The sequence below is a fragment of the Kribbella polygonati genome (genome assembly GCF_050320105.1).
GTDB lineage: Bacteria > Actinomycetota > Actinomycetes > Propionibacteriales > Kribbellaceae > Kribbella.
Map to the genome: position 1 here is coordinate 6,757,293 of NZ_CP190129.1, position 55,015 is coordinate 6,812,307.

Below are 55,015 nucleotides of genomic sequence, written 5' to 3' on the forward strand. Positions count from 1 at the left end.
CTCGGCCGCCAGTTCCCGCGGTTGCAGGTCGCGGCGGTCACCGCGTTCGCGCTGCCTGCCCGCAAGGGCGCCGAGCCGATCGTCCGGCTGGCCGTCGGTGCCGAGCCCCCGACCGGGTACTACGACCGCTTCGAGCAGGTCCGCTCGTCGCCGATCTCGTACGACGTGGACCTCGCCCGCCGGGTCTGGGCCGCGACCGAGGATCTGGCCGCCGTCCGGATCCTGGACAATGGGCTGTAAGTGTAGTGAATTAGTCTAGTTTCGATCGCATGGATCCGGTCGAGCGGCGGCTAGCGGGGCGGGCCCGCGACCGAGCCGCGCTCGATCAGGGTCGGCGTCAGTGTGGTCCGGCGGACGCGGCGGTTCGTGTCGACCGCGGAGGTGACCCGCGCGACGACGTGGCCGACCAGGTCGTCGAGCGGCCAGTGGAACGTCGACAGCGGCGGCGTCAGCAGCTGCGACATCGGCTGGTCGTCGTACCCGAGCAGCGACAGGTCGTCCGGGATGCACAGCCCGAGCTCGCGGCTCGCGGCGTACACCCCGAAGGCCATCGAGTCCGCGAGCGCGAGGATGCCGGTCGGGCGCCCGGGGCCGGTGAGCAGCGTGCGGGCGACCTCGGTCGCGCCGGCCAGGTCGTGCGGGCACTGCAGCAGCCGGATCCGCAGGCCGAGGTCCTTCGCCACCCGCTGCGCGATCTCCTCGGCGGGGCGCTCCACCTCGAGTCGCCGGGTCGGGCTCAGTACGGCGATGTCGCGGTGGCCGGCGTCGGCGAGCCGGCGCAGCGCCGTACTGACGCCGGTCTCGTTGTCGAGGATCACCTCGGACTTCGCCTTCGCGCCGGGCAGCGCGTCGCCGATCGCGATCACCGGCACCTGCCGGGCGATCTCGGCCCAGGCCTTCGCGGCCGGGTCGATCGGCACCACCACGATCGCGTCCGCGCGGTGGTCGACCAGGTGCTGGGCGAGCTCGAGCTGCCGGTCGGCGTCGCCGGCCGAGTCGATGATCCAGGCGTTCCGGTCGGGGGCCAGGAGCTCGCGGCCGAGGGCGGCGGCGACGCGCTGCTGCCAGAGGTCCTCGAGCGACGCGCAGAGCACGCCGATCGAGCCGCTGCGGCCGGACGCGAGCGCGCGGGCGACCGGATCGGCCTGGTAGCCGAGCCGCTCGGCGGCGTCCTGGACCCGCTGCCGGGTCTCGGGGGTGCCGTGCAGACCGCGCAGCGCGTACGACACGGCGGCCATCGAGAGACCGGTCTCGGCGGCGATGTCCTTGAGGGTCGGCCTCCGGCTCGTTCCGGACATGTCCATGACCCTAGCCGCCGGCATGGACAGAAACTTGACAGGCGCACCTTTGAAGCGCTTCACTCTATTCATCCTGAAGCGCTTCAATCTGATCAAACCGGCGAGAGGAGAGGCTGATGATCGACGTTCACCAGCACCTCTGGCCGGAGACTTTCGTGGACCGGCTGCGAGCGCGCCGCGAGCCGCCGTACCTGGACGGCTGGACGCTGCACACCGCGACCGAGGCGCCGTACGACGTGGATCCGGCGGCGCACGAGATCGGCAAGCGGGTCGCGATCGAGCAGGATGCCGGTACGACGCTGGCGGCCGTGTCGCTGTCGAGCCCGCTCGGGGTGGAGGAGCTCGGTGACGCCGAACTGCTCGCCGCGTGGCACGACGGGGCGGCCGACTTCCCGGAACCGTTCCGTGCGTGGGCATCTGTGGACCTGCGAGAACCGGACCTTGCCGGACTGGAAAGTCTTTTGGACAAGGGCTTTCTGGGTGTCCAGCTGCCGGCGCACGTGCTCGGTGCGCCGTCAGCCTGGGAGGCGCAGGCGAGCCTGTTGCGTGTGGTTGAGCGACTGGGGAAGCCGATCCTCGTCCACCCCGGTACGGCCACCGCGGCCGAGACCGCCTGCTGGTGGGCGCCGGTCGTCGACTACACGACCCAGCTGCAGGCGGCGTGGTGGGCGTGGCACGCGTACGGCGGACGTCGTACGCACCCGAAGCTCCGGCTCTGTTTCGCCGCCGCCGCCGGCCTCGCCCCGGTGCACCACGAACGGCTGACCGCCCGCGGCGGCCGCCTCGGCACCATCGACCCCAACCTGTACGTCGACACCTCGAGCTACGGCCCGCAGGGGATCGACGCGGTCGCGCGGGTGCTCGGTATCGACCAGGTCGTGCACGGCACGGACCGGCCGTACGCCGGCATCACCGACCTCCGCCAGGGCGCCGCCGCGACCGCGGTGATCCGCCACGACAACCCGCACCGCCTGCTCTTCGGTGCGACTACTCCTGAGAGGGGAGTGCAGTGACTGCCCAGCCCATCGACGTACCCGACGTTCCGGCGCGCCAGGCCACCCGGCTCGTGGAGCTCAACAACTGTCTGTCGCTGGACGACCTTCCGGGCCGCGACCTGACGCCCGCGGAGCTGTCCGAGCTCGCCGCGTCGATCGCCGCGCAGCCGCACCTCTGGGAGGACCAGGTCGCCTACAGCGACGAGGAGCGGGTCTTCGCGTCGCTGCACCGGGACGCCAACGTCGACGTCTGGCTGATCTGCTGGACGCCGGTCAACGACACCGGCTGGCACGACCACGACGTCTCCTCCGGCGCGGTGGCCGTTGCCCGGGGCAAGCTCGTCGAGCACAACCTGGCGATCGGCACCGACGCGATCGAGACCGAGGTGGAGGCGGGTGACGTGTACGGCTTCGGCCCGGACCACATCCACCGGCTGACCGGCCTCGACAAGGGCAGCGTCACCGTCCACGCGTACAGCCCGCCGCTGTGGCGGATGGGGCAGTACTCGGTGAAGGACGGCGTACTCCGCCGCGTCTCGGTCTCGTACGCCGACGAACTCCGCCCGATCGACTGACGTTCAGCTCAGGGCGCTGCCGATGAAGTCCGCGGTCAGCGCCCCGATCTTCGCCACGTCCGGGTCGCCGCGCAGCGGCCCCTGCGTGGTCAGCACCGCCGTACCGTGCACGATCGACCAGATCGGGTACTCGATGCCCGGACGGCGGTGCGGGTCGAGCACCCCGGCCTCCACCAGTTCGTCGAGCGCGTCCCGGAGCAGCCCCAGCGGAGTGCGGTCCACCCCCGGGTAGGCGTGCTGCCGCGGGACCGCGAACGCGGTCGCGAACAGCCCGGGCTCCTGGTGCGCGAACTCCAGGTACGCCGCCCCGATCGCGGCCAGCCGTCGCTGCGCCGCGTCCGGGTTCCCGCGCTTGCCGCGGACCCGCGCGATCCCCGCGACCATCCGCTCGGCCAGCTCGTTCATCGCCGCCGCGCACACCTCGGCGAGCAACTCGTCGCGGTCGGCGAAGTGCCGGTACGCCGCGTTCGGCACGACGCCGACGCTCCGGGTCGCCTCCCGCAGTACGACGGCCTCCGGCCCGCCGGCTCGCGCCAGTTCGATCCCGGCAGCGACCAGCCCGGCCCGTACGTCGCCCCGCGCCCGCCGTCGCCGCGGTGCCTCCGCCGGTTCGCTCACCGGCTCAGGATAACAAGGTGGACAGTGTCCACTTTTCCGACGTAATGTGGACACTGTCCACTAAATCGGGAGGGTTCGATGGGAACGGTGTGGGTCACCGCCGACGAGTGGTTCGCCGGCGGCCGACGGATCGGGTACGACCCGGAGCACGCGCGGACGGGCGACGCCGGCGTACTCAAGGTCTTCGAACGGGCGACGCCGGCGGCCGGCGCCGACGCCGTGTGGCTGACGATGCTGCCGGGCTTCCCGGACGGGTCGTACGGCTGGGCGCAGGTGGACCACCTGCTGCCGGAGAGCCTCGGACCGCGGTTGTACGTCGAGCCGATCGGGCAGGGCGATTCTGACAAGCCGCGGCACTACCCACACTCGACGGCCGGGCGCGCCGATCTCGTCGAGGCGTTGTGGCGGCACCACGGGGTACGCCGTACCGTCGTGGTCACGTTCGACTACAGCTCGCTGGCGCTGCTGGAACTGCTCCGGCGGGACCTGGAGCCGACGATCGAGGCGGTCTTCATCGTCAACGGCGGGCTGTATGCCGACGCGCACACGCACCCTTGGCAGGGCACGCCGATGCTGCGGTCGCCGCTCGGTGTGCTCGGCGCGCGGGGGATCCAGCGATCGGTGGTGCCGTTCGTGAAGGGCTGGCAGCAGGCGCGGATGTACGCCCGCGACTACCGGCCGACGGACGCCGAGCTGACCGAGTTGTGGTCCGCGCTGACCCGCCGGGACGCGCGCGGTTCCTCCACGACGGCGCCGGTTTCGTGCGGGAACACCGCCGGAACGCGGACCGCTGGGACTTCGCGGCGATCGCCCGTTCGCTGGACGGATCGATCCCGTTGTACGTCGGCGGCAGTTCCGAGGACCCGTACGAGCACCGGCAGATCGATGCGACCCGCGAACGTGTTCCTGAGGCGCAGGTCATCACGTTCCCAGGCGGTCACCTGACCACCGCCGAACATCCGGACCTGCTGGCTTCCGCGATCGCCGAGATCGCGGCGCGGCACGGTGTGGGTCACGTCCCCTACCGGACCGGAACCGTCCAGCAGGACATCGCGAAGGCACTCGTTGCTGCGGGCAAAGACCTCGACGGGCTGAAGCCGGCGGAGCTGGCGATGCTGGAGGACTACCACACCGGTGGGCGGCTCGCGACCGCCCAACTCGTGGACCTGGCCGGGCTGACGCCGGACAGCTCGGTCCTCGACGCGGGTGCGGGCATCGGCGGTACGTCGCGCTACGTCGCCGACCGTTTCGGGTGCGACGTGACCGCCGTCGACCTGTCGGACGAGTACTGCGAGACCGCGAAGTGGCTCAACGGCCTCGTCGGCCTCCGGGTCGACGTACAGCGGGCCGATGTGACGGCCCTTCCGTTCGGCGACGCGTCGTACGACGTCGTGTTCAGCCAGCACGTCCAGATGAACGTGGCGGACAAGGACGCCCTGTACCGGGAGGCGGCGCGGGTCCTGAAGCCCGGCGGGCGGCTCGCGCTCTGGGATCTGGTGGTCGGCGACGGGCGGGACCTCGACTACCCGCTGCCGTGGGCCGATTCCGCCGTACACAGCCATCTGAGTACGCCCGCCGGCCTGCGCGCGGCGGTCGAGGCGGCCGGCCTCACCGTCGAGCACTGGGAGGACCTGACCGAGCAGGTCGGAGCGATCATGCGGTCACTGCCGCCGAGTCCGCTCGGCCTGCAGGCGTTCGTCCCCGGCTTCCGCGAACGCGTCCAGCACCTCACCGAGGCGCTGGCCGACGGCCGGCTGCGAGCAATCCAGGCGCTGGCGCGACAGAAGATCTCTGACTAAGGTCAGAGAATGGGTGTCGTCGAGGTGCGGCGGTTCAATCGCTTGGTGACGCAGCGCGTCGGCGCGTTGCAGGAGGACTACCTGGCGCGCGGACGGCCGCTCGGCGCGGACCGGGTCCTGTGGGAGATCGGCGCGGACGGCTGCGATGTCCGGTCGCTGCGCGCTCGTCTCGACCTCGACTCCGGATACCTGAGCCGGTTGCTGCGCTCGCTCGAGCGCGCCGGGCTGGTGCGGGTCGAGCCCGGCGCGACGGACGCCCGGGTACGGATGGCCCGGCTGACCGCGGCGGGTGCGGCTGAGTGGAAGGTGCTCGACGAGCGGTCGGACGAGCTGGCCGCGTCGATCCTGGAGCCGTTGAGCCCGGCGCAGCAGGAGCGGCTGGTGGCCGCGATGGACGAGGTCACCCGCCTGCTGACGGCCTCGATGGTGAGGGTCGAGGTGGTCGACCCGCGGCTGCCGGTCGCGCAGTACTGCCTGACCGAGTACTTCGCCGAACTCGGACGGCGGTTCGACGACGGGTTCGACCGCGGCCGGAGCATCTCGGCGGACAACGACGAGCTGACGCCGCCGGCCGGATTGTTGCTGGTGGCAACGTTGCGGTCGGAGCCGGCCGGCTGCGGTGCGCTCAAGTTGCACGGCCCGGAGCCGGCCGAGATCAAACGCATGTGGGTTTCACCGGAGGCCCGCGGGCTGGGCCTCGGTCGCCGGCTGCTGACCGAGCTCGAACACGCCGCCGCCGCGCACGGCGCCCCCGCCGTACGGCTGGAAACCAACCGGACCCTCACCGAGGCGATCGCGCTCTACCGCACCTCCGGCTACCAGGAGGTCGCACCCTTCAACGAGGAGCCCTACGCCCACCACTGGTTCCAAAAGCCCCTGACGCCCTGAACCTGGCCCGGGTTGGGGAGGATTTCTTCCCGGATGGGCACGAAATCCTCCCCAACTTGGATTTAGGGGTGTTGGAGTTGGCCTAGGAGGCCGTGGGATTCGCCGTCGGTGCCGGCGGAGAACCACAGGACGTCGGTGCCGCCCGTGGTTTGCGTGCCCTGCAGGAGTGCCCAGAGGCCGTCGATCGCCAGTGGCTTGCCGGTCGTGTCGCGGACCTGGCCGGCGGGCTCGAAGCGGTGCCGGGACTTCGGGACCAGGATGTTGATCCGGCCGTCGCCGAAATTGCCGACCAGCAGGGTTCCGGCCGGAGCACCCCAGCCGGCCGGGGCCATCGCCATACCCCACGGAGCGTTCAGCGAGCCGCGCGTCGCGACCCGGGTGATCAGCCGGCCGTCGGTGCTGTACTCGTCGACGAACCCGCGCCCGCGGCCGTCGATCTCGTCACCGGTCATCGCGTTCACCTTCGCGTACGAGACGAAGATCCGGCCGTCCAGCGCCTGCACGTTGAACGGACCGTACGACGCCGGCACGTGCCGGTCGCGGAACGCCCACGCCGGCAGCTTCACCGGCATGAACGAACTGTCGAACACGTCGATCCGGTGCTGCGTGAAGTTGGCGGCGTACAACTGGTTCCCGGCCAGCGCGAGGCCCTTGTACTTCGCGCCCGGCGTCGTGGCCTTGATCTCGGCCGGGCCGGTCGGCAGATCGACCAGCCGGCTCCAGGCCGCGATCTGGCCGTCCTCCCCGGCGAAGATGAAGTTGGCCGGTGCGCTGGTGGTGCCGTTGCTGAGCACGAACCCGGTGCCCGGGTTGTTCACCTGCCCGGTCGGCGACGGCACCCTCGGCTCGACCGGCAACTTCGCGATCGTGCCCGAGCCCGGCGCGGACGAGTACAGCGTCGACGTCGACGTACCGTTGTTGGACACCCACAACGGGGTGGTGGCGCCGAGCGAGAGACCCCACGGGTTCACCAGGTCGGGGTCCTGGAGTACGGCTTTGCCGGCTTGGTCGGAGACGAGATTGACCTGCCGTACGGCGAGCTGGTGCGACGGACCGGTCGCGTCGGCGGTCGCGGGCACGGCCAGTGCAAGGCTGCCGGCGAACGCGGTCGCAACTGCGAGTGCGCGCAAGGACATGACACTTCCCCCTAGATCGGGATGTGGACGCTCTCGATACGTCCCGCGGCGGCACCTGGTTCAAGGCCGCTCGTACCGGAAGTGGATATTGGTCCGGCCGGGCGTCGCTGGATAGCGTCTCGGGCATGAGGATCCGTGTTGTCGATGCGTTTGCCGAACGAGCCTTCACCGGAAATCCCGCCGGAGTCTGCGTGCTCGAGGCCGGTGACTGGCCGGACGAGGCGTGGATGCAGAGCGTGGCCGCGGAGCTGAACCACGCGGAGACCGCCTTCGTCCGGCCGTCCGAGCGGGCGGACGCGGACTGGGACCTGCGCTGGTTCACGCCGACGCTGGAGGAGCGGCTGTGTGGTCACGCGACCCTCGCGACCACGCACGCTCTGGCCGCGGACGGGAAGGTGTCGGGGAAGGTCTCGTTCGCAACCCTCAGCGGGATCCTGACCGCGACGGTCGCGGAGGACGGGATCACGCTGGACTTCCCGGTCAACCTGCCTGTCGCCACACCTGTGCCGGACGGGTTGGCGGCGGCGATCCAGACCGAGCCGCTCGAGACCTACGTGACCGGCGAACTGCGAGACCTGCTCGTCGTCGTGCGGGACGAGGCGACCGTGCGGGCGGTCGTCCCGGACTACGACGTACTGGCCGACATCATCGAGCGCGGACGGCTGCGCGGGGTGATCGTCACCGCTGCGGGCTCGGAGTACGACTTCGTGTCGCGCTTCTTCGCACCAGGCAGCGGCATCCCCGAGGACCCGGTCACCGGCAGCGCCCACACCAGCCTCGCCCCCTACTGGTCCACCCGCCTCGGCCGACCCCACCTCACCGGCTACCAGGCATCCCCCCGCGGCGGCGTCGTACACGTGGTCCCGTCCGGCGACCGCGTCCACCTCAAGGGCCAAGCAATCACCGTCCTCGACGGCGAGCTGTACGTCTGAGGTACCAGCCCCCGCGAGCGGCTGCGGAGCACGCGGGGGTGTACCCGATCCGTCCCTCGGCGTGGTTGTCAGGCCCAGGTTTCGGCGTGGGTGGCGGTGCCGTTGGGGGCGATGAGTTCGGTGATGACGTCTTCGGCGTCGGCGTCGAGGGGTTCGAAGGGGGGTTCGGGGACCACGTAGGCGCGGGCGCCGGCGATGAGTTCGGTGCCGGGGAGGTCGAACCAGGCCTCGCCGACCTCGCGGCTGATCTCGTAGATGGCCTGTTCGGCGCTGTCGACGGGCTCGCGGTCGCCGGACTCGTCGAGTTCGGCGGGGTGGCGTTCCTGGGCGGCGCGGCCGGCCTCGAGGAGTTCGTCGAGGTCGACGATGCGGAGGTCGAAGCGGGAGACCACGCTGATCAGCTGGTCCGGCTCGGTCGCCTCGTCGTCCTCGTCGTCGACGGAGTCGTCGAGCAGCAGGGCCGTCGTACCGGTGTGTTCGAAGACGGCGTCGTTCCAGTCCTCGACGACGCCTTCGAGGGCCGCGTTGTGTTCGAACAGGGTGGTGTGGTCCTCGTCGCCGGTCATCGCGAGCAGCGCGTCGGTGTGCGCCTGGAGGCGCTCGGCGAGTTTGCGGCTGGCCTCGGCCAGCGCGGCCCGGGACTCCGCGGAGAAGAACTGCTCGGCGGTGGCGGGGGTGTCCAGTTCAGTCACGTGCGGAATCTTTCCTTCGCTGTCGGTGGAGATGCCAGCCGTAAGTATGTGAGAAGCCTGTGAGAGCTGTGTCGGCGGGTGTGAGAGACCTGCGAGAACCCTCCTGACGAGGCAGTCAGCGATGTGCAGTGGAGGCATGAACGCCGAGAACATCGCAGGCCTGGTAGTGGCTGCTGCGCTGGTCCTCTACCTGATCGCCGCCCTGATCTTTCCCGAGAGGTTCTGATGTCCGACACCTCGGCCGGCCTGTTACAGGTCGGCTTCCTGATCCTGTGCCTGGCGGCGGTCTACCGACCGCTCGGCGGGTACATGGCTCGTGTTTACACGTCCGAGCGCGACCTGCGTGTCGAGCGCGCCGGCTACAAGCTGTTCGGCGTCGACGCCAAGGCCGACCAGACCTGGGGCGTGTACGCCCGGGCGCTGATCGCGTTCTCGGCGGCGAGTCTGGTGCTGCTGTTCCTGATGCAGCGCCTGCAGCACTGGCTGCCGCTCTCGCTCGGCCTGCCGAACGTACCGTCCGGCCTGGCCTTCAACACCGCGGCGTCGTTCGTCGCGAACACGAACTGGCAGTCGTACTCGCCTGAGGTGACGATGGGCTACCTGGTCCAGTTCGCCGGGCTCGCGGTGCAGAACTTCGTGTCCGCGGCCGTCGGGATGACCGTGGTGATCGCGCTGATCCGCGGCTTCACCCGGTCGAAGACCGAGCGGGTCGGCAACTTCTGGGTGGACCTGACCCGGACGCTGTTCCGGATCCTGCTCCCGATGGCGGTGATCGGCGGGCTCGCGCTGGTCGCGATGGGCGTCGTACAGAACTTCTCCGCCGGGCACGAGGTCACCTCGGTGGTCGGCCAGGCGCAGACCGTCCCGGGTGGGCCGGTGGCTAGCCAGGAGGTGATCAAGGAGCTCGGCACGAACGGCGGCGGGTTCTACAACGCGAACTCCGCGCACCCGTTCGAGAACCCGAACGGCCTGTCGAACCTGTTCGAGATCTTCCTGCTGCTGGTGATCCCGGTGTGCCTCACCAGGACGTTCGGCCTGATGCTGAAGGACAAGCGGCAGGGCTACGCGATCCTCGGCGTGATGGGCACGATCTGGACCGCCTTCGTCGTCCTCGCCACGGTGTTCGAGACCCAGGGCGCCGGTACGGCGACCCGGGCCGCGGGCGCCGCGATGGAGGGCAAGGAGACCCGCTTCGGCGAATGGGCCTCGACGCTGTTCGCGGTCTCCACCACCGGTACGTCGACCGGCGCGGTGAACGCGGCGCACGACTCGTTCACGCCGCTCGGCGGCGGCGTACCGCTGGTGCACATGATGCTCGGCGAGGTGACGCCGGGCGGTACCGGATCGGGCCTGTACGGGATGCTGATCCTCGCCGTACTCGCGGTCTTCGTCGCCGGCCTGATGGTCGGGCGGACCCCGGAGTACCTGCGGAAGAAGATCACCGCTCGCGAGATGAAGCTCGTCGCGCTGTACATCCTCACCACGCCGACGATCGTGCTGGTCGGTACGTCGCTGGCGATGGGGCTGGCGTCGGCCCGGGGCTCGATCTTCAACACCGGCAGCCCGCACGGCTTCTCCGAGGTGCTGTACGCGTTCACGTCGGCGGCCAACAACAACGGCAGCGCGTTCGGCGGGCTGAGCGCGAACACGAACTTCTACAACGTGGCGCTCGGGCTCGCGATGCTGCTCGGCCGGTTCGTGCCGATCGTGTTCGTCCTGGCGCTGGCCGGCTCGCTCGCGAAGCAGCAGCCGGTACCGGTGACCCAGGGCACGCTGCCCACCCACAAGGCCCTGTTCGTGACGCTGCTGGTCGGCACCGTCGTGATCGTGACCGGCCTGACGTACTTCCCCGCCCTGACCCTTGGACCCCTCGCGGAGGGACTGTGACCACGCTGATGAACCCGCCTGCCTCGAAGCCGGCGGTGACCCCGAAGAGAGCACCGTCGGGTCTGTTCGACCCGAAGATGCTGCTCCGTTCCCTGCCGGACGCGCTGAAGAAGCTCGATCCGCGGGTGATGGTGAAGAACCCGGTCATGTTCGTGGTCGAGGTGGGTGCGGTCGCGTCGACGGTGTTCGCGTTCACCGACTCCAGCGTGTTCGTCTGGTGGATCGTGGTCTGGCTCTGGCTGACCGTGATCTTCGCGAACCTCGCGGAGGCGGTCGCCGAAGGCCGCGGCAAGGCCCAGGCCGAGACGCTGCGCCGGGCCAAGACCGAGACCACCGCTCGCAGACTTCTCGGCGACGAAGAGGAAGAGGTGCCGGCGACCCAGCTGCGGCTGGGCGACCTGGTCGTCGTCGAGGCCGGCCAGATCATCCCGGGCGACGGGGACGTCGTCGAGGGCGTGGCGTCGGTGGACGAGTCGGCGATCACCGGCGAGTCGGCTCCGGTGATCCGGGAGTCCGGCGGCGACCGGAGCGCGGTCACCGGCGGTACGAAGGTGCTGTCGGACCGGATCGTCGTGAAGATCACCACCAAGCCCGGCGAGAGCTTCATCGACCGGATGATCGCGCTGGTCGAGGGCGCCGCCCGGCAGAAGACCCCGAACGAGATCGCGCTGAACATCCTGCTGGCCAGCCTGACCATCGTGTTCCTGGTCGCCACCGTCACGCTGCCGCCGTTCGCGAAGTACGCCCGGATCGACCTGAACGTCGTGATCCTGGTGGCCCTGCTGGTCTGCCTGATCCCGACCACGATCGGCGCGCTGCTGTCCGCGATCGGGATCGCCGGCATGGACCGGCTGGTGCAGCGCAACGTACTGGCGATGTCCGGCCGCGCGGTCGAGGCCGCCGGCGACGTGAACACCCTGCTGCTGGACAAGACCGGCACGATCACGCTGGGGAACCGGCAGGCGGCCGAGTTCATCCCGGTCGCCGGTGTGTCCGACACCGAGCTGGCCGACGCGGCCCAGCTCTCCAGCCTGGCCGACGAGACGCCGGAAGGCCGGTCGATCGTCGTACTGGCGAAGACCGGGTACGGGCTGCGCGAGCGGCACACCGGAGAGTTGCCGCACGCAACGTTCGTGGAGTTCACCGCGCAGACCCGGATGAGCGGCGTGGACGTCGACAACCGGCAGATCCGCAAGGGCGCGGCCGGTGCCGTGAACGCGTGGATCGGGCAGCACGGCGGTACGACGGACGCGCAGCTCGGCGAGATCGTCGACGGCATCTCCGCGTCGGGCGGTACGCCGCTGGTCGTTGCCGAGAGCATCGACGGTACGGCGCGGGCGCTCGGCGTGATCCACCTCAAGGACGTGGTCAAGGCGGGCATGCGGGAGCGGTTCGACCAGATGCGCGCGATGGGCATCCGGACCGTGATGATCACCGGCGACAACGCGCTGACCGCGAAGGCGATCGCCGACGAGGCCGGGGTCGACGACTTCCTGGCCGAGGCGACGCCCGAGGACAAGATGGCGCTGATCAAGAAGGAGCAGGAGGGCGGCCGGCTGGTCGCGATGACCGGTGACGGCACCAACGACGCGCCCGCGCTCGCGCAGGCCGACGTCGGCGTCGCGATGAACTCCGGTACGTCGGCCGCAAAGGAGGCCGGCAACATGGTCGACCTCGACTCCAACCCGACCAAGCTGATCGAGATCGTCGAGATCGGCAAGCAGTTGCTGATCACCCGCGGTTCGCTGACCACGTTCTCGATCGCGAACGACGTGGCGAAGTACTTCGCGATCCTGCCGGCGCTGTTCGCCTCGGCGTACCCGGGGTTGGCGAAGCTGAACATCATGGGCCTGCACTCGCCGCAGTCGGCGATCGTGTCCGCGATCGTGTTCAACGCGCTGATCATCGTGCTGCTGGTGCCGCTGGCGCTGCGCGGCGTGCGGTACAAGCCGTCGTCTGCGTCGGCGATGCTGCGCCGGAACCTGCTGATCTACGGCGTCGGCGGCCTGATCTCGCCGTTCGTCGGTATCAAGCTCCTCGACCTGGTGATCTCGCTGATCCCCGGTCTCCGCTAACTGTGTTTGATTGTTGAAGGGGTAGTTGTCAATGACAAGCAATCTGCGTCAACTCGGTGTGGCGGTCCGGGTGCTGCTGGTGTTCACCGTGGTCCTCGGCGTCGTGTACCCGCTGTTCATGACCGGCGCCGCGCAGGCGCTGTTCCACGGGAACGCCAACGGTTCGATCGTCACGGTGAACGGCAAGCCGGTCGCCTCCGACCTGATCGGCCAGGAGTACAAGGGCGCCCAGTGGTTCCAGACCAGGCCGTCGGCCGTGAACTACAACGGGGAAGGCAGCGGCGCGTCGCAGTACGGACCGAACAACCCGGAGCTGGTCAAGCTGATCGACCAGCGGCGGCAGGAGGTCGCCAAATTCAACGGCGTCGCACCGGCACAGGTTCCGCCGGACGCGGTCACCGCGAGCGGCAGCGGGCTCGACCCGGGCATCAGCCCGGCGTACGCCGCGATCCAGGTCGCGCGGGTGGCGCGCGAGCGTGGGTTGTCCGTGGACCGGGTGAAGCAGCTGGTGAAGGACAACACGCACGGCCGCGTCCTGGGCTTCCTGGGGGAGCCGTACGTCAATGTCGTCACGCTCAACGCGGCGCTGGCATGATCGCAGTATGAAGCGCGGGCACCTGCGGGTCTATCTCGGTGCCGCGCCCGGTGTCGGCAAGACGTACAAGATGCTGGGCGAGGGCCGGCGCCGGCATGCCCGTGGGACCGACGTCGTGGTCGGGCTCGTCGAGACGCACGGGCGGGAGCACACCGCCGAGATGCTCGAAGGGCTCGAGGTGGTGCCGCGGCGGATCGTCGACTACCGCGGTGCCAGCTTCACCGAGCTGGACCTGGACGCCGTACTGGCCCGGCGGCCCGAGGTCGCGCTGGTCGACGAGCTGGCGCACACGAACATCCCGGGCAGCCGGAACGAGAAGCGCTGGCAGGACATCGAGGAGCTGCTGGCCGCCGGGATTGACGTGATCTCGGCGGTCAACATCCAGCACCTCGAGTCGATCAACGACGTGGTCGAGAAGATCACCGGCGTACCGCAGCAGGAGACCGTCCCGGACCGGGTGGTCCGGGCCGCGGACCAGATCGAGCTGGTCGACATGACGCCGGAGGCGCTGCGCCGGCGGATGGCGCACGGCAACGTGTACGCTGCCGACAAGATCGACGCTGCCCTGGGCAACTACTTCCGGGTCGGCAACCTGTCCGCGCTCCGGGAGCTCGCGCTGCTCTGGCTGGCGGACCGGGTCGACGCCGGCCTGCAGCAGTACCGCGCCGAGCACGACATCGACTCCACCTGGGAGGCCCGGGAGCGGGTCGTGGTCGCGCTCACCGGCGGGCCCGAGGGCGAGACGCTGATCCGGCGGGCCGCCAGGATCGCGGCCCGGTCGTCCGGCGGGGACCTGCTCGCCGTCCACGTGGCCCGCTCCGACGGGCTGACCGGCGCGAACCCGAGCAAGCTCGCCGAGCAGCGGAACCTGGTCGAGCAGCTCGGCGGCACCTACCACCAGGTCGTCGGCGACGACATCCCGGCCGCGCTGCTGACCTTCGCGAAGGCGGAGAACGCGACCCAGCTGGTCCTCGGCGGATCTCGCCGCAGCCGCGTCTCGACCCTGCTCACCGGTCCCGGGATCGGGTCGACGACGATCCGTGACTCCGGCGACATCGACGTACACATCGTCACGCACTCGCTGATGGGCCGGGGACGGTTGCCGCGGATGCGGGGGAGCTTGTCCCGGAAGCGGAAGATCCAGGGGTTCGTCCTGGCGATCGTCCTGCAGCCACTGCTCGCGCTGGTCCTCGGGCTCGGCGGCGACACGCTGAACCTGACCAGCAACGTGCTGGCGTTCCTGCTCGCGGTCGTGATCGTGGCGCTGGTCGGCGGGATGTGGCCGGCGATGCTGACCGCGATCGCGGGATCGCTGGTCCTGAACTGGTTCTTCACGCCGCCGAAGCGGACCTTCACGATCGCCGAGCTGAACAACGCGCTGGCGCTGCTGATCTTCATCCTGGTCGCGGCGATGGTGAGTACGGTCGTGGACCGGGCGGCGCGGCGGACCAGACAGGCGGCCCGGGCGGCCGCGGAGTCGGAGACGCTGGCGACCCTGGCCGGTTCGGTACTGCGGGGCGAGACCGCGCTGCCCGCCCTGCTGGAGCGGGTCCGCGAGGCGTTCGGGATGACCGGCGCGTGCCTGATGGAGCGGGTCGACGAGGACGAGCTGACTGAGGAATGGCGGCCGCTCGCGTCCACCGGCGTACTCACGTGCACCCGGCCCGAGGAGGCGGACGCGGAGATCCCGGCGCGCGACGACCTGGTGCTGGTGCTGCAGGGGCATCAGCTGGAGGCGGACGAACGGCGGCTGGTCGGCGCGTTCGCGGCGCACGCGGCAGCGCTCGTCGATCGCGCCCGGCTGAGCGAGGCGGCCGCGGAGGCGAAGCCGCTGGCCGAGGCCGACAAGCTCCGTACGGCGTTGCTCCGGGCGGTCGGGCACGACCTGCGGTCCCCGCTGGCGTCGGCGAAGGCCTCGGTGACGTCACTGCGCAGCGACGACGTGGAGTGGAGCGAGTCCGAGCGGGCCGAGCTGCTGGAGACGGCGGACGAATCGCTGGACCGGCTGTCGCGGCTGGTGGACAACCTGCTGGACCTGAGTCGCCTGCAGGCCGGCGTACTGCCCGTGTTCACGCGGCCGATGGCGCTCGACGAGATCCTCCCCGGCGTACTGTCCGAGGTCGGTGACGACGCCGACCAGGTGACCGTGGACATCCCGCACACGCTCCCGCTGGTCGAGGCGGATCCGGCGCTGCTCGAGCGCGTGGTCGCGAACCTGCTCGCGAACGCGATCCGGTACTCGCCGCCCGGACGGCCGCCGCTGGTCACCGGGAGCGCGCTCGGCGCCACCGTCGAGGTCCGGGTGATCGACCGCGGCCCGGGGATCCCGCAGCAGCACCGGGACCGGGTGTTCGCGCCGTTCCAGCGGCTCGGCGACACCGACAACACGGTCGGCGTCGGGCTCGGGCTGGCGCTCGCCCGCGGCCTCGCCGAGGCGATGCACGGCACCCTGCAGCCCGAGGACACGCCAGGTGGTGGACTGACGATGGTGGTCTCGATTCCCGCGGCGCAGGCCTCGGAGACCCCGGTTCCAGGCGCCCGCGAAAGGTCAGGAGAGATCGAATGACCAGGGTCCTCGTGGTGGACGACGAGCCGCAGATCGTGCGGGCGTTACAGATCAACCTGAAGGCGCGGGGGTACGAGGTGCACCTGGCCGGCACCGGTACGGCGGCGTTGAAGGTGGCGGCGCAGCACCCGCCGGAGCTGGTGATCCTCGACCTCGGGCTGCCGGACTTCGATGGCGTCGACGTGATCCGCGGGCTGCGCGGGTGGACCGACGCGCCGATCCTGGTGCTGTCCGGGCGGACCGACCAGACCGACAAGGTGGAGGCGCTGGACGCCGGCGCCGACGACTACGTGACGAAACCGTTCGGGATCGACGAGCTGCTCGCCCGGATGCGCGCCGTACTGCGCCGCAGCAACATCGCCCAGGACCAGCCGATGGTCACCGTCGGCGGTATCGCGGTCGACCTCGCCGCGAAGCGCGTCACGCTGGAGACCGGCGAGGACATCCGGCTCACCCCGACCGAGTGGCACCTGCTGGAGGTGCTCGTCCGCAACCCCGGCAAGCTCCTCTCGCAACGCCAGCTGCTCACCGAGGTGTGGGGCCCCGGCTATGAGACGGCCAGCGGCAACCTGCGCTTCTACATGGGCCAGCTCCGTCGCAAACTCGAACCCGACCCCGCCCGCCCGAAGCACCTCCTCACCGAACCAGGCATGGGCTACCGCTTCGAACCGTGAAAGCTCGGACCGCCAGGCCATCACAATGAGCGCCCGGCGGCCCGCCGCCCGCTCATCGGCCGGCGGAGCGGCCGATTGTGATGGCCTGGGCGTCCGTTTCGTTCAAGACTGGTGCGGCCGACGTGGGGGAGGGTGTGGGCATGGACATCTTCACGGCAGCACGGGACTTCGTACGGCGGGATGCTCGACTGGTCGAGCGGCGGCTCTTCGCGACGGTTTTCGAGGGGGCGGACGCGCGCGGCGTGGTGGACGCGCTGCGCGGGTTCCAGAACGCCGACGGGGGATTCGGGTGGGGGCTGGAGCCGGACAAGCGGTGCCCGGACAGCCTGCCGCTCGACGTCGAGGTCGCGTTCGACACGCTGCTCGCGGCCGGTGCGCGCGACGACGACATGGTCCGGCGGGCCGTCGACTGGCTCGCCACGGTCGCGACGCCGGACGGCGCCGTACCGCTGTGCGGGCCGGCCGTCGAGGGGTACCCGCGAGCCGAGCACATCACCGAGTGGACGTACCAGCCGGGCCTGAACCCGACCGCCGGGCTCGTCGGCCGGCTGCACAAGCTGGGCATCGAGCACCCGTGGCGGGACCAGGCCGCCGCCTGGTGCGAGGCCGAACTCGCGAACGGCCTCCCGGAGGACGCGCACGGCATGAGCGAGGTGCTGCAGTTCCTCGCGCCGCGGGAGGACGTCGACCTCGACCGGATCCGCGAGTGGCTCCCGAAGCTCGCGCACTTCCGCGCCGACGCGGCCGACCCGTCGTACGGCGTGACGCCGCTGGGGTTCGCGCCGACGCCGGACAGTGTCTGGCGGCCGCTCTTCACCGACGAACAGCTCGACGCCCATCTCGACCGCCTGATCGCCGACCAGCAACCCGACGGCGGCTGGGCCATCACCTGGGAACCCCCGGGACCCGCCGCCGTCCTCGAGTACCGCGGCATCGTCACCGTCGGCGCCCTCCGCACCCTCAAGGCATACAACCGCCTCTGACCGCGGCAGTTGCAGCTGCTGTACCGATGAACGGGTAATGGTGCCGGAATACCCTGCCTCGGCGGGCGGTGCTGAGCGTGACGGTCGCCGACGGGGCCGACCACTACCCGTTCTTCGGTACGGCTAGCCGGACTCGGCTGGGTGTTCGACCTGGCGGTCGCCCCACTGGGTGAGGAGGCCGCGGGCGATCTCGAGGTCCTCACGCAGGGAACGGTCGGTGAGGTCGCCGGGGAGTGCGGCGAGGGCGTCGGCCAGCCACGGGCCGACGGATGCGGGGGCGAGGTCGTCGGGGGTCAGCCCGGCCAGCCGGATCGCGCGGACCGCGGTGACGAGCTCGCTGGCGAGGACCTCGCGGAGCGCGTCCAGGAGCTGCTTGGTCAGTACGGCGGCCTGCGGGGCGAAGCTCGCGTGGAGTTCGGCGCCGCGGGACAGGGTCGCCGTACCGAGGGTTGCGGGCTGGGCGGCGGACCGGACCGCGGCGAGCGCGTCGTGGGCGACGTACTCGATCATCATCACGCCCGAGCTCGCCTCGGCGCCGCTGGCGAGGAAGCGGCTGAGACCCGTGTAGTCCGGGTCGACCAGGTTCGCGACGCGGGTGGTGGAGAGGGTGGCCACGCTGTGCAGGCTGAGCCGGAGCGAGTCCAGCGCGAGCGCGATCGGCATCGCGTGCCAGTTGCCGTTGTGCAGCACGGTGTCGCCGGCCACCAGCGGATTCTCCGCGGCGGCGTTGATGTCGATCCGCACGCTGTTGCCCAGGGCATCGGAGTGGTCGACGGCCGGTCCGAGGACCTGCGCGAAGGCCCTCAGCCCGAACGGGTCCTGGATCCGGGCGGGCCGGATCGGCAGGCCGTCGAGGAGGTCGCGCATCCGGCGGGCGACCCGGAGCTGCCCGGGTTGCGGGCGGGCCTCGTGGACGCGGGCGTCGTACACCTCGGCGTTGCCGCGGAGCGCGACGTGGGTGAGGGCGCCGACCAGCGGTACGACCTCGATCAGCGTGGCCGCCTCGACGTACGCGAGGCAGCACTCCGCGAGCGTGAACGCGTTGCTGGACAGCAGCGGGAGTGCGCTGGTGCCGTCGATGACGTCGCCGAGCGCGAGGCCGAGTTCGGCGAGCGGGCCGAGGTCGCCGGTGCCGATCGCGCCGCCGCGGTGCAGGTCGGGCAGGTCGTCGTCGTTGAGCAGGCCAACGATCGCGTCGGCGACCGCCGGGTCGAGGCCCGACCCGCCGGCCGCGAGCTGGTTCACCCGGATCAGCAGCCCGAGCCGGACCACGTCCTTCGGGTACGACGTCGTACCGGTCGTCGAGTGCGACGCGAGCAGCCGCGCACCGTGCTCGGGGTCGGACGTGAGGACGTCGCGGTTCGCCCCGACCCCGGTCGTCCGCCCGTACACCGGCCGCCTCGCCGCCACCTCGGCGACCACCTGCGCCGACTCACGCATCCGTTTCCGCGCGTCGTCGCTCAGCCGCACCGCGGTACGCCGCTGCCCCAGCGCGACAGCGTCGAGCGGCGCCAGCCCGGCACCCGAGAGCTCGACCGGTTCCATCTGCACAGTGTGGAACCGGCGACCGCCCGGGGACACCCGGCACGCGGGATCCTCCGTCTCGGATCCGAGACGTCAGGTCGGCGGCACCGGCCGTGCAGGGTTTCGGTGCCAGACGAAGATTGCCAGTGCGACCGCCACCAGAGCGAAGAAGGCGTTGCCGAGGAAGGACGGATGGTCCAGCTCGCGGGCCTGGCTGAACCCGGCCCAGGCGTAGGTGAGGAGCGCGCCGGTCGCGAGTGCGAGGGTATGGCGGGGAGTCCAGGTACGACGCCGCGCCCAACGCAGGACGACCGCCGTCGCGACGCCGAACAGCACGAACCACCAGGCGGCCGAGATCCACTCGTTCGCGTCCGGGAAGACGATCGACTCGAGCCAGTACACGCTCGTCAGCGCGAACCCGGTCAGTCCCACGACGAGCGGCCGCGGTACGTCGCCGTCGGCCGGTCGCGGCGTACGACGCCCGAGGACGAACGCCAGCGTGACCAGCCCGAGGATCACCACGGCGGAGCCCGCGAACTCGGCGGGGGAGGCGACGAAGTGAAAGCCGACGGCCTGCATCACCCCGAGCAACGTCGAGCCGACGACGAAGATCGCCGCGACCGCGATCAGCCCGCCGCGCCGCAGCCAGGGCTCGCGCGGAGCGCAGGCCTCGATCAGCGCGATCGGTACGCAGATGCTCCAGATCGTGTGCAGCGTGACGGTGCCCTGCAGCAGCGTCAGGCTGATCCCCAGCCCGGGGATCACCGCCATACCGTCGAAGCTGTCGAGTCCGACGTACGCCGGATTGAACAGCATCTGGTCGATCGGCCCCTCCTCGAGGAGCCCGTACGCGAGGGCCATCAGCACGATCCCGGTCCAACCGAGCCGGTACCGGCGGGCGACCTCGCGGATCAGCACCGCGCCGCCGCCGTACATCGGGGCGAACAGGAAGATCGAGCCGAGCTTGCCGATCGGCTGGTTCCCGAGCAGGAACTCGCCGACGAACGGTGCGAGGAAGAACAACGCCACGGCCCAACGCTTCACGCTCTCGACGCTAGGGCATCGCGGCCGGCGGATCGTCCATCTTCGGTGCCGGGCGGTGCGACCAAAGAAAACAGCCCGTCAGTTGCCTGACGGGCTGTCGGGGTCACTTCTGGCCGTAGCGCCTCTTGAACTTCTCCACGCGGCCCTGGGTGTCCATCACGCGCTGCTGGCCCGTGTAGAACGGGTGGCTCGCGGACGAGATCTCGACGTCGACGACGGGGTAGGTGTTCCCGTCCGTCCAGACGACGGTCTCGGTGCTCTCGCGGGTCGAACCGGTGAGGAAGCTGAAGTTGCCGGACTTGTCCCTGAAGACGACCCGGCGGTAGTCGGGGTGGATGTCCTTCTTCATGCTGCGGTACTTCCTTCCAAGTAGGGGGCGAACGGGTCGGTCAGGGGGTGCACCGCTTCGTCCGCACGGAGTACACAACCGTCGAGGAGGCGCTGTAATTCCCGGGCGTCGAGCGCGGGGCCGGTCAGCGACAGGTACGACGCGCGGTCGCCGTACTCGGGGTGCCACTCCAACGCCGACCGGGCCTGGTGCTGCTGCCCGACGGACGGCCAGCGGTCCGCGGGGAGGTCGGCCAGCCACGGACCGAGGACACCGAACACGACGTTGGTCCCGAAGCTGTCCCAGCTGACGCGGCGTCGGTGCTGGGTCGCGATCCAGAGCGTGCCGCGGCCGCGGACCGTACCGGCGACCAGGTCCTCGAGGGCGTCGTACAGCCGCTCGGGATGGAACGGCCGGGCGGCCTGCCAGCCGAACGTGAGCCCGTCCGCGGGCGCGGCGACGGAGCCTGGCTCGACGGTGCGGGGGAGTTGGGGACGTACGGCGAGGAGGTGCGCCGGGCTGGTGTGGGTCGTGAGGCGCGGGTTGATCGCCTGGAGGAGCCGGGCGGTGGGTACGTGGGCGGTGCTCAGGACGGCGGCGTCGGCGTACTCGAGCTGCCGTACGACGACCTCCGCGGTCGCCCGCCCGTCCTCGGCCGCGGTCGGGATGCCGCGCTCGCGGAGCAGGTCCTCGCCTTGCAGGTTCTCGAGGAGGAGCGTGGTGTCGACGCTGGTGAGGACGCGGTCGACGTGGAGGTCGGGGTGCTGGTCGATCTCGGTCGTGATCGCGTGCGTGTCGCCGGCGGCCGGTACGTCGACGATCGCCACGGCGTACCGCTCGACGGCCGCGATGCTCGCGAGGAGCTCGACGAGGGAACCGCGCAGCGCGCAGGAGACGCAGGGGTGGGCCATCGTGATGACCTCACGGTCGATCACCCCGGCGGCGGTCCGGGCGGTGCGGACGACGGCGGTCAGGTCGCGTACGTCGTACTCCACCAGCACGCCGGCCGGCCCGGCCTCGGCCAGCAGGTTGCCCGCGACGGCCCCGCGGAACCCGTCGCCGAGCCCCGTCAGCAAGGTCACCGGCAGCATCGGCTCTCCTCGTCTTATTGAAAACGATAACCAGTACAATGTACCCTGTGCGGTATGGCAAAGCGCAACGACCTCCGGCCGATCGTCAAACTCCGCAGCACTGCCGGCACCGGGTACACCTATGTAACGCGGAAGAACCGCCGGAACAATCCCGACCGGTTGGTGATCCGCAAGTACGACCGCACCGTCCGCACCCACGTCGACTTCCGCGAAGAGCGGTAGTGGCAACCGCGGCGAAGATCGCCAGGAACAACCACCGCCGCCGCGTAGCGTCCCAGCACGCCGCCCGGCGCACGTCCCTCAAGGCGATCATCGCCGCCCCCACCACGTCCGCTGCAGCCCGCGCCGACGCCGTCACCCGTCTCCAGCAACTCCCCCGAGACGCCAGCCCCACCCGCATCCGCAACCGTGACACCATCGACGGCCGCCCCCGCGGCTACGTCGGCAAAGCCGGGCTGTCCCGCATCCACTTCCGCGACCTGGCCCACCGCGGCGAACTCCCCGGAGTCACCAAGTCGTCTTGGTAGGAGGAACAGGAGGGGAAACCCCTCGTGTTGCAGCACGTGACACCCCGGCCAGGTCACGGGTAGGCGACCCGCGCGGGACATCCGCCAGCCCTCACCGCCAGCAGCCGCCGCCAGCAGCCGCCGCCAGCAGCCGCCGCCAGCCGCCGGCACCCGCCGTCAGTAGCAGTCAGCCGCCGGCACCCGCCGTCAGTAACAGTCAGCAGCCGCCGCCAGCCCCCCGCCAGCAGCAGTTGCGTCGGCACCCGCTGCTGGTGGCACGCTCCGTTCTGGTTCCGTCTGCTGGTTCCACCTCGCCTGTCAGCTGTTCCCGCGCCGGTTACACCTCGCCTGTTAGTTGTTCTAGCCGTGGAGGCGGCGGGTCAGGGCTTTGGCGGCTTGGCGGATTTTGTGGGCCAGGTGGGGGCGATCCGTCGGCGGGACTGTGTCGGTGCGGAAGGTTACCGAGATGGCGGCTACCGGGTGGCCGGCGTGGTCTACGGCGGCGCTGGCTACCGATGCCATGCCGGGGGTGATGAAGGAGTCCTCCACGGCGAAGCCTTGGCGCTTCTCGTCGGCGAGGATTCGGCGGAGTTGGCTGAGCGACTGCGGTCCTAGGTCGGTTCGGCGGACGAACGATTCCGTCGACGGGAACAGCGCCCGGACCTGAGCCGGCGGTAGCTCGGCGAGCAGTGCGCGCCCGGACGCGGTGAGGGTGGCGGGCAGGCGTACGCCGACGTCCGTCACCAGCGTGACCGGCCGCGGCGGCTGTTCCTTCAGCAGGTACACCAGCTCCCGGCCGTGCAGTACGCCGAGATGCGCGGTCTGCCCCACCTCGTGCACCAGCTGCACCAGCAACGGCCGCGCCAACCGCTCGAGCGGGTCGTGTCGCAGGTACGCCGACCCGATCTCGAACGCCGCCACCCCGAGCCCGTACCGCTTCTCCTCGGGCAGATGTACGACGTACCCCTCGTCGATCATTGCCCGCAGCAAGTGGTACGTCGACGAGCGCGGCAGCCCGACCGCGGAGGCGATGCGCTCCATCGGCACCGGCCCGGGCTGGGTGGCCAGGAACGTCAGCACCCGCAGCGTGCGGGTCGAGGCGGGAACGTTGCCGCTCACAACGGCAGCGTAACCCTTACACCCCGGACGAATCCTGCTTCTTGGCGCGGCTGCGGGACAGCCAGAAGCGGAAGCTCTCCCCGGCGACCGCGATCACGAACAGGCCGACCGCCACGCCCCAGTCGATGAACTCCGGCCCGGAGACCGCGATCCCGACGCCGAACGACAGCACCAGGAACACCACCAGCGAGACGACGAACCGCTTCACAGCGGCTTCTCCGCGGTCCACGCGCCCGACGTCTCCCGGTACCCGAGCCACCGGTTGACCGCCAGCATCGGCGCGTTCGCCGCGTCGTTCCCGGTGGAGGCGACGGTGAACCCGGCGTCCCGCGACCGCGCCAGCGCCGCCGACTTCGCCATCTTCGCGAGGCCGCGCCCGCGCGCCGACGGGATGGTCCCGGTCAGGTTCGACCAGATCACCCGGCGGTCCGGGTCGGCGGTCGTGGTCACGAACGACAGCACCCGGTCCCCGTCGAGTACGGCGACGCTCAGGTCGTACCGGTTGTCCGGGTTCTCCCACGACGTACGGACCCATTCCTCGTACGCCGGCCCGCCGGACAGCCCGCTCGGGTCGTCGTCGCGCACCTGGACCTCGGCGTCGTACAGCTGCCGCGGCTCGAGCTCGTCGTACGTCGCCAGCCGCAGGCCGTCCGGCACCGGGAGCGGCTCCCGTACGGCGGTGAGGTCGGCCGTGGAATGCGTCATCCGACGCCCCACCGCGAACCCCTGCCGCTCCGCGAACCCGGTCGAGTCCTCGGCCACCGCGGTCAGCAACCGGCCGGCCCCGAGCTCCCGTGCCCGCGCCGTGATCGCCTCGAGCAGGGCGGTCCCGATCCCGCGACCGCGGTACGCCGAGGGCACCTGCAGCGTGATCCGCACCCGCGGCGCCTCGGCATCCGCCGGCGGGCGGTACAGGTTCGCGTACCCGACCACGTCGGCGCCGTCGACGGCGATCAGCACCTCCTGCGAGCGACCGTGCCGCAGTTGCAGCTCGACGGCCCGCGCCGTCTTCACCAGGTGCGGCATCGTGGCGGCCCAGACCCGGGCGATTCCTACCGCGTCTTCCGGCCGCGCCGCCCGGATCTCGAACACCATGCCCGAACCCTACGACTACCGAGGGTCGCCACCCTCGTCTCAGATCCGAGACGGAAAGTGGTCCGGCGCTGCTGGCCGGGACCGGTCCGGCGCGGTGCAATGTTCGGGTGGAACAGACGGTGATTGTCGGCGTCGGCCCGCTGACCCCGGCCCAGGTGGTCGCGGTGGCGCGGTACGGCGCGCAGGTACGGATCGACGACCAGGCCCTCGAGGAGATCGCGAAGTCACGCGCCGCGATCGAGGCGCTGGCCCATGCGGACACCCCGCACTACGGCGTCTCGACCGGGTTCGGCGCGCTCGCCACCCGGCACATCGCGCCGGAACTGCGGGCGCAGCTGCAGCGCAGCCTGATCCGGTCGCACGCGGCCGGCTCCGGCCCCGAGGTGGAGACCGAGGTCGTCCGCGCGCTCGCCCTGCTCCGGCTCTCCACCCTCGCCACTGGCCGCACCGGGGTGAAGGTCGAGACCGCCCAGGCGTACGCCGGTCTGCTGAACGCGCACCTGACACCGGTCGTGCACGAGTACGGCAGCCTCGGCTGCTCCGGGGACCTCGCGCCGCTGTCGCACGTCGCGCTGGCGATCCTCGGCGAGGGCAAGGTCCGCGATGCCGACGGCAACCTTCTCGACGCCGGCGACGCGCTGCGACAGCACAACCTGACCCCGGTCGTGCTCGCGGAGAAGGAAGGCCTCGCGCTGATCAACGGGACCGACGGCATGCTCGGCATGCTGGTCCTCGCGCTCGCCGACCTCGACCGGCTGTTCAAGACCGCCGACCTGGCCGCCGCGATGAGCGTCGAGGCCCAGCTCGCCACCGACCGCGTGTTCGCCGCGGACCTGCAGGCCCTGCGCCCGCAGCCCGGTCAAGGAAAAGCCGCGGCCAACCTGCGCGCGATCCTCAAGGACAGCGCGATCGTCGCCAGCCACCGCGGCCCGGACTGCAACCGCGTCCAGGACGCGTACTCGCTGCGCTGTTCACCCCAGGTCCACGGCGCCGCCCGCGACACCGCGGCGCATGCGCTGAACGTGGCGACCAACGAACTCGCCGCCGCGATCGACAACCCGGTCGTGCTCCCGGACGGGAGGGTCGAGTCCAACGGCAACTTCCACGGCGCGCCGATCGGATACGTCCTCGACTTCCTCGCGATCGCCGTCGCGGACCTGGCGAGCATCAGCGAGCGCCGTACCGACCGCTTCCTCGACGTCGCCCGCAACCACGGGCTGAACGCGTTCCTCGCCGACGACCCGGGCGTCGACAGCGGCCACATGATCGCCCAGTACACCCAGGCCGCGATCGTGTCCGAGCTGAAGCGGCTCGCCGTACCGGCCAGCGTCGACTCGATCCCGAGCAGCGCGATGCAGGAGGACCACGTCTCGATGGGCTGGTCCGCCGCCCGCAAGCTGCGCAAGGCCGTCGACGGTCTGCAGCGCGTCCTCGCGATCGAGATCCTCACCGCCGCGCGGGCGCTCGACCTGCGCGCCCCGCTCACCCCGGCCCCGGCGACGGCGGCCGCCCGGGCGGTACTGCGGGAGTACGTCGAGGGTCCGGCCACCGACCGGTTCCTCGCCCCCGAACTCGAGCACTCCGTCCAACTCGTTGCCAACGGCACCTACGTCGAAGCGACCGAGGCCGTCACCGGCCCGCTGAACTGAAAGGCTGGATCACCCATGTCCGGACCACGTCCCGTCCGCGCACCCCGCGGCACCACCCTGACCGCCCGCGGCTGGCAGCAGGAAGCCGCGCTGCGGATGCTGCAGAACAACCTCGACCCGGAGGTCGCCGAGCACCCCGACGAACTCGTCGTGTACGGCGGTTCCGGCAAGGCGGCCCGGGACTGGAACTCGTTCGACGCGATGGTCCGCACGCTGACCACGCTCAAGGACGACGAGACCATGCTCGTCCAGTCCGGCCGCCCCGTCGGTGTCATGCAGACGCACGAGTGGGCGCCGCGGGTGCTGATCGCGAACTCGAACCTGGTCGGCGACTGGGCGACCTGGGAGGAGTTCCGCAAGCTGGAGGCGATGGGGCTCACGATGTACGGCCAGATGACGGCCGGGTCGTGGATCTACATCGGCACCCAGGGCATCCTGCAGGGCACGTACGAGACGTTCGGCGCGGTCGCGGAGAAGAAGTTCGGTGGCACCCTCGCCGGCACGATCACGCTGACCGCCGGCCTCGGCGGCATGGGCGGCGCGCAGCCGTTGGCGGTGACGATGAACGACGGGGTCGCGATCTGTATCGACGTCGACGAGTCGCGGATCCAGCGCCGCATCGAGCACCGGTATCTCGACGTACGGGCGTCGTCCGTCGACGAGGCGCTGCGCCTGGCGGAGGAGGCCAAGAAGGCGCGCAAGCCGTTGTCGATCGGTGTGCTCGGCAACGCGGCGACGATCGTTCCCGACCTGTTGAAGCGCGGTGCACCGATCGACGTGGTGACCGACCAGACGTCGGCGCACGACCCGTTGATGTACCTGCCGATCGGCGTCGAGTTCGAGGACTGGACGACCGCGCGGGAGAAGGACCCGGCCGGGTTCACCGAGCGCGCGCAGGAGTCGATGGCCAAGCACGTCCAGGCGATGGTCGAGTTCCAGGACGCGGGCGCCGAGGTGTTCGACTACGGCAACTCGATCCGGGACGAGGCGCGCAAGGCCGGGTACTCCCGGGCGTTCGAGTTCCCCGGCTTCGTACCGGCGTACATCCGGCCGTTGTTCTGCGAGGGGAAGGGCCCGTTCCGGTGGGCGGCGCTGTCCGGCAACCCGGCCGACATCGCCAAGACCGACCAGGCGATCCTCGACCTGTTCCCGGACAACGAGCACCTCGCGCGCTGGATCAAGCTGGCCGGCGAGCGGGTCGCGTTCCAGGGCCTGCCGGCCCGGATCTGCTGGCTCGGCCAGGGCGAGCGCGACAAGGCAGGCGTCCGGTTCAACGACATGGTCGCCTCCGGTGAGCTCGAGGCCCCGATCGTGATCGGCCGCGACCACCTGGACACCGGCAGCGTCGCGTCGCCGTACCGGGAGACCGAAGGCATGCTCGACGGCTCGGACGCGATCGCGGACTGGCCGTTGCTGAACGCGATGGTGAACGTGGCCAGCGGCGCGTCCTGGGTGTCGATCCACCACGGCGGCGGCGTCGGCATCGGCCGGTCCATCCACGCCGGCCAGGTGTCGGTTGCCGACGGCACCGACCTGGCCCGGCAGAAGCTCCAGCGGGTGCTCACCAACGATCCGGCGATGGGTGTGATCCGTCACGTCGACGCCGGCTACGACAAGGCGGTCGAGGTCGCGGACGAGCGCGGGGTGCGCGTCCCGATGCGGGAAAGCTGACTGTCTGCGACGGGAATAATCTGTAGCGCTACGGTACAGATTCCCGCAGTGCGAGAAACCGTGCGACCGCGTGGTTTCGGTCTTTCGTTCCGCTAGGGTCTTTCGGGCGACCGGACGACGAGCGCGAAGGGGCGCCATGATCGAGTTCGAGGACGTCACCAAGCAGTATCCGGACGGCACCGTCGCCGTCGACACACTGTCCCTGCGGATCCCGAGCAACCAGATCACCGTGTTCGTCGGCCCGTCCGGCTGCGGCAAGACCACCTCGCTGCGGATGATCAACCGGACGATCGAGCGCACCTCCGGGACGATCTCGATCGACGGTACCGACATCAACTCGCAGGACGCCGTGACTCTGCGGCGCGGGATCGGGTACGTGATCCAGAACGCCGGGCTGTTCCCGCACCGGACCGTGGTGGACAACATCGCGACGGTGCCGCGGCTGCTCGGCTGGGACAAGCGCAAGGCGCACAGCACCGCGATGGAGCTGCTGGAACGGGTCGGCCTGGACCTGAAGATGGCCGAGCGGTACCCGGCCCAGCTGTCCGGTGGCCAGCAGCAACGGGTCGGCGTCGCCCGGGCGCTGGCCGCGGACCCGGCGATCATGCTGATGGACGAGCCGTTCAGCGCCGTCGACCCGATCGTCCGGCACCAGCTGCAGGAGGAACTGCTCCGGCTGCAACGCGACATCGGCAAGACGATCGTGTTCGTCACGCACGACATCGACGAGGCGATCAAGCTCGGCGACAACGTCGCCGTACTCCAGGTCGGCGGCAAGCTGGCCCAGTTCGCGCCACCGGCCGAGCTGCTCGCCAACCCGGCCGACGACTTCGTCCGCGGCTTCGTCGGCCAGGACCGCGGTTACCGCGCGCTGACGTTCGTCTACACGGATCAGCTCACGGTGCAGCCGCTGCCGGCCGAGCTCGCGCTGAACGACGGCGTACCGGTCGGCTGGAAGAACGGCGCCGAGCAGCTGGAGCCGGTCGGCGCGGTCTTCAAGCGCGGCGACTCCCTGCGCGCGGCCTTGGACGCCGTACTGACGTCCCCGAACGGCCTCGGCGTGGTCGTCGACGACGAAGGCCGCGCGGTCGGCGTCGTCGACCAAGGTGCCGTGGCTGAGGCGCTCCGCTCATGACCTGGATCGGTGACAACCTCGGGCTGATCTGGGAACAGCTGCGCGAGCACATCTACCTGGCGATCATCCCGGTGATCCTCGGGCTGATCATCTCGGTGCCGCTCGGGTACGTCGCGACGCGCTACTCGTGGCTGGCGAACCCGCTGATCGCGTTCGGCGGCCTGCTGTACTCGCTGCCGTCGATCGCGCTGTTCATCGTGCTGCCCGCGATCCTCGGCACCAAGGTGCTGTCCGAGGTGAACATCGTGGTCGCACTGACCATCTACACCGTGTCCCTGCTGATCCGGAACGTGATCGACGGGCTCCGCTCCGTACCGCCCGACGTCCGGCAGTCGGCGATCGCGGTCGGGTACGGGCCGCTGCACCGGCTGGTCGCGATCGACCTGCCGATCGCCGTACCGGTGATCTTCACCGGACTGCGGGTGGTCACGGTCGCGAACATCTCGATGGTGAGCGTCGGCGCGGTGATCGGCATCGGCGGCCTGGGCGAACTCTTCACGCTCGGCTTCCAGAAGGCGTTCCTGACGCCAGTCGTGGTCGGCGTCGTACTGTCCCTGGCGCTCGCGCTGCTCGCGGACTTCGTGCTGGTGACCCTGCAACGCTTGCTGACTCCCTGGGCGCGCGTCGCGGCGCCGGTGGCGGAGGTGGTCTGACATGTGGCAGTACCTGACCGACTCGTACAACTGGTCCGGCAACGAGGGCATCTGGGCGCGGATCCTCGAACACCTCTGGTACACGTTTGCCGCGCTCGGCCTGTCGGTCGTGATCGGGCTGCCGATCGGGCTGCGGATCGGGCACACCCGGCGCGGCGCGTTCCTCGCGATCAACGCCGGCAACGCGGCGCGGGCGCTGCCCAGCCTCGGGTTGCTGATGCTCGCCGTCCTGCTGACCAACCAGATCGGGTTCCTGCCGGTGCTGATCGCGCTGGTCGCGCTGGGCATCCCGCCGATCCTCGCCTCGACGTACGCCGGGATCTCGGGTGTCGATCCGGCGACGATCGACGCCGCGCGGGGGATGGGGATGACCGGACGCGAGATCCTGACCAAGGTGGAGATCCCGATCGCGATGCCGCTGATCATCTCCGGCGTCCGGAGCGCGACGCTGCAGATCGTGTCGACCGCGACCATCGCCGCGCTGGTGTCGCTCGGCGGCCTCGGCCGGTACGTGATCGACGGGCTGAAGCTGCGGGACTTCCCGCAGATGTTCAGCGGCGCGCTGCTGGTCGCACTGATGGCGCTGCTGCTCGACGCGCTGTTCGCGCTGATCGGGCGGCTGACCGTCTCGCCGGGGCTGAAAATCGGCTGAACTGTCGGACGAACCTGATGAACTTGCGCTACATCCATCGGCACCGGCCGGTGGCTGAACGAGAACACTGGAGGCTCTCGTGTTGAGATCCACGCTCATCCGTACTGCGATCGCCGGGCTGGCGGTGCTCGGCCTGGCCAGCTGTGGGAACGGGGGCGACCAGCTCGGCAGCGGCAGCGCCGGATCCTCGCCCGCGCCGTCCAAGGTGACCAGCATCACCGTCGGGTCCGCCGACTTCTCCGAGAGCCAGTTGCTGGCGGAGATCTACGGCCAGGCGCTCGCCGCCAAGGGCATCGACGTGAAGAAGAAGCCGAACATCGGCAACCGCGAGACGTACATGGCCGCGATCAAGGACGGGTCCGTCGACCTGGTGCCGGAGTACACCGGCGCCTCGCTGGCGTACTTCGACAAGAACTCCACCGAGACCGACCCGCAGAAGGCATACGACGCGCTGAAGAAGGCGCTGACGGCGGGCCTGGAGATCCTGGAGATGTCGCCGGCCGCCGACGAGGACACCATCGTGGTGACCAAGGCGACCGCGGACAAGTACAACCTGAAGTCGATCGGTGACCTGAAGGGCAAGAACCTGGTCGCCGGCGGGAGCTCCGAGTTCAAGGTCCGGACCGCCGGGCTGAAGGGCATGAAGGAGAAGTACGACGTCGACTTCAAGGACTACAAGACGCTGGACGCGGGCGGTCCGCTGAGCATCAAAGCGCTGGAGGACAACACCATCCAGGTGACCGACCTGTTCACCACCCAGGCCGTGATCAAGGACAAGGGCTGGGTCCAGCTGGACGACCCGCAGCACATCCTGCCGCCGAACAACATCGTTCCGCTGATCCGGACCGACCACAAGTCCGACGAGGTCGTCACCACCCTGAACGCGGTCGACGCCAAGCTCACCACCGACGACCTGACCGCGCTGGTCAAGCGCATCGACGTCGGCAAGGAGAGCGCGGACGCGGTCGCCAAGGACTGGCTGTCGAAGAACCCACTGTCTTGAGTTTCGAATCCCTGTGGGCGGACCAGTCCGCCATCGGCCGTGACCCGGAAACAGGCGGGTACACCCGTGGCGGCTGGTCCCCGACCGAACGCGAAGCAACCCACTGGTTCCTCGACCAGTGCGCCACCCGCAACCTGTCCGTCGAATCCGACAGCATCGGCAACCTCATCGCCTGGTGGGAACCGCGCGAAAAGCCGGCCGACCGGCCGGCTCCCCGCGCGGGCGGGTTCGGTGCAGACGACCTGTCCGGTGCACCCTCCACAACCCCGCCCGGGTACCCGGCGGGTGGGTTCGGTGCAGACCAGCAGTCCGGTGCGTCCTCCACAACCCCGGCCGGGGAGCCGGCCGGAGGGCCGGCTGTCCGGCCGGGGGTCGTGACCGGGAGTCATCTCGACTCGGTGATCAACGGTGGGGCTTTTGATGGGCCCTTGGGTGTGGTTTCCGCTTTGGCGGCTGTGGACAAGTTGCGGGCGGAGGGTTTCGAGCCGGGGGTGCCGATCGGGATCGGGGCCTTCGTGGAGGAAGAAGGGTCGCGGTTCGGGATGCCCTGTCTGGGGTCCCGGGTCGCGGCTGGGGTGTTGTCCGCCGAGAAGGCTCTGCAGTTGAAGGACCGTGCGGGGGTCGGGCTCGCGGAGGCGCTGGAGAAGGCCGGGCTCGACCCGGCCGGTCTGGGACCTTCGCCGCTCCTGAAGCGAATGGGGACATTCGTGGAACTGCACGTAGAACAAGGCCGCGGACTGACCGCACCGGTAGGCGTGGCGAGCTCGATCTGGCCGCACGGGCGGTACCGGTTCACGTTCGGTGGTGAGGCCAACCACGCCGGTACGACGCTCATGGAGGACCGGCACGACCCGATGCTGACGTACGCGATGACCGCCCTCGCCGCGAACAAGCAGGCCCGCCTCGCCGGCGCCCGCGCCACCTTCGGCCGGGTGTCCGTCGAGCCGAACGGCACCAACGCCGTACCGTCACAGGTCACCGCCTGGCTCGACGCGCGCGCCGCCGACACGGCCGCCCTGGAATCGTTGCTAGCGGCAATCACCAGGCAAGCCGTCGAACGCGCCGAACGCGACGGCACCACCCTCGAGGTCACCCCCGAGTCGGTCTCGCCGATCGTCGACTTCCCGGCCGGCCTCCGCGACCGCCTGGCCGGCGTACTCGGCGGAGCCCCGATCCTGCCGACCGGCGCCGGCCACGACGCGGGCGTGTTCTCCGACGCCGGCATCCCGACCGCGATGCTGTTCGTCCGCAACCCGACCGGCGTCTCGCACTCACCCGCGGAGTACGCCGAGCCGGACGACTGCCTCGCCGGCGTCGACGCCCTGGCCGCCGTACTGAAGGATCTCGCGAAGTGACTTTCTGGTGCGAAACCGCGCTCCTCCCGAGTGGTCTCGCCTCGCGGGTCCTGCTCACCGTCGTCGACGGCCGGTTCACTGCGGTCGAACCGGACGCCGACCCCGGAGCCGCGACGGTCCTGCGCGGGCTGGTGGTCCCCGGCCTCGCGAACTGTCACAGCCACGCGTTCCACCGTGCGCTCCGCGGCCGGACGCAGACCGAGCGCGGCACGTTCTGGACCTGGCGTGAGCAGATGTACGCCGTCGCCGCCGCGCTCACGCCGGACACGTACTACGACCTCGCGAAGGCCGTGTACGGCGAGATGCTGCTCGCCGGCATCACCGCGGTCGGCGAGTTCCACTACCTGCACCACGCCCCGGGCGGCCGCCGGTACGACGACCCGAACGCGATGGGCGCCGCCCTGATCGCGGCCGCCCGCGACGCGGGCCTCCGGATCGCGCTGCTCGACACCTGTTACGTTGCCGGCGGCATCGACCAGCCGCTGAGCGACGTACAGCAGCGTTTCAGCGACGGCGACGCGACCGCCTGGGCCTCCCGGGTCGCCGGGCTGAGCGGCGGCGACGACGTGGTGATCGGCGCGGCGGCGCACTCGATCCGGGGCGTGCCGCAGGACCAGCTCGGCGCGGTCGCCTCGGCGTTCCCCGACGTACCGCTGCACATCCACCTGTCCGAGCAGGTCGCCGAGAACGAGGCCAGCCTCGCGGCCTACGGGCGTACGCCGACCCAGGTGCTCGACGAGGCGGGCTTCCTCAGCGGGCGGACCAGCGCCGTCCACGCGACCCACCTGACGCCGGTCGACGTCGGCCTGCTCGGGAGCTCCGCGACGTACTCCTGCTTCTGCCCGACCACCGAACGGGACCTCGCCGACGGCATCGGGCCGTCCGTTCAGCTCCGCGACGCGGGTTCGCTGTTGACCCTCGGCTCGGACAGCCACGCGATCATCGACCTGTTCGAGGAGATGCGCGCCGTCGAACTCGACGAACGCCTCGCCACCCAGGAACGCGGCCACTGGTCCGCCCCCGAACTCTTGAAAGCCGCCACCACCGACGGCCACCGCTCGATCGGCTTCCAAGACGCCGGAGCAATCCAGGTCGGCTCCCGGGCCGACCTGGTGGCCATCCGCCTGAACACCGTCCGCACCGCGGGAACGGCAGGCCCTCCAGGCGCCGCCTCCGGTGCCGTGGAAGCCGCCGTCTTCGCCGCCACCGCCGCGGACGTCTCCGACGTCGTCGTCTCCGGAAATCACCTGGTTGCCAACAGCAAGCACATTCGAATGGACGTAGCCGCCGAGCTGTCGTCTTCCATCGCGGCGGTGACCCGATGACCTCCCTCCTCCTCACCGGCATCAACTCCCTGGTGACGAACGACCCCACCCACGGCGGCCTGCTCGGCGAGCTGCACGACGCCGCCCTGGTCATCGACGGCAGCACCGTCGCCTGGGTGGGCCAACGCCGGCACGCCCCAGCCGCCGACGCCGCCACCGACCTCGGTGGCCGCGCGGTGATCCCCGGCTTCGTCGACTCGCACTCGCATCTCGTCTTCGCCGGTGACCGCGCCGAGGAGTTCGCCGCCCGGATGACCGGTACGCCGTACTCCGCCGGCGGCATCCGGACCACCGTCGCCGCCACCCGCGCCGCCACCGACGAACAGCTGACCGCGAATGTCTCCCGCCTCGTCACCGAGATGCGCCGCCAGGGCACCACCACCGTCGAGATCAAGTCCGGCTACGGCCTCACCGTCACCGACGAGGCCCGCGCACTGCGCATCGCCGGCCAGTTCACCGACGAGACCACCTACCTCGGCGCCCACGTCGTACCGGCCGACCAGGACCCCGCGGCGTACGTCGACCTGGTCACCGGCCCGATGCTCGACGCGGCCGCGCCGTACTCGAAGTGGATCGACGTCTTCGTCGAACGCGGTGCCTTCGACGCCGACCAGGCCCGGGCGATCCTCCAGGCGGGCATCGCCCGCGGCCTCCAGCCCCGCGTCCACGCCAACCAGCTCGGCGAAGGCGCCGGCGTACAACTGGCCGCCGAACTGGGCGCCGCCTCCGCCGACCACTGCACGTACCTCACCGACGCCGACGTGGACGCCCTGGCGTCCAGCGGCGTGGTGGCCGGCCTGCTCCCCGCGATCGAGTTCTCCACCCGCTCGCCGTACCCCGACGCCCGCCGCCTCCTCGACGCCGGCGTCACCGTAGCCCTCGCCACCGACTGCAACCCCGGCTCCGGCTACTCCTCCTCCATGCCGTTCTGCATCGCCCTCGCGGTCCGCGAAATGCACATGACCCCCGCCGAAGCCCTCTGGTCCGCCACCGCCGGCGGCGCCGCCTCCCTCCGCCGCCCCGACCTAGGCCACCTGACTCCCGGCGCCCCCGCCAACCTCGCAGTCCTCGACGCCCCCACCTACCTCCACCTCGCCTACCGCCCCGCCGTCCCCCTCGTCACCCGCACCCTCATCGCGGGCCGCGAGGTGTAGCCGGACCGCCACCACTCACCAACCGCGGTCACGGCACGGTCGCCCCGCTCGTCCGCGGAGTCAGGCGGCGTGCAGCCGACGGTTGGTGAGTGGTGCAAGTCCGGCAGCTCGCTCGATCGTAGCCACCACCCACTCGGGGTCGTACATGATGTCCTCCCAGCTGAAGCGAAGCACTCGCCAGCCGCGGATGGTGAGGTTCACGTGTCGGCGGCAGTCCTTGACGAGCGCTCGCCGACTGCCGTGATACTCGAACCCGTCGGCCTCCAGGCCGAGGCGAAGTCGCGGATGACCCAGGTCGAGGCGAGCGGAGAACTCGGCGTCCTGCACCAGGAGTTGAGGGACGAAGCCTTCGAGTCCCCGCTCGATCAACAACGTTCGCAGCGCCGACTCGAGAACTGATTCGGCGCGGCCGTCGGCCAGTGCGACGACCCGCTGGATTCGCCTGCTGTGTGGGCCGCGCAGCCGGTGAGCCGCGTCGAGTAGATCGTCGTGCTCGACTCTGCCCATGCGCAACGCGGAATCTGCTGCCGCGAGGCTGTCCGCGAGTGGCAGGGTCCGGACGCAGTCGATGACGGTCCGGACCGGGGTGGTGACGTCGTCCAGTGCGGGAACGTTCGCCCAGTGCAGGACGCAAGGCAGGCCGGTGCTCCGGCGGACTCTGCCAGGCGGCAGGGTGACGTGCGGGAGCGTCGGCGGGTTGATGACGTCCAGCCCCCAGTGCTGCGCCGCGCTCAGGTGTGAGACGACACCTCCGTGGCTTCGCGCCGCGGTCAACGCCGGTGGTGCTTCCGGCAGGGCGTAGACGCCCTTCGCGACCCGGCGGATGTCTCCGGCCGCCAGAGCGTTCCGCACCGCGCGCGCCGACACGAGTGCCCGAAGGTCGGCGAAGGTCGAAGACCCGCCACGTCTGCCGATCACCTCGGCCACATCTGCCATCCAGCCATGATGCCGAGATTCGTCCCGCCCAGGTCGTGCATTGTCCACAGGCGGACCGCCGCCACTGACCAACGCCGCCACGGCCTGCCGGGTGTGCCGACTGCGAGCGTGAGCCACACTCGGCGTGCCACGTTGGTGAGTGGTGGACGTCCGGAAACCACATGCGTGAGATCGACTCGCGCGAGAAGCTGGCGTCATGGATACGAGGGCGCGGTTGCAGGCTGGGTTTCGGTGGTGTGGGGATCGGGGGGTTTGAAGGGACTACGCGGACGTCAGCGGTTGGTGGCGGGATGCGGAGTTGCTCGCTGGCTTGGGGGTTGCGTTGGCGGGGTTGTACGGGGAGGGGCCGACGGTGGTGCTTGGGCCGGTTTCGCGGGGGTCGTTGGTGGGGGTTTTGACGGCGGCCGCGCTGGGGGTGGGGTTTGTCGAGATGCGGAAGGAAGGCGGGAGCCCGGTCGACAGTGAGCGGTGGGTGCGGCGGGTGAGTGGGCCGGACTATCGGGATCGGCAGCAGGTGTTCGGGTTTCCGCGGCGGCTGGTGCGGGCCGGGGATCGGGTGTTGATGGTCGACGACTGGGTCGAGACCGGGGCGACCGCGCGGGTGGCTCGGGGGCTGGTCGAGGACTGCGGGGCGCGGTGGGTCGGGGTGGCCTGTGTGGTCGACGGGTTGACCGAGCCGCGGTTGCGGCACGAGTTGCCCGTGCGGGCGCTGCTCGACGTACGTCAGCTCTAAGCGAGTTCCTTGGAGAGCAGGGCGGTGATGGGGCCGTTGGGGAGGGGCTGGTGGCCGACTTCGTGGTAGCCGCGGGTGGTGTGGAAGGTGAAGGCGGGGGTGTTGGTGGGTACGGCGGCCACGGTGCGGTCGAAGGGGTGGGCGGAGCGTTCGACGGCTCGGTAGACCTGGGAGGCGAGGCCCTGGCGGCGGTCGCCGGGGGCGATGACGATGCGTTCGATGTAGAGGAACCGGTCGGCGTACGTGCGGGTGAAGGCCGCGAAGGCGAGCCCGTCGTACGCCGAGCCGGGGGTGAAGGTGAGGACGAAGCCGGCCGGGCGGCCGTCCAGGTCGACGACGGCGGCGTGGGCGGCGATCAGCCGCAGCCAGTCCAGGCGGTCGGCGTTGAGGGGTTCGACGAGCCCCTCGGCGGTGGCGTTCAGCGCGACGACCGCGGCGGCGTCGGCGGCGGTCATCGGGCGGAGTTTCACAGTGTCCAGGGTCGCACGGTAAACGTTTGCTTCGGGAGGGGTCACCCTGGCCGCACCCTGGCCCGGACCCCGAAAATCGGGGCCGCCCTTGGGAATGACCTGGGGCATGTGCAATGTTGAGTCCAGTGAACTCAAGTTTGTTCAGTCACGGATTTGAACCGAGGCGGACGAACAGGCAACATTGAGTCTGCATCACTCAACTTCGTGGAGGTAACAGCATGGCCCGCGCGGTCGGAATCGATCTCGGTACGACGAACTCCGTCATCGCCGTACTGGAAGGTGGCGAGCCCACCGTCATCCCCAACGCCGAGGGAGCGCGTACGACGCCCTCGGTGGTGGCCTTCGCCAAGAACGGCGAGGTCCTGGTCGGCGAGGTGGCGAAGCGCCAGGCCACCACGAACGTCGACCGGACGATCCGCTCGGTGAAGCGGCACATGGGCGAGAACTGGTCCGTCGACATCGACGGCAAGAAGTTCACCCCGCAGCAGATCAGCGCGTTCGTGCTGCAGAAGCTGAAGCGGGACGCCGAGGCGTACCTCGGGGAGCAGGTCACGGACGCGGTCATCACCGTGCCGGCCTACTTCTCCGACGCGCAGCGCCAGGCGACCAAGGAGGCCGGCGAGATCGCGGGCCTGAAGGTGCACCGGATCGTCAACGAGCCGACCGCGGCCGCGCTCGCGTACGGCCTGGACAAGGGCACCGAGCAGACCATCCTGGTCTTCGACCTCGGCGGCGGTACGTTCGACGTGTCGCTGCTGGAGATCGGCGACGGCGTCTTCGAGGTGAAGGCGACCAGCGGTGACAACCACCTCGGTGGTGACGACTGGGACAACCGGATCGTCCAGTGGCTGGTGACCCAGTTCAAGAACAAGAACGGCACCGACCTGTCCGGCGACAAGATGGCCATGCAGCGGCTGAACGAGGCCGCCGAGAAGGCCAAGATCGAGCTGTCCAGCGCCGCCGAGACCACCATCCACCTGCCGTACCTGAGCCTCACCGACTCGGGCCCGCTGCACCTGGAGGAGAAGCTCTCCCGCGCCGAGTTCCAGAAGATGACGAACGACCTGCTGGAGCGCGCCCGCGCCCCGTTCAAGGCCGTCATCAAGGACGCCGGCATCGACGTGTCGAAGATCGACCACGTCATCCTGGTCGGTGGTTCGACCCGGATGCCCGCCGTCGCGGACCTGGTCAAGGAGCTGACCGGTGGCAAGGACCCGAACAAGGGCGTGAACCCGGACGAGGTCGTCGCGGTCGGCGCCTCCCTGCAGGCGGGTGTGCTGAAGGGTGAGGTCAAGGACGTCCTGCTGCTCGACGTGACCCCGCTGAGCCTCGGTATCGAGACCAAGGGCGGCGTGTTCACCAAGATCATCGAGCGGAACACCACGATCCCGACCAAGGGCTCGGAGATCTTCACCACGGCCGAGGACAACCAGCCGTCGGTGATGATCCAGGTGTACCAGGGCGAGCGCGAGATGGCCCGGGACAACAAGTCGCTGGGCAACTTCGAGCTGACCGGCCTGCCGCCGGCGCCGCGGAACGTGCCGCAGATCGAGGTCACCTTCGACATCGACGCGAACGGCATCGTGCACGTGAACGCCAAGGACCTGGCCACCGGCAAGGAGCAGCGGATGACGGTGACCGGTGGCTCCGCGCTGCCGAAGACCGACATCGACCAGATGGTCCGCGACGCCGAGCAGTACGCCGAGGAGGACCGCAAGCGCCGCGAGGCGGTGGAGAACCGCAACCAGGCGGAGTCGCTGGTCTACCAGACCGAGAAGTTCCTGCAGGAGAACGAGGACAAGGTTCCGGACGACGTCAAGACCGAGGTCAAGGACGGCGTCGCCGAGCTGAAGAAGGCCCTCGAGGGTGACGACGCCGACGCGGTCAAGGCCGCCTCGGAGAAGCTCGCCCAGTCCAGCCAGAAGATGGGTGCCGCGATGTACGCGAACGCCCAGGCTTCCGGCCAGACCGAGGACAACGCCACCTCCGAGGACACCAGCTCGAGCACCGACGACGACGTGGTCGACGCCGAGATCGTGGACGAGGACCGGCCGCAGGACAAGACGGAGGACAAGTGACGGATCGACCGACGGGCAGCGAGTTCGGCGACGGTGAGCCCGTCGTCCGCGACAAGCGCCGGATCGACCCGGAGACCGGCAAGCTGCGGGAGCCCTCGGACGGGGGCCCCACAGCGGGCGGCCAGCCCCCCGTGGACCCGTCGGACCTGATCGGTCCGTCCGCCCAGGAGGCACTGCTGACCGAGGCGCTCTCGGAGCGTACGGCGGACCTGCAGCGGCTGCAGGCCGAGTACGTGAACTACAAGCGCCGGGTGGACCGGGACCGCGAGGCGGCCCGGGAGCTGGTGGTCGGCACCGTGCTGACCGAGCTGCTGGGGATCCTGGACGACATCGGCCGGGCCCGCGAGGCCGGCGAGCTGGAGGGTGCCTTCAAGGCGGTCTCCGAGTCGCTGGAGCGGGTCACCGAGAAGCTCGGCCTGGTGAAGTTCGGCGAGAAGGGCGATTCCTTCGACCCGCGGATCCACGAGGCCCTGCTGCACAACTACTCCGACGACGTCGACGGCCCGACCGCGACGATGATCATGCAACCGGGCTACCGGCTCGGCGAGCGGATCCTGCGGGCGGCCCGGGTGGCCGTGTCGGAGCCGACCGAACAACTGCCGGCCGACGCCGCCAAGGCCGACGTACCGGTGGAGAGCACAGATGAAGACGCGGACGGTTCCGCGGAGTAACAGCGGCCACGACGGGAGGGGAGGCGCCGGATGAGCACGAAGGACTGGATCGAGAAGGACTTCTACAAGGTTCTCGGCGTCTCCAAGACCGCCGAGCCCGACGAGATCAAGAAGGCCTACCGGAAGCTGGCGCGCCAGTACCACCCGGACTCGAACGCCGGGGACACCAAGGCGGAGGCCAAGTTCAAGGAGGTCTCCGAGGCGTACGACGTGGTCGGGGACGCGAAGAAGCGCAAGGAGTACGACGAGGCGCGCCGGCTGTTCGGCAGCGGCGGCTTCCGGATGCCGAGCGGCAGCGGTCAGGGCGGTGGCTTCGACTTCAACGTCGGGGACCTGTTCAACCGCGGCGGTCAGAGCACCGGCGGTGGGCTCGGCGACATCCTGGGCGGGATGTTCGGCGGCGGTGGCCGGACCACGACCACCACGACGGCCCGGCCGCGGCGCGGCCAGGACATCGAGACCGAGGCGACGATCGAGTTCGCCGAGGCCGTGAACGGTGTCACGGTCGGCCTCCGGATGACCAGCGACGAGCCGTGCCCGACCTGCCGGGGGACCGGCGCGAAGTACGGCACGGTGCCGAAGGTCTGCCTGAAGTGCGAGGGCACCGGCATGCAGACCTCGGTGCAGGGCGGCGTGTTCGCGATGACTGAGCCGTGCACCGAGTGCAAGGGCCGCGGTCTGGTCGTCGACCAGCCGTGCGAGACCTGCCACGGCTCCGGCCGCGGCCAGTCGAGCAAGACCATGCAGGTCCGCATCCCCGCGGGCGTGCAGGACGGTCAGCGGATCCGGCTGAAGGGCAAGGGCGCGGCCGGCGAGCGTGGTGGACCGGCAGGCGATCTGTATGTCACCGTGCACGTCAAGTCGCACCGGATCTTCGGCCGGCAGGGTGAGCACCTGACCCTGAACGTCCCGGTGAGCTTCACCGAGGCGGCGCTGGGCGCGGAGATCAAGGTCCCGACCTTGGACGGTCTCCCGGTCACGGTCCGGATCCCGGCCGGTACGGCGAACGGCAGCAAGCTGCGCGTCCGCGGCAAGGGTTCGGTGCGCCGGGACGGGACGAAGGGCGACCTGCTGCTCACCCTCGAGGTGCAGGTGCCGCACGAGTTGACCGACGAGCAGAAGGAAAAGCTGCAGGAGTTCAACTCCGCGTCCGACCATCCTGATCTGCGGGCCGGGTTGTTCGGGAGCTCCTGATGGGCATCCCGTTCAGCCAGGTGCCGACCTGGGACGACCGCACCCCGATCTACGTGATCTCGGTGGCGGCCCAGCTGGCCGGCATGCATCCGCAGACGTTGCGCCAGTACGACCGGCTCGGCCTGGTGGTGCCGAGCCGGGCGTCCGGCCGCGGCCGGCGGTATTCGGCGTACGACGTGGCGAAGCTGAGGTATGTCCAACATCTCAGTCAGGAAGAAGGCGTCAACCTGGCGGGAATTCGGCACATTCTCGCGCTACAGTCCGAAGTGGAGGACCTGCGCAAGCGGGTCAACCAGCTACTGGCAGAGGTCCAGCGCGGTGTCGGCGTCTCGCGACGTCCCGCCGCCAGCCGGGTCTTCTCCGCCGGTCCCGCGGGCGACGTGATCGCCATGGGCCGGCAGCAGACGACCACCCGGTGGATCCGCACCCAGCCTCTGGAACTCGGCTCGCGCTGATCCCCCGCCACAACAAGGCCACCGGAGACGTCCGAAAACCCACCCCTCGGAGTCTCCGGCCTGGTGGAGGTCGTCGTTCCCCCTCGACGCCTCCGCAAGTCGAAGGTGCGTCAACCCCCCGGCGCCCTTCGGCCACCGCAGGGTGGTCCCGCAAGGACCGCCCTGCGGTTCTCTCGTTCACCCTCCGTTCCTGTTGCGTACGGCGACCGACCGCATACGCTGGCCTGGTGACGCTGATGCTGGAGACGGACCGGCTCGTGATCCGGGACTGGGAGGAAGACGACGCCGACGCCGCGCTGGAGATCTACGGCTCCGCCGACGTGGCGCCCTGGCTGTCACCCGCCATCGACAAGGTGCCGGATGCCGCAACCATGCGTTTGATCCTGCAGTCCTGGATCGAGGCGCAGCCGAACTTCGTGGTCCCGGCCGGCCGCTGGGCGGTGGCCCGCAGGGACGACGGCGAGGTCGTCGGCGCGCTGCTGATCCGGCTGCTCCCGCCGTACGAGATCGATCTCGAGATCGGCTGGCAGCTCCGGCCGAGCGCCTGGGGCCACGGGTATGCGACCGAGGCGAGCCGTGCGCTGATGCGCTGGGCCTTCGGCACCGGCGAGGTCGACGAGCTGTTCGCGGTCGCCCGGCCGAACAACCAGCGAGCGATCGCCACCGCGAAGCGGCTGGGCATGCGCTGGGTCGGCGAGACCGACAAGTACTACGACCTCAGCCTCCAGGTGTACCGGATCCGGGCGTCCGAGTTCAGCGCCTGACCGATCAGCCCGGCGGCGCAGAGCAGGTACGCGTTCGCGACCACGGTCTGTACGGCGTTGTAGTGGAACTCCTGGTCGTGCGCGAACGGCAGCCACCACGGCAGCCCGGTCGCGAACACCGCCGTCAGTACGACGGCCCACGCCGTACGCCAGGACAGCACGGCGGAGCACCGGGACCAGGCGAGCGCCGCCGCGGGCACGATCCACACCCAGTGGCCGGTCCACGAGATCGGTGAGACCAGCAGACCGGTGAGCGCGGTGACGACGACCGCGTCGAACTCCAGGCCGCGGTCGTGAAGCCGGCGGGCGATCAGCAGCCCGGCGATCCCCACGACGGTTGCCGAAAGCAACCACAGCGGTACGGCGGAATTCCCGGCCAGCCGGGCGATCGCGCCGTGCAGCGACTGGTTGCTGATGTAGTGCGGCGGGCCCGGGCGGCCCGGGTCGAAGATGTACTTCGTCCAGAGGTCGATCGTTGCCCGTGGCATCACGACGTACGCGAGCAGCATGGTGCCGGCCGTCGTACCGCAGGCGATCGCCGCCTCGCGGAAACGCCTGGTGATCAGCAGGTACAGGATGAAGATGCCCGGCGTCAGCTTGATGCCGGTGGCAACGCCGATCAGGACGCCGCGGAACCGCGTCCGCCCGGCCAGGCCGAGCATCAGCAGGGCGAGCAGCACCAGGTTGATCTGGCCGAGGCCGAACGTCGACCGCACCGGCTCGAAGGCCAGCGCCGCGAACGCGATGCCGACGGCGGCGAGCGGGCCCCAGCGGAGCGCCTTGGCCGTGGTCCAGCCGATGACCAGCAGCGAGACCGCCGACGCGAGCGTGATCAGCACCCGGGCAAAGCCGAGTCCGATCGAGAACGGCGAGAACAGCAGCGCGGCGAACGGCGGATAGGTGAACCCGAGGCCCAGGCCGGGGATGTTGTAGAGGTCCTGGCCGTGCACGAACGCCCGGGCGGCCGCGTGGTACACCCGGAGGTCGCCCATGTCCGCGTTCCAGGGATGCCAGATCAGCAGGCAGAGAACCGGCAACATCGTTGCCGCGAGCACCGGAATCGCCCGTCCCGCGACACGTTCCGTTTCGAGGTCGATCGTCATGTCCTCGACGATTCCGCCGGCCCCTGCCCCGGCACATCGCCGTTGAGAGCCAACCCGGATCGCCGCCGCGAGCCACCTCGGCGGGCCCGGGATGACACTCGAGAGTGACCCGGGTGTCATTCCTGAGAGTGACGTGCCGCGGCGCCGCGGCCGCGCACAATGGGTGCGTGCAGCGACTGTGGCGATCCCTCTGGCCGGACGTCGCGTTGGCGGTGGCCGGTCTGCTCAGCCTGCAGGTGGGTGCCGCCGACAACCGTTCCGCCGCCTGGCCGCACGCCGCGGTGTGGGTCCAGCTGCCGATGATGCTGCTCCCGCTGCTGATCGCCGTACGCCGGATCGAACCCGTCGTCGTACTCCCGGGCCTGGTCGGCGCCGCGTACCTGGCGGGTCTGGTCGGTCAGCCCGACTGGTTCCTGCTGGCCGGAGCGGTCCTCGCCCTCTGGTCGCTGGCCGGTCGCTGCAGCGTTCCGGTCGTTCTCGCGGCCGCCGCCTGCTCCGCCGCGCTGCCGTTGCTGCTCAACCAGGTCCGCGGCATCCTCGTGAACCTCATCTACCCGTCCGGGGATCACCTCCGTACCCACGGCTGGTCGCGCTGGCTGGCGTTCTCCGTGATGGTCCTCGCGCTCGTCTTCCTGGTGATCCGCCGGCGGAGCTGGGCACACGCCGTACCGTTGGCGACCCGGCTGCGCGACCTGCGCGCGTTCCTGAGCGATCCACAGCACGACCGGCAACGCGACGTACTGCTGGCGGTCGCGATGTCCGGGCTGGTGATCGCGCAGATCGGGCGGGATCTGTTCCACGACTTCTGGTGGAGCGCGCCCGACTGGATGCCGTACACCGTCGCGTATGCCTGCCTGACCTTGGTACTGCGGCGCTTCCCGGTCGTACCGGTGGTCGTCCTGGCCGCCGCGGCGCTGATCGCGAACTGGCAGGCGTCCACGCCGATGCTGACGCTGTACGCCGCGCTCGGGATCGCGCTGTACCGGCTGATCGTCGTACCGGCCGCGAACCGCAGCCTGCGCTGGACGGTACCGGCCGGGGTCGGCGTACTGCTCACGATGCCGCTGATCACCTGGCGGATGCGGTACCCGGTCATGGTGCGGATCTTCCCGAAGCTCGAGCACGGCACCCTCGAACAACGGGCCGACGGGATCCTGCACAACCTGGACTACGAGGCGCTCGTCCAGCACCAGTGGCCGATCAGTTTCGCGCTGACGCTGCTGCTCCCGGTCTGCGCGGGTGTCGCCGTCCGGCTCTACCGGCGGAACCTCCAGGCCTCCGAACGGGAGGCCGAGCTCGAGCGGACCGCGACCGAGCGCGAGGCCGCGCGGGTGGTGCTGACCGAGCGTTCGTACATCGCGCGGGACCTGCACGACGTGGTCGCGCACGCGGTGAACCTGATGGTGATCCAAGCGGAGACCGGCCCGGACCTGGTACGCCGGGGCGACGACGACGTACTGGCCGGGTTCCAGCGGATCGGGGATGCCGGGCGGCGGGCGTTGAGCGAACTGGACCGGCTGCTGTCGGCGCTGCGGGACGCGGACGGCGTACCGGATCCGCAGCTGGCGCCGCAGCCCGGGCTGGCCGAGCTGTCACAGTTGGTGGCGGACGTGTCCGACGACCACCTGCCGATCGAGCTCGACCTGCGGGGCGACCCGGACGGTCCGCCCGAGGGGCAGCAGCTGGCGGCGTACCGGCTGGTGCAGGAAGCGCTGACGAACGTCGTACGGCACGCGAAGGCGTCGGCGGCGCGGGTGGTGGTGCGGATCGAGGAGACGGGGGTGCGGGTCGAGGTGAGCGACGACGGGAGCGGGTTCGACGTCGGGGCCGCGGCGCGCGGGACCCGGCACGGGCTGGCCGGGATGCGCGAACGGGTCCGGATCGAGGGCGGCACCCTGGACCTCCGCAGTACGCCGGGCTCCGGCACGACCGTCACCGCCTGGTTCCCGGTGGGCGGCGGCCGGTGACGCCGACCCCGCCGGCACCCGCGCCGCCGGTGCCGGCCAAGGACCAGCCGATCAAGGTGATGGTGGTCGACGACCAGGACCTGGTCCGGGACGGGATCGCGATGATCCTCGACGGGCAGCCGGACATCGAGGTGGTCGCGCAGGCCGCGGACGGCGCGGACGCGGTCCGGCAGGCGGCCGCGATCCTGGACCTGGCCGTCGTACTGATGGACGTCCGGATGCCGGTGATGGACGGCATCGAGGCCACCCGCAGGCTGGCCGGCGGCCCGCGGGTGGTGATCCTGACGACCTTCGACCTGGACGAGTACGTGTACGACGCCCTCCGCGCCGGCGCGAGCGGCTTCCTGCTGAAGCGCTCCTCGCGGGACGAGCTGATCAACGCGGTCCGGGTGATCGCCGCGGGCGACGCGCTGCTGGCCCCACCGGTGACCCGCCGGCTGATCGACCGCTTCGCCGAGAACCACGTCGACCCCGCGCTGACCGCGAAACTCGACGTCCTGACCGCGCGCGAGCGGGAGATCCTGGTCCTGGTCGCCAAGGGCAACTCGAACGCCGAGATCGCCGCCGAGCTGCACCTGACCGAACACACCGTGAAGACCCACGTCAGCCGAATGCTCGCCAAGACCGGCACCCGCGACCGCGTCCAGGCGGTGATCCTCGCCTACAACGCCGGCCTGGTCACCGCCGGCCGCGGTTGAGAACCCTGGTTTCGCCCTGAGATTTTCCAGAGTTGAGTGGAATGGACTCAAGTTTAGATAGGTTGTCTCTGGTAAGACCTGTTACTTGAGCTGGAAGGCTGGAACTAGATGGACGTTCAGCGGTTGACGACGCTGGCCCGGGAAACCCTGTCGGTCGCGATCCGTCAGACCTCCGCGGCGGGCAACCCGACCGTGGAACCGATTCACCTGCTGTCCGCGCTGCTCGCGCAGCCCGAGGGGACGACGATCGGCCTGCTGGAGGCAGCAGGCGGCGACCCGGACGCAGTACGCCGCAAGACCGCCGAGCAGCTGAACCGGCTGCCGAAGGCGAGCGGCGGCAGCGTGCAGGCGCCGAGCCTGTCACCGAAGACCTCCGACGTGCTGAATCAGGCGGAGCAGCGGGCGCTCGGACTGGGCGATGAATACGTATCCACCGAGCATCTGCTGATCGCGCTCGCCACCGTCGAGGGCGCCGCGCAGAGTGCGCTCGGCGTGACGGCGGACGCGCTGCTCAAGGCGTTCGACGAGATGCGCGGCAACCGGCGGATCACCTCCCCGGAGGCCGAAGGCACCACGAAGAGCCTGGAGAAGTACGGCGTCGACCTGACGCAGCGGGCCAAGGACGGCAAGCTCGACCCGGTGATCGGCCGGGACACCGAGATCCGCCGCGTGGTCCAGGTGCTGTCCCGCCGGACCAAGAACAACCCGGTCCTGATCGGTGAGCCCGGCGTCGGCAAGACCGCCGTCGTCGAGGGGCTGGCCCAGCGGATCGTCGCGGGCGACGTCCCCGAATCGCTGCGCGGTCGCCGGCTGATCAGCCTGGACCTCGGCGCGATGGTCGCGGGCGCGAAGTACCGCGGTGAGTTCGAGGAGCGGCTGAAGGCCGTACTGACCGAGATCAAGGAGTCCGACGGTCAGATCATCACGTTCATCGACGAGCTGCACACGGTCGTCGGCGCCGGTGCGTCCGGCGAGGGCGCGATGGACGCCGGCAACATGCTGAAGCCGATGCTGGCCCGCGGCGAGCTGCGGATGATCGGCGCCACCACGCTGGACGAGTACCGGACCCGGATCGAGAAGGACCCGGCGCTGGAGCGGCGGTTCCAGCAGGTGTTCGTCGGCGAGCCGTCGGTCGAGGACTCGATCGCGATCCTGCGCGGCCTGAAGGAGCGCTACGAGGCGCACCACAAGGTCGCGATCTCCGACTCGGCGCTGGTCGCCGCGGCGACGCTGTCGAACCGGTACATCACCGGCCGGCAGCTGCCCGACAAGGCGATCGACCTGGTCGACGAGGCCGCGTCCCGGCTGCGGATGGAGATCGACTCGTCCCCGGTCGAGATCGACTCGCTGCGCCGTACCGTCGACCGCCTGAAGATGGAGGAGCTCGCGCTGTCCCGCGAGGAGGACGCCTCGTCGCAGGAGCGGCTGGAGCGGCTGCGTGCCGACCTCGCCGACCGCGAGGAGGAGCTGCGCGCGCTGGAGGCCCGCTGGGAGCGGGAGAAGTCCGGCCTGAACCGGGTCGGCGAGGTCAAGGAGCGGATCGACGAGCTCCGCGGCCAGGCCGAGCGCGCCCAGCGCGACGGCGACCTGGAGACCGCGTCCCGGCTGTTGTACGGCGAGATCCCGCAGCTCACCAAGGAGCTCGAGGAGGCCGACGCCGAGGAAGAGGTCGCCGAAGGCCCCGAGGCGATGGTGAACGAGGAGGTCGGCCCGACCGAGATCGCCGAGGTGATCGCGATGTGGACCGGCATCCCGACCGGCCGGCTGCTCGAGGGCGAGACCGGCAAGCTGCTCCGGATGGAGGACGAGCTGGGGCACCGGCTGATCGGTCAGCGCGAGGCGGTCAAGGCCGTCAGCGACGCCGTCCGCCGTGCGCGGGCCGGCGTCTCCGACCCGGACCGGCCGACCGGAAGCTTCCTGTTCCTCGGTCCGACCGGTGTCGGCAAGACCGAGCTGGCGAAGGCGCTCGCGGACTTCCTGTTCGACGACGAGCGGGCGATGGTCCGCATCGACATGTCGGAGTACGGCGAGAAGCACAGCGTCGCGCGGCTGGTCGGCGCTCCGCCCGGCTACGTCGGGTACGAAGAGGGCGGCCAGCTCACCGAGGCCGTCCGGCGGCGTCCGTACTCGGTGATCCTGCTGGACGAGGTGGAGAAGGCGCACCCCGAGGTCTTCGACATCCTGCTGCAGGTGCTCGACGACGGGCGGCTGACCGACGGCCAGGGCCGGACGGTCGACTTCCGGAACGTGATCCTGATCCTGACCAGCAACCTGGGGTCGGCGTACCTGGCCGACGTCACACTCGACGACAAGATCAAGCGCGACCAGGTGATGGCGACCGTGCGGCAGTCGTTCAAGCCGGAGTTCATCAACCGGCTGGACGAGATCGTGCTGTTCGACGCGCTCGGCAGCGAGGAGCTGACGCAGATCGTCGGGCTGCAGATCGCGGCGCTGCAGCGCCGGCTCGCCGACCGGCGGATCACGCTGGACGTCGACGAGGGCGCGATGGAGTGGCTGGCGATGACCGGGTACGACCCGGTGTACGGCGCCCGTCCGCTCCGCCGGCTGGTGCAGTCCGCGATCGGCGACGAGCTCGCCCGCGGCCTGCTGGACGGCTCGATCCGCGACGGCGAGACCGTCCGGGTGACGCTCAACGAGTCCAAGGACGCGCTGGAAGTCTCTGCCACCCGCTGAGACAAGGGGCCCGGTGGTCGCCGGGCCCCTTTCTCATGCGGGTTTGTAGCTGAGCGCGAGGACGCCCGAGGGCAACGTCTCCTGCTGGACCAGCTCCAGTCCGGTGCGGGGACCCGAGAGCTTCGTCCCGGTGCCGAGCACCACCGGGAGCAACAGGATGTCCATCTGGTCGACCAGACCGTTCTCGAGCAGGTTGTGCAGCAGCACCGGGTTGCCGTACATCATGATGTCGCCGCCGTCCTCCTCCTTGATCCGCTTCAGCGCCGCGATCGCGTCACCCTCGAGAAGCGTGGCGTTCCAGGTCAGCTCGCCGGACAAGGTGCTGGAGGCAACGAGCTTCGGAAGCTCGCGGAGGCGGTCCGCGTACGGCCCGTCCGCCGCGCCCCAGGCGGCCGAGAACATCTCATAGGTACGGCGCCCGCACAGGAAGTAGTCGCACGACGCGAGCTTCTCGATGGACCGCCGGACCGCCTCCTCCCCGAAGTACGGCTGCGCCCAGCCGCCGAACGACGTACCGCCGAAGCCGCCCGGGTCCTCCACCACACCGTCGAGTGTCATCAGGGTCGAAGCGATGATCTTGCGCATGATTCTCCTCTCGTCAGGTGTGTAGACCGGCGGTGCGGGCGAAAGGAATCGGTGAGAATGGGAGGGTGACCTCGCGGGCCGACTGGACCAACACCACCCACGACTGGGCGGCCTCGGTCGACCGGGCGCACCTGGACGCGATCCGTGCGGATCCGGCGCGGTATGCACCCGGCGGCGTACGGCACCTGCTGCTCGAGGTGCTCGCGTACCCCGACGACGAGGCTGAGTCGGCCGGCGCCCGCGGCCGCTGCGACGTCGCGCTGTACGCCGACGGCTCGGTCGCGGTCACCGACCACGGGCGCGGAACCGACACCCGGGTCGACGAGCACGGGAACCTCGTGAAGAAGCCGGTCATGGCGACCAAGGACCTGCGGTTCTTCGACAACCCGGACGCGCCGCTGCTCCCAGACGGCTGCCCGCGGCGCGGGATGTCCGTGGTCGCGGCGCTGAGCGAGTGGCTCGTGCACACGAACCGGCGTACGAACGGGTCGTGGACGCAGCGCTACGAGTACGGCGTACCGGTCACCGGGCTGGAGCCGATCGAGCCGGACGGGAGCACCGGGACCACCGTGCACTTCCGGCCGGTCGCGGGGCTCGCGCCGCTGGACGGGTTCCCGCACCTCGACATCTCCGTCGTCCGGCTTGGGTGATCTGGGAGGATCGAGGGACACGGGGGGTCGTGGAAGGAAGGTCGATGACAGGGCAGCGCGGCGACGAACCGGGACCGTACAGCGGGTTGTTCGGTAGCGTTCCGGACTCGTACAGCTACCGCCCGGCCGTCCGTCCGAAGCAGGTGACGGTCGCCGCGGTCATCTCCGCCGGGCTGGGCGCGATGTGCCTGCTGCTCGCCGTCCTCACGCTGACCTCCGCGGGCGCCCAGATCTCCGAAGTACTCACGGGTTCCCGCGGCAACACGTCCGTCGCGGTCGCGGCGGCGCTGGTCTGCGCGTTCATCTACCTGGTGCCGGCGATCTACGTCCGCAAGCGGTACGTGTGGGCGCGCTACATGCTGATCGCGGTCGCCGTGACGGGCATCGCCGGCGGACTGATGGCGTTGCCCTCGAGCCTGCTCGGGCTGGCCATCCACGTGGCCCTGCTGATCCTGATGCTGCAGCGCCCCACCAAACTGTGGTTCCAGCACAGCTGACGTCCCGGGAGACCCGCATGGAGATCTGGATCAACCCCGCCTGCTCGAAATGCCGCGCCGCCACCAAGGCGTTCGACGACGCCGGCATCGCCTACACCGTACGCCGCTACCTCGACGACCCGCCGACGCCCGAGGAACTGACCGCCGTCCTCGCCCGCCTCAACCTCGAGCCGTGGGACATCGTCCGCACCAACGAACCCGAGGCCAAGCCGCTGCGCGACCTCCCGCGCGACGCCGCGCACCGCGCCGACTGGATCCAGGCCCTCGCCGACGCCCCGATCCTGATCCAGCGCCCGATCATCACCGCGGACGACGACACCACCGCCGTCGCCCGCGACCCGGAAACCCTCGCTCAGTTCCTGCGTTAGAGCTTCTGCAGGCGGGTGAGGGCTTCCTGGAGGACCTCGGGGCGTTTGCAGAACGCCCAGCGGACAAGGGGTTTGCCGGCTTCGACGTTGTCGTAGAAGACCTGGTGGGGGATCGCCACCACGCCCGCCTTCTCCGGCAGTTGACGGCAGAACTCGATGCCGTCGGTGTAGCCGAGCGGGCGGATGTCGGTGGTGATGAAGTACGTCGCGGCCGGGCGGTGCACCTCGAAGCCGAGGTCGGCGAGGCCGTTCGCGAGCAGGTCGCGGCGCGCCCGCAGGTCGGCGCGCAGCCGGTCGTAGTAGTCGTTGCCAAGGGCAAGCGCATCGGCGACGGCCGGCTGGAACGGGGCGCCGGAGGTGTAGGTGAGGAACTGCTTCGCGGTGTTCACGGCGGTCACCACCTCGGGCGAACCGGTGACCCAGCCGATCTTCCACCCGGTCACCGCGAACGTCTTCCCGGCGCTGCTGATCGACACGGTCCGCTCCGACATCCCGTCGTACGACGCCAGCGGCCGGTGCGTGCCGTCGTACACCAGGTGCTCGTAGACCTCGTCGGTGATCACGACCAGGTCGTGTTCGAGGGCGATCGCGCAGATCCCGCGCTGCTCCTCCTCGGTGAGGACGGTGCCGGTCGGGTTGTGCGGTGAGTTGACCAGCAGCACCGTCGTCCGCGGCGTGACCGCGGCGCGCAGCTCGTCGAGATCCAGCCGGTACGACGGGGCGCGCAGCGTGACCGGGATCCGCCGGCCGCCGGCGAAGGCGATGCCGGCCGCGTACGAGTCGTAGTACGGCTCGAGGGCGATCACCTCGTCGCCGGGTTCGACGTACGCGAGCAGGGCCGCCGCGATCGCCTCGGTGGCGCCGGTGGTGACCAGGACCTGCGTGTCGGGGTCGTACGTGAGCCCGAAGAACCGCTGCTGGTGGTCGACGATCGCCTGCCGGAGCGCGGGGATGCCGCGGCCCGGCGGGTACTGGTTCGCGCCGGCGCGGATCGCCGCGATCGCGCCCTCCAGCAGGGAGTCCGGCCCGTCCTGGTCCGGGAACCCCTGACCGAGGTTCACCGACCCGGTCGCCACCGCCAGCGCGGACATCTCCGCGAAGATCGTCGTCCCGAGGCCGTCCAACCGCTCAGCGTGTGCGCGCATCCCTCAACCCTCGATCGTGGTGACCATGTGTGCAAGCCAGGCGCGCGCGGTGGCGCGGTCGGTCTGGCTGAAGGCGGCCTCGAGCTCGTTCTCGACCTTGCGGATCGCGGGTGCGGCCTCGGCCAGCCGGCGTTCGCCGCCCGCGGTCAGGTGCACCTGCTGGGTCCGGCGGTCCTTCGGGTTCGGGCGCCGCTCGACCAGGCCGGCGCGCTCCATCCCGGTGATCAGCTCGTTCGCGGACTGCCGCGTCGTACCGACGACCCGCCCGACCTCGGCGACCGTCAGGCCCGGGTCCTCCCGGACGCAGAGCAGCGTCCCGTACTGCTGCACCGACAGCTCGTGCTCGGCGAGCGCGGCCGCCAGCGCCGACCGCATGCTCAGCCAGGCGTGCCGCACCAGGAAGGTCAAACACCCGGTCTCGTCGTTGGGGTCCATGCACCACATTCTGCCGAAAAGGAGATTGACAGGTTCCTGTCAATCGACGATGATCGGAAACCTCGTCAGGGTCCTGTCAATCATAGGAGACTTCGTGTCCACCATCGACCCTTCCCAGAGTCCGAGCCGGCAACGCCGCATCCTGGCCGTCCTGGTCGTCTCGGCCGTCCTGATCTGGATCGACTCGACCGTCCTCGGCATCGCTCTCGAACGCCTCGCCGATCCCGTCCACGGGCTCGGCGCCACGCCCGGCCAGCTCCAGTGGGCGGTCGGGATCTACTCACTGCTGTTCGCCACCGCGCTGTTCCTGGCCGGTGCCCTCGGTGACCGGTACGGGCATCGCACCGTGCTGATGACCGGCCTGCTGGTCTTCGGCGCCGCGTCCGCCTGGGCCGCCTGGGCGACCGACCCGGTCGGGCTGATCCTGGCCCGCGCCACCATGGGCCTCGGCGGCGCGCTGATCATGCCGACCTCGATGGCGATCATCGGCTGGACCTTCCCACCGGAACGCCGGGCCGGCGCGATCGCGATCTGGTCGTCCTCCGCGGGCGTCGGCGTTGCCGTCGGCCCGGTGCTCGGCGGCCTGCTGATCGACCACTTCTGGTGGGGTTCGGTGTTCACCATCAACCTGCCGATCGTCGTGTTCGGCGTGATCGGCGCGGCCGTCGTACTGCCGAACCCGCGCAGCCCCCAGCGGCGGCGGCTCGATCCGCTCGGCCTCGGCCTGTCCACGCTCGGGCTGCTCGGTCTGTCGTACGGCCTGATCGAGGGTGGTCATCAGGGTGGCTGGGACCGGTGGCAGGTCTGGGCGAGCATCGGCGCCGGGCTCGTGCTGCTCGCCGGGTTCCTGTTCTCGGAATGGCGGGAGCAGGAGCCGAGCTTCGACCCGCGGCTGTTCGGGAACCGCCGGTTCGCGGCCGGGAACTTCGCGCTCGCCGCGGTGTTCCTGACGATCACCGGGCAGAGCTTCTATCTGGCGTTCTACCTGCAGGGTGCGCGGGGGATGAGCGCGCTGCATGCCGGGCTGATGTCGCTGCCGGGTGCTGTCGGGGTGATCGTCGGGGCGCCGCTCGGGGCTCGGCTGGCGGCGCGGCTCGGGGTCGCGAAGGTGTCCGGTACGGCGATCCTCACGCTCGCGCTGTGCTTCGCGGCCAACCTCTTCTACGACGTCGAGACCTCGCTCATCGTGATCGGGATCATCGGCGGGCTGGCCGGGCTCGCGATCGGGATGACTGTCGCGCCGACGACCGCGGCCGTGATGGCGACGCTGCCGATGGACCGGATCGGGGCCGGCTCCGCGGTCAACAACGCGCTGCGGCAGGTGGGCAGCGTGCTCGGGGTCGCCGTACTGGGGACTGTTGTGTCGTCGACGTACCAGCATCGGATCGCGCCGTCGCTGAGCGGTCTGCCGAACAGTGAGGCGATCGGGACGTCGGCCGAGGCGACCCGGCATGCGGCGGTTCTGCTGCATCGGCCGGAGCTGGTGCAGACGGCGAACGACACGTTCGTGCACGCGATGCATCTCGCGGCGGGGGTCGCCGCGGGCTTCGTGCTCAGTGGGGCGATCGCGCTCGGGCTCGCGTTCCGGACCGCCAGGCCATCACAATCGGGGGTCGCGGACGGAGCTGAGCGGGAGCGCGCCGAAATCGGCTGATTGTGATGGCCTGGGGGTACGCCGTCGGACCATGAAGACGTCGACGGGGTCCTCGCTGTCCTGGACGAAGCCGTGGCGTTCGTAGAGCCTGCGGGCCGGGCTGCCCTGCAGGACGTTCAGCCAGATGTCTTGGTCCCGGTCCAGGACGGAGCGCAGTACGCCGGAGCCGATGCCGCGGCCCTGGTGCTCCGGGGCCAGGTAGAAGTGCTCCAGCCAGAGGCGGTCGGCGGGGCGGAGCGTGACGGACCCGGCGAAGGCGCCGTCGACCTCGATGATCCGGGTGTACTCCGGGGTGTACGCGTCCCGGAGCCGCCGCCGGACCCGGTCCTCGTCGTACCGCCCGAGGCGTTCGAGATCGGGCCGCATGACGACGGCCCGAAGCTCGGCAAGCTCGTCGAGGTCGGCGGCGGTCGCGGGGCGCAGGGTCCAGAGCACGTCGGCATTATTCGCGAGGCGCCGCCTCGGACCCGGGGCCGGGTCCGAGATGGGGGCCGAGGCGTGGCTCAGGCGGGGCGGGGTTCGGGGCGGAGGGCCCGGAGCCAGAGTTCGGTCTGGGCGATGTGGGCGGAGGCGGCGGTGGCGGCGGCGGCCGGGTCGCGGGTTTCGAGGGCGGCCAGGATCGCGCGGTGACCGCGGTCGCTGGTCTGTTTGATCGCGTCGAAGTCGGCGCCCGGCTCGAAGATCCGGTAGTGCCCGCCGCGGCCGCGGATCACCTCGGTGAGCGCGGTGACGGTCGGGTTCCCGCCGGCGATGCAGATCAGCCCGTGGAACTCCGCGTCCAGGTGCTGGATCTCGGTCGCGTCCGTGGTCGACTCCAGCCGGTCGAGCACCTGGCCGAGCTTCGCCGCCAGCTCCGGGTCCTGCCGGGCGGCCGCGGCCGCGGTGGCGTGCGACTCCAGCA

The 55,015-nt window shown here is 70.3% G+C and carries 57 protein-coding genes (2 of these 57 only partly in view); 38 read left to right on the forward strand and 19 right to left on the reverse strand.

Annotated elements, in window-relative coordinates; all coding sequences use genetic code 11:
• Positions 1–240, forward strand: the 3' portion of a protein-coding gene (locus tag ACQHIV_RS32185; protein WP_427887634.1) for an SDR family NAD(P)-dependent oxidoreductase. 507 nt of this gene lie to the left of the window's left edge; 240 of the gene's 747 nt are visible here — the last part of the coding sequence; the start codon falls outside the window, past its left edge; it ends in the stop codon at positions 238–240.
• Positions 241–290: 50 nt separating this feature from the next.
• Here ACQHIV_RS32185 and ACQHIV_RS32190 read toward each other — a convergent pair whose 3' ends face one another.
• On the reverse strand, positions 291–1,298 hold the full coding sequence (locus ACQHIV_RS32190; RefSeq protein ID WP_427887636.1) for a LacI family DNA-binding transcriptional regulator: 1,008 nt from the start codon (positions 1,296–1,298) through the stop codon (positions 291–293).
• Between the two features lie 116 nt (positions 1,299–1,414).
• Here ACQHIV_RS32190 and ACQHIV_RS32195 point away from each other — a divergent pair, with 116 nt between their 5' ends.
• Together ACQHIV_RS32195 and ACQHIV_RS32200 are read left to right on the forward strand one after the other, a co-directional pair.
• Complete coding sequence (locus ACQHIV_RS32195; RefSeq protein ID WP_427887637.1) at positions 1,415–2,311, forward strand: amidohydrolase family protein; 897 nt, start codon at positions 1,415–1,417, stop codon at positions 2,309–2,311.
• Positions 2,308–2,868, forward strand: coding sequence for a cysteine dioxygenase (locus tag ACQHIV_RS32200; RefSeq protein WP_344194233.1), 561 nt, complete (start codon positions 2,308–2,310; stop codon positions 2,866–2,868). The genes ACQHIV_RS32195 and ACQHIV_RS32200 overlap by 4 nt, the downstream gene beginning before the upstream one ends.
• 3 nt (positions 2,869–2,871) lie before the next feature.
• Here ACQHIV_RS32200 and ACQHIV_RS32205 read toward each other — a convergent pair whose 3' ends face one another.
• The gene (locus tag ACQHIV_RS32205; protein ID WP_427887638.1) at positions 2,872–3,486 is read right to left on the reverse strand and encodes a TetR/AcrR family transcriptional regulator; all 615 of its coding nucleotides are present in this window, start codon (positions 3,484–3,486) and stop codon (positions 2,872–2,874) included.
• A gap of 78 nt (positions 3,487–3,564) precedes the next feature.
• Here ACQHIV_RS32205 and ACQHIV_RS32210 point away from each other — a divergent pair, with 78 nt between their 5' ends.
• The 3 genes from ACQHIV_RS32210 (at position 3,565) to ACQHIV_RS32220 (ending at position 6,173) form a co-directional block, all read left to right on the forward strand.
• The gene (locus tag ACQHIV_RS32210) at positions 3,565–4,431 is read left to right on the forward strand and encodes an alpha/beta fold hydrolase (protein ID WP_427887639.1); all 867 of its coding nucleotides are present in this window, start codon (positions 3,565–3,567) and stop codon (positions 4,429–4,431) included.
• A gap of 167 nt (positions 4,432–4,598) precedes the next feature.
• Positions 4,599–5,285, forward strand: coding sequence for a class I SAM-dependent methyltransferase (locus ACQHIV_RS32215; protein ID WP_427896606.1), 687 nt, complete (start codon positions 4,599–4,601; stop codon positions 5,283–5,285).
• A 9-nt stretch (positions 5,286–5,294) separates the two neighbouring features.
• Positions 5,295–6,173 carry a GNAT family N-acetyltransferase gene (locus ACQHIV_RS32220; RefSeq protein ID WP_427887641.1) on the forward strand — a complete coding sequence of 293 codons (879 nt, stop codon included), beginning with the start codon at positions 5,295–5,297 and terminating at the stop codon, positions 6,171–6,173.
• Positions 6,174–6,235: 62 nt separating this feature from the next.
• Here ACQHIV_RS32220 and ACQHIV_RS32225 read toward each other — a convergent pair whose 3' ends face one another.
• Positions 6,236–7,309 carry a TIGR03118 family protein gene (locus ACQHIV_RS32225; RefSeq protein ID WP_427887643.1) on the reverse strand — a complete coding sequence of 358 codons (1,074 nt, stop codon included), beginning with the start codon at positions 7,307–7,309 and terminating at the stop codon, positions 6,236–6,238.
• 125 nt (positions 7,310–7,434) lie between these two features.
• Here ACQHIV_RS32225 and ACQHIV_RS32230 point away from each other — a divergent pair, with 125 nt between their 5' ends.
• Positions 7,435–8,241, forward strand: coding sequence for a PhzF family phenazine biosynthesis protein (locus tag ACQHIV_RS32230; RefSeq protein WP_427887644.1), 807 nt, complete (start codon positions 7,435–7,437; stop codon positions 8,239–8,241).
• 68 nt (positions 8,242–8,309) lie between these two features.
• Here the strand turns inward: ACQHIV_RS32230 and ACQHIV_RS32235 are convergent, their stop codons facing one another.
• Positions 8,310–8,933, reverse strand: a complete 624-nt coding sequence (locus tag ACQHIV_RS32235; RefSeq protein ID WP_427887646.1) for a hypothetical protein — start codon at positions 8,931–8,933, stop codon at positions 8,310–8,312.
• A gap of 136 nt (positions 8,934–9,069) precedes the next feature.
• On the opposite strand from ACQHIV_RS32235, the gene kdpF reads away from it, so the two are divergent.
• The 7 genes from kdpF to ACQHIV_RS32270 all read left to right on the forward strand — a co-directional run bounded on the left by kdpF (position 9,070) and on the right by ACQHIV_RS32270 (position 17,713).
• Positions 9,070–9,159 (forward strand): K(+)-transporting ATPase subunit F, encoded by a 90-nt coding sequence (gene kdpF / locus ACQHIV_RS32240; protein WP_184839334.1) that lies wholly within the window; start codon positions 9,070–9,072, stop codon positions 9,157–9,159.
• Positions 9,159–10,820 (forward strand): potassium-transporting ATPase subunit KdpA, encoded by a 1,662-nt coding sequence (kdpA, locus tag ACQHIV_RS32245; RefSeq protein ID WP_427887649.1) that lies wholly within the window; start codon positions 9,159–9,161, stop codon positions 10,818–10,820. The genes kdpF and kdpA overlap by 1 nt, the downstream gene beginning before the upstream one ends.
• 8 nt (positions 10,821–10,828) lie before the next feature.
• Positions 10,829–12,895, forward strand: a complete 2,067-nt coding sequence (kdpB, locus tag ACQHIV_RS32250; RefSeq protein WP_427896608.1) for a potassium-transporting ATPase subunit KdpB — start codon at positions 10,829–10,831, stop codon at positions 12,893–12,895.
• Positions 12,896–12,920: 25 nt separating this feature from the next.
• Positions 12,921–13,490, forward strand: a complete 570-nt coding sequence (gene kdpC, locus ACQHIV_RS32255; RefSeq protein WP_427887651.1) for a potassium-transporting ATPase subunit KdpC — start codon at positions 12,921–12,923, stop codon at positions 13,488–13,490.
• Between the two features lie 7 nt (positions 13,491–13,497).
• A complete protein-coding gene (locus ACQHIV_RS32260; RefSeq protein ID WP_427887652.1) occupies positions 13,498–16,056 on the forward strand; it encodes a DUF4118 domain-containing protein in 2,559 nt (852 codons plus the stop codon).
• Complete coding sequence (locus ACQHIV_RS32265) at positions 16,053–16,730, forward strand: response regulator (RefSeq protein ID WP_427887654.1); 678 nt, start codon at positions 16,053–16,055, stop codon at positions 16,728–16,730. Before ACQHIV_RS32260 ends, ACQHIV_RS32265 begins: the two co-directional genes overlap by 4 nt.
• A gap of 140 nt (positions 16,731–16,870) precedes the next feature.
• Entirely contained in the window at positions 16,871–17,713 is an 843-nt protein-coding gene (locus ACQHIV_RS32270; RefSeq protein WP_427887655.1) for a hypothetical protein, read from the forward strand.
• 123 nt (positions 17,714–17,836) lie between these two features.
• Here the strand turns inward: ACQHIV_RS32270 and ACQHIV_RS32275 are convergent, their stop codons facing one another.
• The 4 genes from ACQHIV_RS32275 to ACQHIV_RS32290 all read right to left on the reverse strand — a co-directional run bounded on the left by ACQHIV_RS32275 (position 17,837) and on the right by ACQHIV_RS32290 (position 21,700).
• On the reverse strand, positions 17,837–19,258 hold the full coding sequence (locus ACQHIV_RS32275; protein ID WP_427887657.1) for an aromatic amino acid lyase: 1,422 nt from the start codon (positions 19,256–19,258) through the stop codon (positions 17,837–17,839).
• Between the two features lie 72 nt (positions 19,259–19,330).
• Positions 19,331–20,281, reverse strand: a complete 951-nt coding sequence (locus ACQHIV_RS32280; protein ID WP_427887659.1) for a hypothetical protein — start codon at positions 20,279–20,281, stop codon at positions 19,331–19,333.
• Positions 20,282–20,384: 103 nt separating this feature from the next.
• Complete coding sequence (locus ACQHIV_RS32285) at positions 20,385–20,630, reverse strand: type B 50S ribosomal protein L31 (RefSeq protein ID WP_427887661.1); 246 nt, start codon at positions 20,628–20,630, stop codon at positions 20,385–20,387.
• Entirely contained in the window at positions 20,627–21,700 is a 1,074-nt protein-coding gene (locus ACQHIV_RS32290; RefSeq protein ID WP_427887662.1) for a GTP-binding protein, read from the reverse strand. The genes ACQHIV_RS32285 and ACQHIV_RS32290 overlap by 4 nt, the downstream gene beginning before the upstream one ends.
• A 54-nt stretch (positions 21,701–21,754) precedes the next feature.
• Between ACQHIV_RS32290 and rpmG the strand changes: the two genes are divergently transcribed.
• Together rpmG and rpsN are read left to right on the forward strand one after the other, a co-directional pair.
• Positions 21,755–21,922: a 50S ribosomal protein L33 gene (gene rpmG / locus ACQHIV_RS32295; protein ID WP_427887664.1), complete on the forward strand. Its 168-nt coding sequence runs from the start codon at positions 21,755–21,757 to the stop codon at positions 21,920–21,922.
• Positions 21,922–22,227, forward strand: coding sequence for a 30S ribosomal protein S14 (gene rpsN, locus ACQHIV_RS32300; protein ID WP_427887665.1), 306 nt, complete (start codon positions 21,922–21,924; stop codon positions 22,225–22,227). The genes rpmG and rpsN overlap by 1 nt, the downstream gene beginning before the upstream one ends.
• Before the next feature lie 339 nt (positions 22,228–22,566).
• On the opposite strand, the gene ACQHIV_RS32305 is transcribed toward rpsN, so the two are convergent.
• The 3 genes from ACQHIV_RS32305 to ACQHIV_RS32315 are packed head-to-tail and all read right to left on the reverse strand — an operon-like array spanning position 22,567 to position 24,420.
• On the reverse strand, positions 22,567–23,325 hold the full coding sequence (locus ACQHIV_RS32305; protein ID WP_380203738.1) for an IclR family transcriptional regulator: 759 nt from the start codon (positions 23,323–23,325) through the stop codon (positions 22,567–22,569).
• A gap of 16 nt (positions 23,326–23,341) precedes the next feature.
• Positions 23,342–23,533, reverse strand: a complete 192-nt coding sequence (locus tag ACQHIV_RS32310) for a hypothetical protein (RefSeq protein WP_427887667.1) — start codon at positions 23,531–23,533, stop codon at positions 23,342–23,344.
• The gene (locus ACQHIV_RS32315; protein ID WP_427887669.1) at positions 23,530–24,420 is read right to left on the reverse strand and encodes a GNAT family N-acetyltransferase; all 891 of its coding nucleotides are present in this window, start codon (positions 24,418–24,420) and stop codon (positions 23,530–23,532) included. Before ACQHIV_RS32315 ends, ACQHIV_RS32310 begins: the two co-directional genes overlap by 4 nt.
• A 107-nt stretch (positions 24,421–24,527) precedes the next feature.
• Here ACQHIV_RS32315 and hutH point away from each other — a divergent pair, with 107 nt between their 5' ends.
• From hutH to hutI, 9 genes are all read left to right on the forward strand, one after another.
• A complete protein-coding gene (gene hutH / locus ACQHIV_RS32320) occupies positions 24,528–26,069 on the forward strand; it encodes a histidine ammonia-lyase (protein WP_427887671.1) in 1,542 nt (513 codons plus the stop codon).
• Between the two features lie 15 nt (positions 26,070–26,084).
• Complete coding sequence (gene hutU, locus ACQHIV_RS32325) at positions 26,085–27,740, forward strand: urocanate hydratase (RefSeq protein WP_427887672.1); 1,656 nt, start codon at positions 26,085–26,087, stop codon at positions 27,738–27,740.
• 136 nt (positions 27,741–27,876) lie between these two features.
• Positions 27,877–28,875 carry an ABC transporter ATP-binding protein gene (locus ACQHIV_RS32330; RefSeq protein WP_427887674.1) on the forward strand — a complete coding sequence of 333 codons (999 nt, stop codon included), beginning with the start codon at positions 27,877–27,879 and terminating at the stop codon, positions 28,873–28,875.
• Positions 28,872–29,528, forward strand: coding sequence for an ABC transporter permease (locus tag ACQHIV_RS32335; protein WP_427887676.1), 657 nt, complete (start codon positions 28,872–28,874; stop codon positions 29,526–29,528). The genes ACQHIV_RS32330 and ACQHIV_RS32335 overlap by 4 nt, the downstream gene beginning before the upstream one ends.
• Before the next feature lies 1 nt (position 29,529).
• Positions 29,530–30,180 carry an ABC transporter permease gene (locus ACQHIV_RS32340; RefSeq protein ID WP_427887678.1) on the forward strand — a complete coding sequence of 217 codons (651 nt, stop codon included), beginning with the start codon at positions 29,530–29,532 and terminating at the stop codon, positions 30,178–30,180.
• Positions 30,181–30,259: 79 nt separating this feature from the next.
• Positions 30,260–31,183: a glycine betaine ABC transporter substrate-binding protein gene (locus tag ACQHIV_RS32345; protein WP_427887680.1), complete on the forward strand. Its 924-nt coding sequence runs from the start codon at positions 30,260–30,262 to the stop codon at positions 31,181–31,183.
• Entirely contained in the window at positions 31,180–32,538 is a 1,359-nt protein-coding gene (locus ACQHIV_RS32350) for an allantoate amidohydrolase (protein WP_427887682.1), read from the forward strand. Before ACQHIV_RS32345 ends, ACQHIV_RS32350 begins: the two co-directional genes overlap by 4 nt.
• Entirely contained in the window at positions 32,535–33,863 is a 1,329-nt protein-coding gene (locus ACQHIV_RS32355; RefSeq protein WP_427887684.1) for a formimidoylglutamate deiminase, read from the forward strand. The genes ACQHIV_RS32350 and ACQHIV_RS32355 overlap by 4 nt, the downstream gene beginning before the upstream one ends.
• Positions 33,860–35,017: an imidazolonepropionase gene (gene hutI / locus ACQHIV_RS32360; RefSeq protein WP_427887686.1), complete on the forward strand. Its 1,158-nt coding sequence runs from the start codon at positions 33,860–33,862 to the stop codon at positions 35,015–35,017. The genes ACQHIV_RS32355 and hutI overlap by 4 nt, the downstream gene beginning before the upstream one ends.
• A 60-nt stretch (positions 35,018–35,077) precedes the next feature.
• On the opposite strand, the gene ACQHIV_RS32365 is transcribed toward hutI, so the two are convergent.
• Positions 35,078–35,953, reverse strand: a complete 876-nt coding sequence (locus tag ACQHIV_RS32365; protein ID WP_427887688.1) for a DUF559 domain-containing protein — start codon at positions 35,951–35,953, stop codon at positions 35,078–35,080.
• Positions 35,954–36,284: 331 nt separating this feature from the next.
• Here ACQHIV_RS32365 and ACQHIV_RS32370 point away from each other — a divergent pair, with 331 nt between their 5' ends.
• Entirely contained in the window at positions 36,285–36,686 is a 402-nt protein-coding gene (locus ACQHIV_RS32370; protein ID WP_427896610.1) for a phosphoribosyltransferase family protein, read from the forward strand.
• On the opposite strand, the gene ACQHIV_RS32375 is transcribed toward ACQHIV_RS32370, so the two are convergent.
• Positions 36,683–37,141: a GNAT family N-acetyltransferase gene (locus ACQHIV_RS32375; protein WP_427887689.1), complete on the reverse strand. Its 459-nt coding sequence runs from the start codon at positions 37,139–37,141 to the stop codon at positions 36,683–36,685. The genes ACQHIV_RS32370 and ACQHIV_RS32375 overlap by 4 nt on opposite strands.
• A 233-nt stretch (positions 37,142–37,374) precedes the next feature.
• Here ACQHIV_RS32375 and dnaK point away from each other — a divergent pair, with 233 nt between their 5' ends.
• The 5 genes from dnaK (at position 37,375) to ACQHIV_RS32400 (ending at position 42,318) form a co-directional block, all read left to right on the forward strand.
• Positions 37,375–39,234 carry a molecular chaperone DnaK gene (dnaK, locus tag ACQHIV_RS32380; protein ID WP_427887691.1) on the forward strand — a complete coding sequence of 620 codons (1,860 nt, stop codon included), beginning with the start codon at positions 37,375–37,377 and terminating at the stop codon, positions 39,232–39,234.
• Positions 39,231–39,905, forward strand: a complete 675-nt coding sequence (grpE, locus tag ACQHIV_RS32385; RefSeq protein WP_427887693.1) for a nucleotide exchange factor GrpE — start codon at positions 39,231–39,233, stop codon at positions 39,903–39,905. Before dnaK ends, grpE begins: the two co-directional genes overlap by 4 nt.
• A gap of 30 nt (positions 39,906–39,935) precedes the next feature.
• Positions 39,936–41,099 carry a molecular chaperone DnaJ gene (gene dnaJ, locus ACQHIV_RS32390; RefSeq protein ID WP_427887695.1) on the forward strand — a complete coding sequence of 388 codons (1,164 nt, stop codon included), beginning with the start codon at positions 39,936–39,938 and terminating at the stop codon, positions 41,097–41,099.
• Positions 41,099–41,554, forward strand: a complete 456-nt coding sequence (locus ACQHIV_RS32395; protein ID WP_325035598.1) for a heat shock protein transcriptional repressor HspR — start codon at positions 41,099–41,101, stop codon at positions 41,552–41,554. Before dnaJ ends, ACQHIV_RS32395 begins: the two co-directional genes overlap by 1 nt.
• A gap of 236 nt (positions 41,555–41,790) precedes the next feature.
• On the forward strand, positions 41,791–42,318 hold the full coding sequence (locus ACQHIV_RS32400) for a GNAT family N-acetyltransferase (RefSeq protein WP_427896612.1): 528 nt from the start codon (positions 41,791–41,793) through the stop codon (positions 42,316–42,318).
• On the opposite strand, the gene ACQHIV_RS32405 is transcribed toward ACQHIV_RS32400, so the two are convergent.
• Positions 42,264–43,421 carry a glycosyltransferase 87 family protein gene (locus ACQHIV_RS32405; protein WP_427887697.1) on the reverse strand — a complete coding sequence of 386 codons (1,158 nt, stop codon included), beginning with the start codon at positions 43,419–43,421 and terminating at the stop codon, positions 42,264–42,266. The two genes, ACQHIV_RS32400 and ACQHIV_RS32405, sit on opposite strands and share 55 nt — an antisense overlap.
• A gap of 167 nt (positions 43,422–43,588) precedes the next feature.
• On the opposite strand from ACQHIV_RS32405, the gene ACQHIV_RS32410 reads away from it, so the two are divergent.
• From ACQHIV_RS32410 to clpB, 3 genes are all read left to right on the forward strand, one after another.
• Positions 43,589–45,388, forward strand: coding sequence for a sensor histidine kinase (locus tag ACQHIV_RS32410; protein ID WP_427887699.1), 1,800 nt, complete (start codon positions 43,589–43,591; stop codon positions 45,386–45,388).
• Complete coding sequence (locus ACQHIV_RS32415; RefSeq protein WP_427887700.1) at positions 45,385–46,086, forward strand: response regulator transcription factor; 702 nt, start codon at positions 45,385–45,387, stop codon at positions 46,084–46,086. The genes ACQHIV_RS32410 and ACQHIV_RS32415 overlap by 4 nt, the downstream gene beginning before the upstream one ends.
• A gap of 108 nt (positions 46,087–46,194) precedes the next feature.
• Complete coding sequence (gene clpB / locus ACQHIV_RS32420; protein WP_427887702.1) at positions 46,195–48,780, forward strand: ATP-dependent chaperone ClpB; 2,586 nt, start codon at positions 46,195–46,197, stop codon at positions 48,778–48,780.
• Between the two features lie 33 nt (positions 48,781–48,813).
• Here the strand turns inward: clpB and ACQHIV_RS32425 are convergent, their stop codons facing one another.
• Positions 48,814–49,365 (reverse strand): dihydrofolate reductase family protein, encoded by a 552-nt coding sequence (locus ACQHIV_RS32425; protein ID WP_427887704.1) that lies wholly within the window; start codon positions 49,363–49,365, stop codon positions 48,814–48,816.
• 65 nt (positions 49,366–49,430) lie between these two features.
• On the opposite strand from ACQHIV_RS32425, the gene ACQHIV_RS32430 reads away from it, so the two are divergent.
• The 3 genes from ACQHIV_RS32430 to ACQHIV_RS32440 are packed head-to-tail and all read left to right on the forward strand — an operon-like array spanning position 49,431 to position 50,880.
• Positions 49,431–50,015, forward strand: a complete 585-nt coding sequence (locus ACQHIV_RS32430; protein WP_427887706.1) for a hypothetical protein — start codon at positions 49,431–49,433, stop codon at positions 50,013–50,015.
• A 44-nt stretch (positions 50,016–50,059) separates the two neighbouring features.
• The gene (locus ACQHIV_RS32435) at positions 50,060–50,512 is read left to right on the forward strand and encodes a hypothetical protein (RefSeq protein ID WP_427887708.1); all 453 of its coding nucleotides are present in this window, start codon (positions 50,060–50,062) and stop codon (positions 50,510–50,512) included.
• Between the two features lie 17 nt (positions 50,513–50,529).
• Positions 50,530–50,880 carry an ArsC/Spx/MgsR family protein gene (locus ACQHIV_RS32440; RefSeq protein WP_427887710.1) on the forward strand — a complete coding sequence of 117 codons (351 nt, stop codon included), beginning with the start codon at positions 50,530–50,532 and terminating at the stop codon, positions 50,878–50,880.
• Here the strand turns inward: ACQHIV_RS32440 and ACQHIV_RS32445 are convergent.
• On the reverse strand, positions 50,877–52,025 hold the full coding sequence (locus tag ACQHIV_RS32445) for a pyridoxal phosphate-dependent aminotransferase (RefSeq protein WP_427887712.1): 1,149 nt from the start codon (positions 52,023–52,025) through the stop codon (positions 50,877–50,879). The genes ACQHIV_RS32440 and ACQHIV_RS32445 overlap by 4 nt on opposite strands.
• Positions 52,026–52,028: 3 nt before the next feature.
• Positions 52,029–52,460 (reverse strand): MarR family winged helix-turn-helix transcriptional regulator, encoded by a 432-nt coding sequence (locus tag ACQHIV_RS32450; RefSeq protein ID WP_427887714.1) that lies wholly within the window; start codon positions 52,458–52,460, stop codon positions 52,029–52,031.
• Between the two features lie 94 nt (positions 52,461–52,554).
• Here ACQHIV_RS32450 and ACQHIV_RS32455 point away from each other — a divergent pair, with 94 nt between their 5' ends.
• Positions 52,555–54,114, forward strand: a complete 1,560-nt coding sequence (locus tag ACQHIV_RS32455) for an MFS transporter (RefSeq protein ID WP_427887716.1) — start codon at positions 52,555–52,557, stop codon at positions 54,112–54,114.
• On the opposite strand, the gene ACQHIV_RS32460 is transcribed toward ACQHIV_RS32455, so the two are convergent.
• Both ACQHIV_RS32460 and ACQHIV_RS32465 read right to left on the reverse strand, forming a co-directional pair.
• Complete coding sequence (locus tag ACQHIV_RS32460) at positions 54,061–54,549, reverse strand: N-acetyltransferase family protein (RefSeq protein WP_427887718.1); 489 nt, start codon at positions 54,547–54,549, stop codon at positions 54,061–54,063. The genes ACQHIV_RS32455 and ACQHIV_RS32460 overlap by 54 nt on opposite strands.
• 68 nt (positions 54,550–54,617) lie before the next feature.
• Positions 54,618–55,015 carry the 3' portion of a FadR/GntR family transcriptional regulator gene (locus ACQHIV_RS32465; protein ID WP_427887720.1) on the reverse strand. Its footprint extends 295 nt past the window's final position, so the window shows 398 of its 693 coding nt (coding positions 296–693); its start codon lies beyond the right edge, outside the window — the gene reads right to left on this strand; the stop codon is at positions 54,618–54,620.

Coding starts and splice junctions, on each gene's coding strand:
- ACQHIV_RS32190 (WP_427887636.1), bottom strand. CDS start 1,298: ATGTCCGGAACGAGCCGGAGGCCGACCCTCAAGGACATCGCCGCCGAG.
- ACQHIV_RS32195 (WP_427887637.1), top strand. CDS start 1,415: ATGATCGACGTTCACCAGCACCTCTGGCCGGAGACTTTCGTGGACCGG.
- ACQHIV_RS32210 (WP_427887639.1), top strand. CDS start 3,565: ATGGGAACGGTGTGGGTCACCGCCGACGAGTGGTTCGCCGGCGGCCGA.
- ACQHIV_RS32215 (WP_427896606.1), top strand. CDS start 4,599: ATGCTGGAGGACTACCACACCGGTGGGCGGCTCGCGACCGCCCAACTC.
- ACQHIV_RS32220 (WP_427887641.1), top strand. CDS start 5,295: ATGGGTGTCGTCGAGGTGCGGCGGTTCAATCGCTTGGTGACGCAGCGC.
- ACQHIV_RS32225 (WP_427887643.1), bottom strand. CDS start 7,309: ATGTCCTTGCGCGCACTCGCAGTTGCGACCGCGTTCGCCGGCAGCCTT.
- ACQHIV_RS32230 (WP_427887644.1), top strand. CDS start 7,435: ATGAGGATCCGTGTTGTCGATGCGTTTGCCGAACGAGCCTTCACCGGA.
- kdpF (WP_184839334.1), top strand. CDS start 9,070: ATGAACGCCGAGAACATCGCAGGCCTGGTAGTGGCTGCTGCGCTGGTC.
- kdpA (WP_427887649.1), top strand. CDS start 9,159: ATGTCCGACACCTCGGCCGGCCTGTTACAGGTCGGCTTCCTGATCCTG.
- kdpB (WP_427896608.1), top strand. CDS start 10,829: ATGAACCCGCCTGCCTCGAAGCCGGCGGTGACCCCGAAGAGAGCACCG.
- ACQHIV_RS32260 (WP_427887652.1), top strand. CDS start 13,498: ATGAAGCGCGGGCACCTGCGGGTCTATCTCGGTGCCGCGCCCGGTGTC.
- ACQHIV_RS32265 (WP_427887654.1), top strand. CDS start 16,053: ATGACCAGGGTCCTCGTGGTGGACGACGAGCCGCAGATCGTGCGGGCG.
- ACQHIV_RS32270 (WP_427887655.1), top strand. CDS start 16,871: ATGGACATCTTCACGGCAGCACGGGACTTCGTACGGCGGGATGCTCGA.
- ACQHIV_RS32275 (WP_427887657.1), bottom strand. CDS start 19,258: ATGGAACCGGTCGAGCTCTCGGGTGCCGGGCTGGCGCCGCTCGACGCT.
- ACQHIV_RS32285 (WP_427887661.1), bottom strand. CDS start 20,630: ATGAAGAAGGACATCCACCCCGACTACCGCCGGGTCGTCTTCAGGGAC.
- ACQHIV_RS32290 (WP_427887662.1), bottom strand. CDS start 21,700: ATGCTGCCGGTGACCTTGCTGACGGGGCTCGGCGACGGGTTCCGCGGG.
- rpmG (WP_427887664.1), top strand. CDS start 21,755: ATGGCAAAGCGCAACGACCTCCGGCCGATCGTCAAACTCCGCAGCACT.
- ACQHIV_RS32315 (WP_427887669.1), bottom strand. CDS start 24,420: ATGGTGTTCGAGATCCGGGCGGCGCGGCCGGAAGACGCGGTAGGAATC.
- hutU (WP_427887672.1), top strand. CDS start 26,085: ATGTCCGGACCACGTCCCGTCCGCGCACCCCGCGGCACCACCCTGACC.
- ACQHIV_RS32330 (WP_427887674.1), top strand. CDS start 27,877: ATGATCGAGTTCGAGGACGTCACCAAGCAGTATCCGGACGGCACCGTC.
- ACQHIV_RS32335 (WP_427887676.1), top strand. CDS start 28,872: ATGACCTGGATCGGTGACAACCTCGGGCTGATCTGGGAACAGCTGCGC.
- ACQHIV_RS32340 (WP_427887678.1), top strand. CDS start 29,530: ATGTGGCAGTACCTGACCGACTCGTACAACTGGTCCGGCAACGAGGGC.
- hutI (WP_427887686.1), top strand. CDS start 33,860: ATGACCTCCCTCCTCCTCACCGGCATCAACTCCCTGGTGACGAACGAC.
- ACQHIV_RS32365 (WP_427887688.1), bottom strand. CDS start 35,953: ATGGCAGATGTGGCCGAGGTGATCGGCAGACGTGGCGGGTCTTCGACC.
- ACQHIV_RS32375 (WP_427887689.1), bottom strand. CDS start 37,141: ATGACCGCCGCCGACGCCGCCGCGGTCGTCGCGCTGAACGCCACCGCC.
- dnaK (WP_427887691.1), top strand. CDS start 37,375: ATGGCCCGCGCGGTCGGAATCGATCTCGGTACGACGAACTCCGTCATC.
- dnaJ (WP_427887695.1), top strand. CDS start 39,936: ATGAGCACGAAGGACTGGATCGAGAAGGACTTCTACAAGGTTCTCGGC.
- ACQHIV_RS32395 (WP_325035598.1), top strand. CDS start 41,099: ATGGGCATCCCGTTCAGCCAGGTGCCGACCTGGGACGACCGCACCCCG.
- ACQHIV_RS32400 (WP_427896612.1), top strand. CDS start 41,791: ATGCTGGAGACGGACCGGCTCGTGATCCGGGACTGGGAGGAAGACGAC.
- ACQHIV_RS32405 (WP_427887697.1), bottom strand. CDS start 43,421: ATGACGATCGACCTCGAAACGGAACGTGTCGCGGGACGGGCGATTCCG.
- clpB (WP_427887702.1), top strand. CDS start 46,195: ATGGACGTTCAGCGGTTGACGACGCTGGCCCGGGAAACCCTGTCGGTC.
- ACQHIV_RS32425 (WP_427887704.1), bottom strand. CDS start 49,365: ATGCGCAAGATCATCGCTTCGACCCTGATGACACTCGACGGTGTGGTG.
- ACQHIV_RS32435 (WP_427887708.1), top strand. CDS start 50,060: ATGACAGGGCAGCGCGGCGACGAACCGGGACCGTACAGCGGGTTGTTC.
- ACQHIV_RS32440 (WP_427887710.1), top strand. CDS start 50,530: ATGGAGATCTGGATCAACCCCGCCTGCTCGAAATGCCGCGCCGCCACC.
- ACQHIV_RS32445 (WP_427887712.1), bottom strand. CDS start 52,025: ATGCGCGCACACGCTGAGCGGTTGGACGGCCTCGGGACGACGATCTTC.
- ACQHIV_RS32450 (WP_427887714.1), bottom strand. CDS start 52,460: ATGGACCCCAACGACGAGACCGGGTGTTTGACCTTCCTGGTGCGGCAC.